A 46,012-nucleotide genomic window follows, 5' to 3' on the forward strand; every position below is an offset into this window, starting at 1 on the left:
GGCCCGGCGCTGGTGCGCCGAGCGCCCGGCCTGGTGCGCGCCCGCGCGCCCGCGGCGCCGGAGCACATCGGCGCTGAGCACGCGCTGAGCAGGCCCCCCGGCCGCCGCCCCGTGCTCGGCGATGCCGCGGGCCACGGCGTCGGCCAGCCGGGCGGCGACCAGGCGCCCCCGCAGACGGCGGCCCGCGCCGGAGGGGGCGGGGATGACGAGCAGCGGGGGCGCCGCAGCGGCCGAGCCCTGCTCGGCCGCCTCGTCGGCGGTGCCACCGCGCCCGGAAGCGGCCGCCGCGGTCCGCACGGCGCCGTCACCGGCCAGCGGCGCGGGCGGGGAGGCGGCGCTGCGGGCCCTGCGCTCGGCCTGATGGGAGGCCCAGGCCCGGCCGAGCCCGCGCCCGATCCCGGATATCGCCTCATCGAGATCCTCCCGGGCCCCGTTCTTCCACCCCAGCACCAGGTTGCGCACCGGGCCCGCGTAGGTGGCCGCCGCCAGGATCTCCAGGTCCCCGGCCGCCTCGGCGTGCTCGACCAGGAGGGCGCCGGCCTCCAGCAGGCCCCGGCACTGCGGGCACAGCGCGGTCTCCCAGCGCCCGCAGCCCGCGCAGGACGCCGGCAGCCCCAGGCCCAGCAGGCCTCGGGCCAGCCCCGCCCCCAGGCTGAGCATCCGGTGCGGGCCCGCCCGCGGTCCCGGGGCGCCGGCCCGCCGCTCATGCGCGGGAGCGCCATCCGCCGCACCATCCGTGTCCCCGTCCGGGCTCTCGTCCATGAGACCAGGGTGGGGCCCCGCCGCGGTGCCCGCACGGCCGGGGACGGGGCTGTCCACAGGCGCTCCGGTGCCGTTGCCCATCGGGCGCGATGTGGACCCGACCCGGCGCGCCGGTGCGGCCATCAGGCGGGGCGGGCGGGTTGCGAGTGGGTCTCGGCGGGGCGGCGCCGTCCACGGTGGGAGGAATCTCCTGGGGCCCACCGGCACGGTCCACTAGAGTATGGGGCGCCTGTGCTCGGTGTGAGCCGGGCCCACCATGACGGATGTCCCAAGGGAGTAAGCAGCGTGTCGATCGTCGACAGGATCCTTCGCATCGGCGAGGGGCGCACCCTCAAGAGGCTCGATGCCATCGCCACCCAGGTCGAGGGCCTGGCCGAGACCTACAAGGAGTTCAGCGATGAGGAGCTCCGGGAGATGACCGATGAGCTCAAGGAGCGCTACGAGGAGGGCGAGACCCTCGACCAGCTCCTCCCCGAGGCCTTCGCCACCGTCGTCGAGGCCGCCGACCGCGTGCTGGGCATGCGGCCCTACCACGTCCAGATCATGGGCGGGGCGGCGCTGCACCGGGGCAACATCGCCGAGATGCGCACCGGTGAGGGCAAGACCCTCGTGGCCACCATGCCCTCCTACCTGCGGGCGCTGACCGGCAAGGGCGTGCACGTCGTGACCGTCAACGACTACCTGGCCGAGTACCAGTCCGACCTCATGGGCCGCGTCCACCGCTTCCTGGGGCTGACCACCGGGTGCATCCTGGCCGGCCAGACCCCCGTCGAGCGCCGCAAGCAGTACGCGATGGACATCACCTACGGCACCAACAACGAGTTCGGCTTCGACTACCTGCGTGACAACATGGCCCAGCGCCCCGAGGACCTGGTCCAGCGCGGGCACGCCTTCGTCATCGTCGACGAGGTCGACTCCATCCTCATCGACGAGGCCCGCACCCCCCTCATCATCTCCGGCCCCGCCGGGGGGGACGTCAACAAGTGGTACAAGGAGTTCGCCTCCATCGCCGAGCGCCTGCGCGCGGGCCGGGACTACGAGGTCGACGAGAAGAAGCGCACCGTGGGCGTCCTGGCCCCCGGCATCGAGCGCGTCGAGGACTACCTGGGCATCGACAACCTGTATGAGTCGGAGAACACCCCGCTCATCGGCTTCCTCAACAACGCCATCAAGGCCAAGGAGCTCTTCCACCTGGACAAGGACTACATCGTGCGCGACGGCGAGGTCCTCATCGTCGATGAGCACACCGGCCGCGTGCTGCCCGGCAGGCGCTACAACGAGGGCATGCACCAGGCCATCGAGGCCAAGGAGCGCGTGGAGATCAAGGCCGAGAACCAGACCCTGGCCACCATCACCCTGCAGAACTACTTCCGCCTCTACCCCGAGGGCTCGCGCTCGGGCATGACCGGGACCGCCGAGACCGAGGCCGCCGAGTTCGCCGGCACCTACAAGATCGGCGTCGTGCCGATCCCCACCAACCGGCCCATGATCCGCGTGGACCAGCCCGACCTGGTCTACACCACGGTGGCCTCCAAGCTGGAGGCCGTCGTCGACGACATCGCCGAGCGCCACGAGGCCGGCCAGCCGGTCCTGGTGGGCACCACCAGCGTGGAGAAGTCCGAGGCCCTCTCGGGGCTGCTGCGCGAGCGCGGCATCCCCCACGAGGTCCTCAACGCCAAGCAGCACGCCCGCGAGGCCGCCGTCGTCGCCCTGGCCGGGCGCAAGGGCGCGGTGACCGTGGCCACGAACATGGCGGGCCGCGGCACCGACATCATGCTGGGCGGCAACGCCGAGCACATCGCGGTCACCGCCCTGAAGGAGGCGGGGCTGGACCCCGAGGAGGACGCCGAGGCCTATGAGAGGGCCTGGCCCCAGGCGCTGGCCGCCGCCAAGGAGTCCTGCCGCGCCGAGCACGATGAGGTCGTCGAGCTCGGCGGCCTGTACGTGCTGGGTACCGAGCGCCACGAGTCGCGCCGCATCGACAACCAGCTGCGCGGGCGCTCGGGGCGCCAGGGCGACCCGGGGGAGTCGCGCTTCTACCTGTCCATGGAGGACGACCTCATGCGCATGTTCGCCTCCGGGCTGGCCCAGCGCATCATGGCCTCGGGCGCCTACCCCGACGACGTCCCCCTGGAGTCCAAGATCGTCACCCGCGGCATCGCCAACGCCCAGCGCCAGGTTGAGTCGCGCAACTACGAGATCCGCAAGAACGTCCTGAAGTACGACGACGTCATGACCGAGCAGCGCGAGAAGGTCTACTCCGAGCGCCGCCGGGTGCTCGACGGGGAGGATCTGGAGCCGCAGGTCGAGGCCTTCCGCTCCCAGGCGGTGTCCTCCATCGTCTCGGCCCGCACCGCCGAGGGCCGCCCCGACCAGTGGGACCTGGAGGCCATGTGGGATGACCTGGGCCACCTCTACCCCGTGGGCCTGGAGCGCGAGGAGGTCATCGAGGCCCTGGGCGGGATCGACTCCCTGAGCGCGGGCGGCCTCACCGCGGAGCTGAGCGAGGACGTTGCCGTGGCCTATGAGGAGGCCGAGGCCCGCATGGAGTCCAACGCCCTGGCGCGCGCCCAGCTCGGCGAGGAGCCCATGCGCACCCTGGAGCGGCGCATCCTGCTGGCCGTGGTGGACAAGCGCTGGCGCGAGCACCTCTACGAGATGGACTACCTCAAGGAGGGCATCGGCCTGCGCGCCATGGCCCAGCGCGATCCGCTCGTGGAGTACGCCAATGAGGGCGCCCACATGTTCAAGGCGATGATGGAGGGCATCCGCGAGGAGACCATCGAGCAGATCTTCGCCAATGTCTCCCGCTTCGACGCCGCCGCCCAGCGCGCCGCCCAGGACGGCACCGAGGAGGCCGCCCGGGCCGTCAGCGGCCGGGCCAATGGCACCGCCGCGGCCGGCATCCGCGTGGGCGGGGGAGCCGGCGCCTCCGGCTCGGTGCTGGGCGACACCGGCCAGGCCTCCCTGAGCCGCAGCAGCGGGCAGATGCGCTACTCCGGGCCCGATGAGGACGGCCAGGCCTCCGTCTCCTCCGGCGGGGCGGGATCCGCCCCGGCTCCGGCCGTGGGCCGCCTGGGCGGCTCCAAGCTGGCCGAGGCCGCCGGGGGCAACCGGGCCGAGCGGCGCCGGGCCAAGAAGCGCAGGCGCTGAGACCGGCCAGGTGCTCTCTGCCGGGTCACTCGCATCCCGCCCGCTGACATGTCGTCATCTGGCCCAGCGGGATGCGGGTCGGGCCTTGGGGCCGCAAGGGTGCCGCTGATCACGTCCCGCCGGTCACCGGGTGCCGCCCTCAGGTCACCTGTGAGGCGTGTTGTGCCCGGTAGCGGCGTGTCCGGAAGGTGTTTCCCGGTCGACCAATGCGAACGCTTGAAGTTGATGATCCAGGGTCCAGATCCGAACATCCCTCAGGCCTGTGCGCATCTGGTACTGCTCCCGCTCCACCAGGATGCTCATATCCCCACCGCCCAGGGTTTGCTGGCATGCATGCTCCACCCACTGTTGCTGGGTTGCGGCGCCGTTGAGAAAAGAGGCGAGGAAGTCATGATCCCACTGGACCTCGTTGAGGCGCCAGGGAGCCTCCCCGTCAATGATCTTCTGCAGGACTCCCCGGAAGCGCTCCGCGGCCCGCCTGCGCTGCTGGCCGTCGTCGAGTTGGCAGATGTGATTGCCGGTCTCGATGACCGTGGTGATCGGGAGGAGGAAGATGTCCTTCTGGGCGGTTCTCGCACGGAGATCGGATAGTGCCTCATCGCGACTCGGATGGCCTGATTTCGACAGTCCGGGAATATCGAGGATGTGCACGAGGATGGATGTGTCTATGAACCAGACCGTCATCACTGGGCGCCGATCAGTGAGAGGAACTCCGAGTAGTCGGGGTCGGGCCCTGGGTGGGCCGCCTCCTCGAGGGCGCCGCTGGTGACCACCGCACCGAGTCTGCCCCCACTCATCGCCTGGGCGTAGCCAGGAAGATCGATAAGGCGGCTGACCTGGTCGTGGTGGCATACCAGGACGTCATGGAGCTGGTCCCCACTCAAGGCATCCAGCAGTGCTGGGGAGTGCGTGGTGATGAGGGCATTGACGTTGATCCTCTCGGTAGCCTCATTGATGAGGTGCAGGAGTCTGCCGGCCTGTGAGGGGTGCAGTCCGTTCTCGATCTCCTCGATCGCCAGCAGTACGCCCGCCGAGGGGGCGGTCACATCACTGGAGTAGGCTGGTGCGAGGGCGTCAAGATCGAGGTCGGATACTGGGCTTGACAGGGCGGTGGCGATCGCCAGGAATCGCAGGAGCCCATCGCTCATCGAGCGCGCGGTTGTCAGTGAGGCCTCCTGGCCCCGCCGCTCTCGAATGGCCAGCATGATCTCACCGGTATCGGTGGAGCTGAAATCCAGGGAGTCGATGTCGCAATCGGCGATCTGCTGTGCCAGCTGCTCCAGCCTTGAGAATGTGCCGGGCTCCTGGTCCTTCAGGTGCTTGAGGATGGGTGCGAGGTTCTCCCCGCTGCGCCGCAGTCGGGCGCCTCTGAGGGGGACCCAGTCCCGCATGAGGCCCGGGGCGGGATCGAAGTGGAAGCTCCTGCGCAATGATGCGGAGATGTCCCTCTGGGCATCGAGGATGTCGCGCTCCGCCCGATTGGAGCCGGGGATCACCGTCGGCAGCTGGCTGAGAACCGATCGGTCATCGCGGAGGTGGATGCGGCGGTTCGGCCCTCTTCGTCCACTTGAGACTGCCGCCTCCAGGCCCACTCCGCCGCTATCGGGCTGTGCATCGATAAGGACCTGCTGATTCCAGCGCCCACTCTTCGCTGCTCGCTGCGGTCCGCGAAGCGTCTCCTGGATGATATGAGGAAATGGGGAGGGGGCGACCTCCACATCGTAGTCGTAGGAGTACTTGCCGTGGGGGTGCGTGACGGTCACGGTGCACCCGAGGGCGAAGGAATCGCCCCCGTGCGGGACGCATCCAGAAGCACCCCCGCGGACGGGTCCGCCCTCGCGCCTGCGTCCATCAAGCGCATCGGAGAGGGGTTCGGCGTTCGTCAGTCGGTGTAGAACGTCGAGGGCGTCCAGGATATTGGATTTCCCGCTGGAGTTGCGTCCGGTGAGAATGGATGTCCTTCCCAGGGGGATGGTCGCATTCTCGAAGTTCTTGAACCTGGTGAGTCGAAGCTCCGAGATATGGGATGCCGCGTCGTCGTCGGGCCCGTGCTTTCTCATAAGCAGGAGTATGCCAGACAGGTGTCTGCTATTGGGTACTTCGAGGTGAGGCCCGGGGGAGGGGCTCGGCGTTCGTGAGTCGGTGTAGAACGTCGAGGGCGGTGCCGGAGGGTGCTGCACTGGTCTGATGCGGGGCATGGTGAGGGTGGGGCGGCTCAGGCGATCTCCAGGCCCGCCAGGATCCAGCGGCCGCGCTGGATGATGAGGCGCGCCGCCGCGGCGCGCACCCGGCCGCTGTCCTCCAGCAGGATCGTGGCCTCGCAGGCCCCCGAGACGGTCAGCTGGGTGTGCACCGAGCGCATCCGGGGCCGGTGCGAGCGCGGCCTGCTCCCCAGGACGCGGGTGGCCAGCCCGGCGCGCCGGGCGATCGCCTCGAACATGGCCGGCGTGGTCCAGCGCGCCAGGTGGTCCGCCGGGCGCTGGCCCGCCAGCACCTCCGCAGCGGCGACGACGATCACCGCGGCGCTGCGAGCGGGATGCGGCGGCCTGGATGGCTCCTCCCGGCCGGCCAGGCCCATCTGGGCGGCGCGCCCACGGCTTGGGGGCCTGCCGGGGGCGCCGGCTCCGGTGGTGGAGGGGGCGCGGCCGCCGGCGGGGCCCGGGCTCTGGGACAGGTCGATCTGGTCCCGCCCTCGCCGACCCGCGCCGGTGCCTGGGCCGAGGAGCAGCTCCGGCTCGACCGCCCTCCCGGCGCTGCCCGTGACCGCCTCCGAGGACTCCTCCACGGTCGGGGCGGTGGCGGGCGACGATCCCGGGTGCGAGGGCGCCGGGCTGCTGGGCCGCGGGTGGGCGCGGCGGGCGGGGTGCCCTCCCGCGGCCGCGGGCTGCCTGGCAGGGCTCGCGGATGCGGTGGCGCTGCAGCCGGTGCGCCGGCCGGCGGGTGCGGTCATCGTCGTCGTGGTCATGGCGGGCTCCTCAACGTCACTGGATGATGGCTGGAGGTTCAGTACGGCGGGAGGGAGGAGGGGATGCGGGCGCTCAGCCCGGTGCGCTCGTGGCCGGGGCGGCCCCCGGGAGATCTGTGGGGATGGTCAGGACGGTGCCGGGGGTGATGAGGGAGGGGTCGGGGCCGATGACCCGGGCATTGGCCCGGTACAGGGCGGGCCAGGCCCGGGCGATGGAGGCGTCGTCGGCGCCCCGGGGCAGGAGTGCGGCGGTGATCGACCACAGGGACTCCCCGCGGACCACGACATGCCTGCCCGCGGTGCTCCCCTCCGGGGCGCTACCCGCGACTGCGCCCGCTCCGGCCCCGCCGGGCTCCTGGTCCTGGGATGCGGGGGGCTGGGGGGATGAGGGCGAAGGCCCGGCCGGAGCCGACGGGGTGGGCGCGCCGGTGTCCTGCTGCGGGGCCGGGCTGGTGGCGCCGGGGCCGTCCGGGCCCGGCGCGGCCCCGGGATCCTGCGGTGCCGGGAGTGCGGGCGCCGGGGCCTGCGGCTGCGGGTCCGGGGGCTGCACGGGCGGTGGCCCTGGTGGGGCGGGCTGCGCTTCCCCGGCCCCGGCCTGCCCGGAGCCGCCCGGCCCGCCCTCGCCGGAGGGGTCCTGCGTGGCCGAGGACGTGGGCTGCCAGCCCAGGTCGTCGCCGGTGCCCGGGGCTGTTGCGGCCATGGCCGGGGAGGAGCTCAGGCCCACGATGAGGGCACCGGCGGCGATGCGGCGCACCATGGGGGCTCCCCACCGGTCCAGCAGTGCCAGGGCTGCCCCGCGGGCCGCCGGCCCACCGCCCGGGGCCTCCCGCTCATCGCGGAGGGCGACCAGGGCCAGCACGGCGGAGGCCGTGTGCCACAGGGCGCCCAGCGCCCCCGCGCCACTGGTCAGGCACAGCACCGCACTGCCCAGCTGGCTCATCCCCCACCAGGGCGCAGGGGTCTGCACCAGGCCAAGCGCCGCTCGCACCGAGGCCAGGCCCAGGACCGCGCCCAGCGCCCCGGCGGCCAGGGATACCGCGAGCAGCTGGAGCCGGGTCCCGGCAGCCCCGTCATGCCCTGGCCCCGCCTCTGCCGTGCCTTGATCGCCGAGCAGGATCATTCCCATCACCACTCTCATCGTCATTGATGATGTTTGATATTATTAGATGTACATCAGGAGGGTTTGTTTGTCAACCTCTTGAGGAGGCTGACCCTGGGGCTGCGGGGTTGGGCCCTCGGGCTGCGGATCCCCGTGATCCCCGCGGAGCCGTGCCGGAGCCGGTTTGGAGCGTCACGATGCCTGTGATGGGCTTGGGTGATGGACTGGGATGCGCTACTGGCCGATCTTGAGAGCCGCTTCGAGGCCGAGCGGCGGGCGGAGCTGGCGGCGCACAGCGCCGAGATGGCCGAGGCCGAGGCCGCCTCGGTCGGCCTCATCGACCGCCTCCGGGGCGCCACCGGCAGGCAGCTGCACCTGTGGACCCGCAGCGGCCTGGCCGTCCAGGGGGCCGTGACGCGGGTCGACCCCTCCTACCTCCTCATCGATGAGGGCTCCGGGATCCAGGCCATCGTGCCCGCCGCGGCCATCGCCACCCTCCTGCCCCTGCCCGGCCCCGTGCCCCCGGCCCCCGACCGCCCCCGCCCCGCCCTGGGCGCCGTGCTGCGGGAGATCGCGCGGCGCGGAGCCCGGGTGCGGCTGGTCCTGGCCTCGGGGGACGTCGTGGGAAGGATCGTGCGCGTGGGATCGGACCACCTGGATGTGGTGCTCGACGCCGCGGGCGGCCAGCGCGCGGCCCACGCGCCCCTGGGCGGCGCCGCTCGCCGCCCGTCAGGGGTGGTGACCACCGTCGTCCTCAGCGCCGTCGAGGTCCTGCGCAGCCGCTGAGCGGCGCCCTGGGGCCCCTGCCGGCAGGCGGGCCGGCTCCTGCCGGGTGACGCCGCGGCCCTGCCCTCAGCGCACGGGCCCCGCCGCAGCGGGTCGCGCTGCGTCATGCGCTGGTCGGCCTGCCGCCCGGGTCCGGCCGGGTGCCGGGGGCGTCAGTCCTCGTCGTCCAGGTGCCCCGCGGCCACCATGGCGCGGGTCGAGGCCAGTTGGCGCTGGATGTACTCCTCCAGGGCCTGGTCCTCGATCCGCCACAGCTTGCGGGCCCCCACCTGGATGGCGGGAAGGTCCCCGGAGCGGATGAGGGCGCGCACGGCCTGGGCTGAGAGCTGGAGCTGCTCGGAGACGTCGGCGATGGTGAGAAATCGTGGGGCCATAGCACGATGATCCCATCCCGGGGGCGGATGCGCCATCGCTAAAAGCATGTGTGGATAGCCTTGTTTCCTCAAGACGCATGGAGCATGATCTGTGGTGATCAAGGAGGATCCCCGTGACATCATCCCGCAGCGCCTCTCCCACGCGCACCGCACCCGCCCGCTGGCGCCGGCCCACCTGGAAGGACCCCCGCCTGGCCGGGGGCATCGCACTGGTGGGAGCCGCCGTCGCCCTGGGCTCCTGGGCCGTCGACGCCGCCGCCGACACCACCCAGGTCTACGTCCTGGCCCAGGACGTCGCCCCGGGGGCCGACCTGGCCGCTGAGGGGGTGCTCACCCTGGTCGACTCCCACCCGGGCACCGGGGCCTATGTGGAGGCCGGGGGCCTTCCCCAGGACGCCGTGGCCACCAGGTCCCTGTCCGCCGGGGAGCTGCTGCCCAGCGCGGCGGTCGGCAGCGCCCAGGACCTCACCTCGCGCACCGTGGTGCTGGAGGTCTCCTCCGGACTGCCCGCGGCCACCGTCCCGGGGGACTACGCGGATCTGTGGCTCCTGCCCGACCAGCAGGTGGCGGCCGCGGAGCAGCATGGCGCCGCCCTGGTGGCCCAGGGACTCGTCGTCGCCAGGATCGGGGAGACCGGGGCGGGCCTGCTGGGCGGCTCGGGCACCAGCGTGGAGGTGCGCGTGCCCGAGGGCGAGGTGGGCCCGGTGCTCAGCGCCGTCGCCCGGGACGGCTCCCTGGTGCTGGTGCCCACCGGCCAGGAGAAGCCCTGATGGCCGCCTCCGGCGTCGGGGTGCTGCTGGCTCTCAGCGGCGACGACGCCGAGATCCTGCGCTGCCTCAACCAGCCCGGCAGCGGGATGAGCGTGGTCAGGCGCTGCGCGGACCTGCCCGAGCTGCTCTCGGCCGGGCTCGCGGGCCTGGCCTCCATCGCGGTCCTGGACACCGGATTCGACGAGATCGACCGCACGGTCCTGGAGCGCCTCACCCGTGCGGGCCTCAGCGGCCTGCTGCTGGTGGAGGACGGGGCGCAGGAGCGGTGGCGCTCCTGCGGCTGGCCGGTTGAGAGCCGGCAGGTCGGGGCCGGACGCATCCGCCTCGCCCTGCAGGGGATCATCCGCCAGGCCCACCAGGAGCGGTCCGCCGCGCCCGGTGCGGGCGGCCCGGTTGGCGCGGGTGGCCCGGGAGGCGCGGGCGGGCATGGCGCTGTGGACGGGACGGGCGGCCCCGACCCGCAGCTCGCGGGGCATCCCCGACCCGGCGCGGATCCCGGGGCGGCCCTGGACCCCTGGCGGGACTCATCGCGGGCGGGCCCCGACGGGATGAGCGCCACTGACCGGGCCGCCCGGCCGGAGGAGATGTGGAGCCTCTCCGCCGGGGAGGGGCCCGGGGCTCTGGCGGGGCCCGGGGAGCGGGGGGCCGTGCCCGCACCGACCCACGACCCGGAGGGGCGGGAGGCCTCCGGGCGCGGGGCCGGCGCCGGGAGGGACGCGCGCCAGGGGCGCCTGGTCGCGGTGTGGGGCCCGCACGGCGCACCGGGCCGCTCCACCGTGGCCGCCTCCCTGGCCCACGCGCTGGGGCGGGCAGGCGGCGCGATCCTCGTTGATGCCGACGTCGAGGCACCCTGCCTGGTCCAGCTCCTGGGCCTGCCCGACGACTCCTCCGCCCTGGCGGGGGCCGCGCGCCTGGCCACGCACGGCAGGCTGGATGCCGAGGCCTTCAGCCGGTTCCTCACCCCCGTGTGCGAGGGGGTCCGCCTCCTGAGCGGGCTGGGCCGCTCGGGGCGGTGGCGCGAGCTGCCCCCGGCCTCGATGACGGAGGTGTGGCTGCAGTGCCGGGCCGCGGCGGCGTGGACAGTGGTGGATGTGGCCGGCGGGCCCATCGACGACGGGGTGGACGACTTCACGCTGGAGCCGGGGCGCGGCGCGGTGGCCTTCGATCTGGTCCGCCGTGCCGACGTGGTGGTCATCGTGGGCGCGGCCGATCCGGTGGGGGTGCGCCGCCTCCTCCAGCTCCTGGGGGATCTGGACGCCGAGGCCGCCCCGGCCGGGCGCGTCCAGGTGGTCGTCAACCGGGTGCGGGCCTCCGCCGCTGGCCCGGCTCCCCAGCAGGCCGTCCTGGAGGCCCTGGGCCGCTTCGGCGGACTGACCGATGTGGCCCTGCTGCCCGAGGACGGCGCCTGCGCCGACCGCTGCCTGCTCCAGGGCCGGAGCATCATCGATGGCGCTCCGGGCAGCGCCCTGGGCAAGGCCCTGGCAGGCCTGGCAGAGCGCATCGACCCGCGGGCCGCTGCTGCGGGCCCCCGGGGGTCGAGGAGGGGCCGGCGGGGGCGGGCGGCAGACGGATCGGGGCGCTTAGGCCCTGAGTCCTCCCCGAGGCGCAAGACGACGCGGACCAGGCCTCAGGGCTGGCTGCGAGGGCGCGGGCCCGGTCGAACAGCCGGCGGCGAGGGCCCGCGCCGATCGGGGCGTGAGCGGCCGGAGGGGCGCGCAGGACTACCTGATCCGCGGGACGGGCGGGCCCTGCCGCCCGAGCCGCACGGCACAGCGCCGACGGCGCAGGAACCCGGGCCGCTGGCGTTCCCCCACGCCTCCGACGCGGCCTCGGGCATGCCGGTGGGCGCGATACCCGGCCCGGCGCTGGAGGGGCCGGCATGCGATTGGCCGGGCGCGCCGGCGGGGGAGCCGGGTCGAGCCCCGTCCGATGGCGCTGGTGCCGGGGCTGCCCGGACGGGTGAGGGCGGCGCCCCGGGCGCTCCCGGGGCCGGCGGCGGTGGTGGCCTTCAGGCCCGAGGCGCCGCCGGCGTGGTCGTGCCCGGCGACGCGGCATCCAGCGAGTCAGCGCCCGAGTCGGTGCCCGGTTCAGGTCCCGAGTCAGTGCCCGGTTCAGCGCCCGGTGGTGGGGCTGCGGCGCCGGCGGGGAGGTCGGGCCGACGCCCTTCCCCGTGGCTGCGCCCTGCCCGGGGTGCGGGGCCCGATGCGTCGGATCCGGGTGCCGTGCCGGGCGCGAGTGGGCCCTAGGCGCCCTTCCCTGGGGGCGGGCGGGGTCCTGCACTCCCTCCGGCTGGGGGTGGTCCGGGGTGCCGGGCCATGCCTGATGGGCGAACAGAGGTCGGTGACTCTGATTCGGGGTGTGGGTCGGCGCCCTGCGCTGGACGTCGTTTCGCGCAAAGCACGTCACTTCGCGACTTGAGCGACATATCGCGACTTGGACGGTACTTGTGGGTGTCGTTCGTTTCGCGAAGTGACGCCTTTGTCGTGAAGTGACGTCCAATTGAACCTGCCCCACCGCCCCGGCACCAGTCCGGCGCTCCTGGCCCTCCCGAATCCTTGGGCGGTGGGCTCGGTGCGCGTGGGGGCGCCTGGGAGCGCCCCGCCATGGGCGCCCTGGCCCTCACCAGTGGGCTCGGCGCGCGTGGGGGGCGCCTGGTGCGGGCGGGATCGGGCAGACTGGCCCCATGCGCATCTACCTGCCTGCCACGGCCGCCGATCTGAGGGCCGATGTCATCTCCGCCAGGGCCGCTCATGCTGCGACCCCCGCTTTGGCGCAGGCGCTGCCGCAGGAGGATGAGGAGGGCCTGGAGGTCTCCGCCTCCCTGTGCGCCGCCGACGCCTCGGTGCTGCTGCTGGCCGAGCCCGGGGCCCGGGGCCTGCCGGACCGCCGGGTGGTCATCGCCGCGGATGTGGATCCCCAGGTGGTCCGAGAGCTGGCCGTCACCGAGGAGGTCCTGCCCGGCAGCGTCATGGTGGAGGCACCGGTGCCCTGGGAGGACGTGGCGGCGCTCCTGGTCGACGAGGCCGGGGCGCAGACCGATGTCGCGCTGGCCCGACGGGGTGATGAGGATGCCTTCGAGCGCACCGCCGAGGCCGATCTGCTGTGGTATGACGTGGTGGAGCGCGATTCGCTGGCCGATGAGCTCGGGGTCTGAGATCGATCAGGCCGGCCGGCCCTCACCGCGGCTCAGGTGCTCACCGCCAGGGTGGAGCCCCCGGCGGGGGAGCGCCGGATGCGGATCTGGTCGGGGATCTGGCTCTTGAGCTCCTCGACGTGCGAGACGATGCCGACGCTGCGGCCCCCGGCCCGCAGGCGCTCGATCTCAGCCATGACGACCTGGAGGGTCTCGGGGTCCAGGCTGCCGAAGCCCTCGTCGATGAACAGGGTGTCCAGGCTGACGCCCCCGGACTCGGCGGACACGACGTCGGCCAGGGCCAGGGCCAGTGACAGGGAGACGTAGAAGGTCTCCCCGCCCGAGAGGGTCTTCGGGTCGCGCCGGTGCTCGGCCCCCAGGTGGTCGATGACCGCCAGCCCCAGGCCCTTGCGGCGGGAGCGCGAACCGGCCTCCTCATCGGTGCGGATGAGCTCGTAGCGCCCGGAGGACATCTGGGCCAGGCGCTCATTGGCGAAGACGAGCACCTCCTCGAAGCGCTCCTGGAGCACCCAGGTGGCCAGGGTGGTGCCCGCAGGGTTGTCCCCGCGGGCCAGCGCGGCGACCCGCAGCAAGGCAGCGCTGGCTCCCACCGCCTCCTCGTGGGCCGAGGCGGCCTCCTCCACCCCGGTGCAGGCCCGCTCCAGGTGGGCGTGGGCCTCTGCGGCGCGCGCGTGCCGGGCGGCCGCGGCCTCATGCTCCGCCTCGGCTCCGGCCAGGGCCTCGTCGGCCTGCTCCAGGGCGTCCTCCTCCTGCCCGGTGAGGGCGGCGATCAGTGGGTCGGCCAGGGCGTGCCGGATCCTCTCGCGCGCGGAGCGCGCCTCCTGGACCCGCTGGGCCAGTGCCGCGCGCGCGGCGGCATCCACGGATGCGGAGCGTGCCTGCTCGGCGCTGGTGAAGCCCTCCTCCGCCAGGGTGCGGGCCAGGTCCTCCCGGGCCTCCTGGAGGGCATCGAGCGCGGTGGTGGCGGTGCTGATGGCCCGCGAGGCCTCCTCGGCCTGGCGGGCCTGGTCCAGCAGGTCGGCGGCCCTGGCGGCGACGGAGGGCCAGGGCCCGCGGGCCTGCTCGCAGCGCCGCTGGTCCTCGACCAGCCGGTCGCGCTCGGCCTCCAGGCGGCTGCGCGAGGCGGCCAGTGCGGAGGCGGCCTGCTCATGGGCGACGCGCAGGGCCTCGGTGGCGCTGTCGAAGTCCTCCAGGCGGTGGGCCAGGACCGGGATCTGCTCGGCCTCCTCCTGGGCGGTGCTCAGGGCGGTGGCCGCCTGCTGGAGGGAGAGGGCGCTGTGCTCGACGGCGAGGCCCTCACTGGCCCGCCGGGCCTCCTCGTATCTGCTGCGGCAGGAGTCGCGCTCCTGCCGGGCGGCGCTCAGCGCCTCATCGGCCTGGTGCTGCACCCGCTCGGCCGCCTCCACCTGCGCCCGGCTGGCCCCCTGGGTGGGCGGGGCCGCAGGCTCGGGGTGGTCGGTGGAGCCGCAGACGGGGCAGGGCTCGCCCTCCACGAGCTCCCCGGCCAGGGCCCCGGCCTGCGAGGAGATCCAGCGCATGCGGGTGCGCGCTACTGCCTCGGCCGCCCGGGTGGCGGCCTCAGCGGCCTCAGCGAGTGCCTCCTCACGCCCGGTGAGCTCAGCGGCGAGCCCCTGGGCGGTGGTGGCGGCCCGGTGCTGCTCGCCGGCCCGGCGGTGCTCGGCCTCCAGTCCGGGCAGGCGCTCCTGGGCGGCACGCGCGGCCTCCAGCTCCTGGGCCAGGGCGGTGCGCTGCTGGGGCCGCTCGGCCAGGTGGGCCGCCTGGCGCTCCTGGCCCTGAGCCCGAAGCTCCAGCTCCTCGCGGCGGGCGCTCAGCTCCTGGGCGCGCTCGCCCAGGTGGGATTCCAGGGCCAGGAGGCCTTCAAGCCCGCCGTGCTGCGCCCGCAGCCGGTGGGCGCGCTCATCGAGGTCCCGGGTGCTCACGGCCCGGCCCGGCGCGACGCCCGGCCCGGCAGCGGCCTGCGGAGGGGAGTCCTGCGCGGCGGCCGCCGTCACGGGGGCGGTCATCCCCTCCAGCCAGCGCCTGACCTCGCCGGCGGGCGGGGCGGCGAGTCGCAGGAGCTCCTCGTGCGCCTCCTGCTGCGCCTGCCACTGCGCCTCCAGCGATGCCTCCGGCCGGGCCTGGGAGCGGGCCGGCACCGGGGCCTGTGGGGCAGGGGCGCTCGCCGCGCCTGGAGCCCCGGAGGGTGGGGTGATGGCGGCCCGAGGGCTGCCCGGGCCGGCGGCGGTCAGGCCATCCAGGTCGCCGACGGCGTCCAGGGCCCGCTCCTGCGCGGCCTGGGCGCTGCGCAGGGAGGGGGCCAGGCGCGCGGCCCTCTCGGCGTCGTGCAGGCGCTCGGCCTCCCGGGCGTGCTCCTGAGCATGCTCCTCCAGGGCCCGCTGCTCGGCCAGGAGGCGGCGGCGCCGCTCCAGGCGCTCGTGCAGGCTGCGGGCCTCCTCCTGGGCCTGGCGCGCCTGTGCCGCACGCGCGGCGGCCCGTGAGGCGCGGTCCCGGGCCTGCTCGACCTGCCGGGTGGAGAGCTCGCGGGCCCGTCCCGTGATCGCCCGCAGGGCCCGGAGGTCGGGGACGGCGGTGGCGGTGGCCGCCTCCAGGCGCTCGCCCAGGCACTCCGATGGGCCCAGCACCGCCGGCGGATCCGGCTCGGGTGGCGGGTCCTGCATGGGCTGTGGGGCCAGGAGGGGCTCGCGGGCCAGGGATCGCGCCTGGGTGCTCAGGGTGCCGGCGGCCCGCTCCACTGCCGCCGATCCCGCCCGGGCCTCCCGGGCGAGCTGGTCCTGGATGGCGTCGTAGATGCCGGTGCCGAACACATCCTTGAGCAGGCCCTGGCGCTGGGTGGAGTCGGCGCGCAGGAAGCGGGCGAACTTGCCCTGGGGCAGGACCACGGTCTGGGTGAACTGCTCACGGCTGAGCCCGATGAGGCGCGCGATCTCGGCGTCGGCCTCACCCACCCGGATGACGGGCTCGCCCAGCGCCTCCCCGCCGACGGCGGACAGGCGCCAGAGCTTGACGCTGCCGGGCTCGATGGTGGTGCCCTGCCCGCGCCGCTTGGCCCGCTCATAGGCGGGGGTGCGCCGCACCCGGTGGATGCCCGCGGTGGTGGAGAAGACCAGCTCGACGCAGCTGCCCGCCTCGGGGCCCACCAGGGTCGAGCGCATCCGGTCCTTCGAGGAGTCCGAGGAGTCGGCGACGTCCCCGTAGAGGGCGAAGACGATGGCGTCGATGATGGTGGTCTTGCCCGAGCCGGTAGGGCCGGTCAGCAGGAAGCGCCCGCAGTCGCCGAAGGCATCGAAGTCGATGGTCTCGGTCCCCGCGTAGGGCCCGATGCCGCTCATGGTCAGGGAGTGGATCCTCACCGCCGGCTCCTTCCCGCCGCCAGGGCGGACTCGTAGGCCGAGCGCAGGACCTCCCGCTCGGCCGCGCTGGGGCTGCGCCGGCCGACGTCGTCCAGGAATCCGGCACTGATCTCCAGGGGGTCGGCGGCCGCTGTCACCGCCGCCCGCCGCCCCCGGGGCGGTTGGGGGGCCTCGTGATGGAAGGCCAGCAGGCCGGGGAAGTGCGCCTTGAGGGCAGCCAGGGCGCCGGGCGGGCGATCGCCGGTGAGGATGACGCGCACCCAGGAGCCGTCATCCCCGGTGGCCAGCAGCTGCTCCATGCCCCCCTCCAGGGTGCGCACCCGATGCCGCACGGGCACGGCGATGCGCTCCAGGCCGGTCACGCCCTCAGGCCCGATGTCCAGCAGCACGGAGGACTTCTCGGCATCGGCCTCGTCGAAGGAGAAGGCGATGGGGGAGCCGGAGTAGACCAGGCGCGGGGCCCGCCCGGAGGCGGCAGGAGCCGTCTGCCCGGTGGCCGCCCCCTGCTCGGCGCGGGGCGGGCGCAGCTCCTGGGGGCGGTGGAGGTGGCCCAGGGCGACATAGTCCAGGCCCCCGCTGGCCTGTGCCGCGGCGGAGCCGCCCATGGTGGTGAAGACCTGGGAGGGCACGGAGTCCACCCCGCCGACCCGGATGTCCCGCTCGGACTGGCTGGCGGCGCCCCCGACGACGAAGGCGTGGGCCATGAGCACGCTGGGCAGGCGCTCGCCGCGGCCGGCGCGCCGGCGCTCCAGATCCGCGGCCACCAGCCGCAGGGCGGCGGAGACCACCGCCTCATGGGAGCGGGCAAGGCGCTGCGGCCGGCAGGGGCCGGCATCGCCGTCGTCGGGATCCTGGCCGTCCTCGGGTGAGGGCGGGCCGCTGCGCTCCCCGAGGCGCTCGGCCAGCAGCGGGGGCAGGGCCTCACGGGCGGCGTCGGGGTCCAGGTAGGGCAGGGCGTGGACGATGACGGCCTCGTGGCCGGAGGCATCGGGCAGGACGATGCCGCGGTCCAGGCCGGTGGTGCGGGCGCGGATGATGAGGCGCTCGCGCATGAGGTCGGCGGCGAAGCCCAGGCGGTGGGCGGAGTCGTGATTGCCGGGGGTCATCACCACCCGGGTGCGCTCGGTCAGGCGCCGCAGGGTCTCATCGAGCAGGGTGACGCAGGCCGCCGGAGGCACGGCGCGGTCGTAGACATCCCCGCACACCACGACGGCGTCGACCGACTCGGCGGCGACCAGCTCGACGAGGTGGTCGGCGAAGGCGGCGTGGGCGTCGTCGAGCACCTGGCCGTGGAAGGCGCGCCCCAGGTGCCAGTCCGAGGTGTGGAGGATCCGCATGCCCGAACCCTCTCACAGGGCTGTGACACGAGTACCGGGCCGATCGGGCGCGGGGCGCGCTGCGGCCCCCGGCTCAGGGCCGCCCCCGCGCCTCAGGCGGTGATGGTGCCGCTGGCCACCAGGGCGATGATGACCAGTCCCAGGACCACGCGGTAGATGAGGAAGGAGGTGAACTTGTTGGAGGAGACGAACCTCAGCAGCCAGGCGATGGTCCCGTAGGCCACCAGGCCGGAGGTGATGGTGGCGATGATGGTGGCCGACCAGCCCACCGTCGCGCCGATCTCGTCGGCCGAGGTCACCGCCTGCATGAGGCCCGCCGCCACCAGGGCGGGGATGCCCATGAAGAAGGACAGCCGCGTGGCGGTGACCCGGTCGAAGCGCAGGAACAGGCCCGCCGAGATCGTCGCCCCGGAGCGGGAGATGCCGGGCAGGACGGGGGCCAGGGCCTGGAAGGCGCCGATGATGAGCGCGTCCTTGATGGTCACGTCCCGCATCCCCTTGGTCAGGCTCTGCTGGCGGTCGGCCAGCCACATGACCGCCGACCACACGATGAGCGCCCCGGCGATGATCCACAGGGACCGGGCCGTGACCTCGATGAACTCCTCCAGCGCCAGGCCCACCACGGCCACCGGGATCGATCCCAGGATCACCCCCCAGCCCAGGGTGTAGTCCGGGTCCTCGCGCGCCTCCTTGCTCACCAGGCCCTTGCACCAGGCGGTGACGATCCTGACGATGTCGGCCCAGAAGTACACCACTGCCGCCAGGATCGCCCCGATCTGGATGACCGCGGTGAAGGCGGTCATGCCGGCGTTGTCGATGTCGTGGCCCAGCAGCTTCTCAACGATGTTGAGGTGCCCGGTCGAGGAGATGGGCAGGAACTCGGTGATTCCCTCGACGATGCCGAGAATGACGGCGTGCAGCCAGTTCAATGGAACTCCCAGGTGGTTGGCGGGTAGGTCGGGCCGGCCCTGCTGGCCGCAGGCCCAGGCCGCAGGCTACCGGCCCGGCTCGGCCCGCCGCCTCCCGCAGCCGCACGAGCAGCTGTGGCACCGCCCTCAGGGCCATCGGCGGGGTGCGCCGTCCCGCGCGGCCCCCACTGGCAGCGGCCCGGGCCTTCAGTCGGTCTCGTCGCCCAGGTGCTCCATGGCGGCCCCGTGCAGCAGGGTGTTGGAGGCCACCGCGCTGCCGCCGAAGGGCCCGGGCTCCCAGGACAGCGAGGTGAAGGTGCCGCCCGCCTCGGTGACCACCGGCACCAGGGCGGCCATGTCGTAGAGCTCCAGCTCGGGCTCGGCCGCCAGGTCCACGGCACCCTCGGCCAGGAGCATGTAGGACCAGAAGTCCCCGTAGGCGCGGGTGCGCCAGCACGACTGCATGAGTCCCAGCATCCCGCGCAGGCGGCGCGCTGCGGCCCAGCCCGACAGGGAGGAGTAGGACAGGGAGGCGTCGGAGAGCTGGGCCACCTTGGACACCGACAGGCGCCGCGCCGAGCTCAGCGAGCGCCCGCTCCACGCCCCGCCGCCCTTGACCGCCCACCAGCGGCGCCCCAGCGCGGGCGCCGAGACCAGTCCGACGACGGCCTGGCCGTCCTCGACCAGGGCGATGAGGGTGGCCCACACCGGCACCCCCCGCACGAAGTTCTTCGTGCCGTCGATCGGGTCGATGACCCACTGGCGCGGGGAGTGCCCGGTGGTGGGCATCTCCTCGCCCAGCACCGAGTCGCGCACGCGCGCCCGGCCCAGGCGCTCGCGGATGGCCCGCTCGGCCTCCCGATCCGCCTCCGTGACGGGTGTGAGGTCCGGCTTGGTCTCCACGGTGAAGCTCCCGGCGTCGAAGCGCGCCTGGGTCAGGCGGTCCACCTGGTCGGCGATCGTGTGGGCCAGGTGCAGGTCGTCGCGCCACCGGCGCTCGGGGGAGGGGGGCTTGGGGCTCATGGCTCCACGGTAACGGTGCCGCCGCAATGCTGCGGGAGGGGCGCGGGCGGGGCGCCCGCAGTGCCCCGACGATGGCGGGGCGCCCGGCTCGACGGCGGCGTGCCGGTCCGGGCGGCTCCCTGCGCCCTCGCCGGGCCACCGGGATGCCGCTGCCGGTTGACGGCCATCGAATAGAGAACTATCGTCACGATTAACTAAGGTCCACCTCAAGCCAGGACGGCTCGCATGGCTGACTCCACCCCTCCCGCCCTGTCCCGCAGTGCCGATCCGGCGGCCACGACGGCCGCTGGGACGCCCACCGGCCAGGATGGCGGGGCCCCTCCCGAGGCCCGCGCCGGGCAGGCCGCCCTCAAGGACCTGCTGCGCCCGGTGCGCGGCTACCTCATGGTGGGCATGCTCCTGTCGGCCCTGTCAGCGGTCTGCGCCCTCGCCCCCTATGCGGGGCTCCTGCACCTGGGCCGGATCCTGCTCGACGCCCACGCCGCGGGGCAGGACCCGCATGCCGGCAGGGTGCAGGACGCCGTGGCCCTCATCCTGGGAGGCCTGGGAGCCAGGCTCGTCCTGTACTTCCTGGCCCTGAGCGTCACCCACGTGGGCGACATGAGGCTTGCGGCCCAGCTGCGCACCCGCATCGTGGAGGTCATGGCCCGCGCCCCGCTGTCCTGGTTCACCGAGTCCTCCTCCGGCCGGGTGCGCAAGGCCGTCCAGAACGACGCCCACGACCTGCACTACCTCGTGGCCCACCAGTACGTGGAGTACACCGCGGCCATCGTCATGCCGCTGGCCGCGCTCCTCTACGCCCTCGTCATCGACTGGCGCCTGGGCCTGCTGGCCGTGGCCACCCTGCCGGTCTACGCCGCCATCCAGGCCTGGTCGATGCGCGGCATGGGGGACCTGACCCGCAAGGTCGACGCGATGCTGGCCGATGTCTCGGCCCGCATCGTCGAGCTCGTCAGCGGCATCGCCGTGGTCAAGGCCTTCGGCCGCGCCGGACGCGCCCACCAGCGCTACACCCGGGCGGCGCAGGACATGGCCGAGTACTACCGCGCCTGGTGCGCCCCCATGCTGCGCTCCAACGCCCTGGCCACCTCCGTCATCGCCCCGGCGGTTATCCTCCTGGTCAACCTGTCCGGGGGCGCGGCCATGGTGCGCGCCGGGTGGGTCGACCCCCTCCAGGTGCTGGCCACCTGCCTCATCGCCCTGGTGCTGCCCAGCGCCATCGACACCCTGGGCTGGTCGTCCTGGAACAACCGGATCGCCGGGGCCGCGGCCCTGCGCATCATGGATGTCCTGAGCACCGAGCCCCTGCCCGAGCCGGCCCGGGCCCGCAGCCCCAGGGACGGCGAGATCCGCTTCGAGGACGTCTCCTTCGACTACGGCGCCACCCGCGCCCTGGACGGGGTGAGCCTGACCCTCAGGCCCGGCACGGTCACGGCCCTCGTGGGCGCCTCCGGGTCGGGCAAGTCCACCCTGGCCACCCTCCTGGCCCGATTCAACGATCCCGCTCAGGGGCGTGTGACCCTGGGCGGGGTCGACCTGCGCGACGTGCCCGCCCACGAGCTCTACCGGCATGTCGCCTTCGTCCTCCAGGACGCCCAGCTGCTGGCCCTCCCACTGGTGGACAACATCCGCCTGGCCCGGCCCGGGGCGAGCCTGGAGCAGGTCCGCGCCGCCGCCCGTGCCGCCCAGATCGACGAGGTCATCATGGCCCTGCCGCAGGGCTACGACACGGTCCTGGGCCGGGGCGCCGACCTGTCCGGCGGGCAGGCCCAGCGCGTGGCCATCGCCCGGGCCATCCTGGCCGACGCCCCCGTCCTCATCCTCGATGAGGCCACCGCCTTCGCCGACCCCGAGTCCGAGGCGGCCATCCAGGACGCCCTGAGCGAGCTGGTGCGCGGGCGCACCGTCCTGGTCATCGCCCACCGCCCGGCCGCACTGGTCAACGCCGACCAGGTGGCCCTGCTGGAGCGCGGGCGGCTGGTCGCCGTGGGCACCCACGACGAGCTCATGGCCGACCCCGCCTACGCCGCCCTGTGGCGGGCCGCGGCGCCGGACGCCCCGCCGGGCGCACCTCCCGGCCCCCCGCCGGACGCCGTCCGCCGCAGCGCCTCCGGCCCGGGATCCTCCCCGCAGGCCCGGCCCGCCGGCCCGAGCAGCACCCGGGAGGGCAGGCCATGATCCGCTCCATCGTCTCCCTCATGTCCGACGAGGGCCGCCGCCAGGTCACCATCATGGTGGTCCTCTCCGTGGTGGCGGGGCTGGCCCAGGGCGTGGCGGCCCTGCTGCTCCTGCCGATCGTCGACGCCATGGTCCTGGGCCGCTCGCCCTGGGGCTGGCTCGGCGCGCTGGCCGCTCTGGCGGCCCTGGCCTCCACCCTCCAGTACTTCCTGGCCCGGGCCAGCTACGAGGCCGCCTTCGACATCCTGCGCCGGCTCAACATCGCCCTGGGCGACAAGCTCACGCGCCTGCCACTGGGGTGGTTCGACACCCCGAGGCGGGGCGAGCTCTCCCAGCTGGCGGGCAAGGGCGTCATGGATCTGGGCGGCCTGCTGGCGCATATGCTCCCCATCCTCCTCGTGGCCGTCGGCCAGTGCGTGGCCATGGCGGTGGGCTCGTGGCTCATCGATTGGCGCCTGGGCGCGGCGCTGACCGCCTGCATCCCGCTGTTCACCCTGGCGGTCATCGGCGCGCGCCGCATGGGGGATGCCGCGGAGGCCCGCTCCCACGCCTCCCAGGTGGAGGTCAATGACCGGGTCATCGAGTTCGCCCGCGCCCAGGGCGCCCTGCGCTCATGCGGGCGCGCGGGCTCCTTCGAGCCCCTGGTCACCGCCCTGGAGTCCGAGCGCCGCACCGCCGTCTCCCAGTTCCTCGTCTCCGTCCTGGCCCTGGGCCTGGCGGGCCTGGCCGTCCAGGCGCTTCTCGCGGTCCTGGTGGTGCTGGTGGCCGCCCTGGTGGTGGGCGGCCAGGTCGGCGCCTACCAGGCCGTGGCGCTCATCGGCATCGGCCTGCGCTTCATCCAGCCCCTGGACCAGGTGGTCTCCATGTCCTTCGGGATCCGCCCGGCCCAGGCGCAGGACCTCCGCCTGCGCCGCGTCCTGCACGCCCCGGAGCTCGCCGAGCCCGAGGCCTCGGCGCCGGCCACCGCACCCGGCCAGGTGATCCTGGAGGACGTGCGGTTCTCCTACGGCGCCGAGCCGGTCCTGCAGGGGGTGAGCCTGCGGGCCGAGCCGGGCACCTTCACCGCCCTGGTCGGCCCCTCCGGTTCGGGCAAGACGACGGTGACCCGCCTCATCGCCCGCTTCTACGACGTCGATGCCGGCGTGGTGAGGGTCGACGGCGTCGACGTGCGCGAGCTGACCAGTGCCGACCTCATGGAGAGGCTGTCCATGGTCTTCCAGGACGTCTACCTCTTCGACGACACCCTGGAGGCGAATATCCGCGTGGGCCGTGTCGAGGCGAGCCGGGAGGAGGTGCGCCGGGCCGCCCGCGACGCCGGGGTCGAGGAGATCGTCGCCCGCCTGCCCGAGGGCTGGCGGACCCGGGTGGGGGAGGGCGGCAGCCGCCTGTCGGGCGGCGAGCGCCAGCGCGTGGCCATCGCCCGTGCCCTGCTCAAGCGCGCCCCCATCGTCCTGTTCGACGAGGCCACCTCCGCACTGGACCCCGCCAATGAGGCGCGGGTGGTGGGCGCCATGGAGTCCCTGGCCCGGCGCTCCACGGTCATCGCCATCGCCCACAAGCTCACCACCGTGCGCCGCGCCGACCAGATCGTCGCCCTGGGGGCGGACGGCCGTGTGGAGCAGGTCGGCACCCATGAGGAGCTCATGGCCGCGGGCGGGCGCTACGCCCGCTACTGGCAGGAGCGGGAGCGCGCCGCCGCCTGGCGCCTGTCCTCGGGCGCCTGAGGTGCGGCGACGGCTCTCCGCCCCGGGCCCGCCCCATCAGGGCGCGGTGATCCCCAGCAGCTCGCGCACGAAGCCGGAGGCCTGCTCGGCCGTCATCTCCTGGCCCAGGATGGTGGAGCGGTAGAGCAGGCCGCCGATGGCCGCATCGACCAGGACCTCCGGGTCGGCCCGCTCATCGACCAGGCCCTCGCGGGCCGCACGGCGCACCAGCGCCACCGCCCTGTGCCGCACCGGGTCGATGATGCGACGGCGGTAGGCCGCCTTCAGATCGGCATCGTCCTGGCGGTGGATGTCCAGGGTGATGGCCACGAGCCCGGAGCCGCCCCGGACCAGGGGGGTGAAGGCCGCGCCGATGAGCGCATCGAGATCGGTCAGGGCCTCGCCGCTGGGCTCGGGCAGGCGCCGATCGCCCAGCAGGTGCTCCACGGCCGCGACCGCCAGGTGGGTGCGGGAGGGCCAGCGGCGGTAGATCGTCGTCTTCGCCGTTCCGGCCCGCCGGGCCACCTCGTCGATGCGCAGGCCGGCGTAGCCGCCTTCGCCGAGCAGGCCGATCGTGGCCGCCAGGATCGCGGCGTCCGCCCCGGCGCGCCGAGGGCGACCGCGCCCGGTCCTGCGCCCGCCGGGCTGCTCGGGTCGTGAGGCGGGCGGGGGTGCTGGCGCGGGGGGCTGCGCCGACTTCTGGTGTGGCACCGCTGCAGTCTCCCATGCCCCCAGCCCGCCGAGCCCGGCATCCCCGCCGAGGCGGACGGCGCCGCCGCCGGTCCCGGTGGCGCCTCCGGGGTGGAGGGCCCCCAGTTTTTACGCTACTATAAGTAGCGTAAAGGTTTCTATCCTCGCTGGAGCCCCGATGGACGATCTCACCCGCGTCAGCCTCGGCCTGCTGGCCGCCTGGGCGGTGCATGACGCCGAGGAGCTGCTCACCATGTCCCCGGCCTCGGCAGTCGTGCTGCCGGAGCTGCCCCACTGGGTGCCCATCCCCGAGAGCATCCGCACCCGTGGCGTCTCCCAGGCCCACGTCAACCTCGCCATCGGGCTCATGGCCGTCCTGGTGGCGGCCTCCTCCCTGGAGGGCGCGCGCACCCGGGGGGCCTCGCCCCTGCTGCGCGGCGGAGTCCTGGCCTTCGGCCTGCACGGCCTGGGGCATGTGGCGGGCGCCCTGGCCCGGGGCGGCTACACCACGGGCGTCCTGACCTCCCCGACGCTCGTCATCCCCTACTGGCTGTGGGCGAGCAGGGTCCTCGCGCGCCACGGGCTGCCCCGGGCCGACCGCGGCGCCGTCCTGACGGCCCTGGGAGTCATCCCCCTGCTGCCGGTGCTGCACGGCACGGTCCTGGCCATCCTGGGCCGGCGCTCCACCCGAGCCCACCAGGGCCCGTGGCGCCGATGAGCGCCGGGGCGCCGAGGGCGGGAGAGCCCATGTGGGCGGTGGCCTTCCACCGCTATGGCGGGCCCGGCGTCCTGGGGATGACGGAGGCCCCCGTGCCGCGCCTGCGGCCCGGGGAGGTGCTCGTGCGCACAGCATCCTCGGGGCTCTCCGCCGTGGATCTGGATTATCGCAGCGGCGCGGTGCGCCCTCACGGCCTCGGCTTCCCCAAGCAGACCGGATTCGACGCCCTGGGCCAGGTCGTGGACTCGCGCTCAGCCCATGTCCCGGTCGGAGCCTGGGTGTGGTGCGTCCTCGGCCTGGAGCCGCTGAGGCGGCGCGGCACCGCCGTGGAGTACCTGGCCGTCGATGACACCCGGGTCGGCCTGTTCCCTCAGGGCTGGATCCCGCCCGAGCCGCTGGGATCCCTGCCGCTGGGGGCGCTGACCGCCCTGTGCGCCCTGCGCGATGCCGCCAGGGCTCAGCCCGGCCAGCGGATCCTTGTCGTGGGTGCGGGCGGGGCTGTGGGCACGGCGGCCCTCCAGCTGGCGCGCATGCGCGGCATCGAGGCCGATGCCGTCGCCGGGGCGTCGGGCCTGGAGGTGTGCGCGGAGCTCGGCGCGCAGGAGGTGGTGGACCACCATGACAGCCGGGGCATGGAGCGCCTCAGGCGCGGCCCCTATGATGCCGTGATCCTGGCCGCCGGGCGTGCCGAGGACTGGATCGAGGCCGTGCGACCGGCGGGTCGCATGGCCCTGACCCGGCCGGCTGCCGCCTGGCCCGGGCTGCGCTGCACCTCTCGGGTGCTGCGGCGGCGCCTGGTGCTGCGGCCCGTCCTCGCCGGTCATGAGGCGGATGATCTCACCCGGCTGGCCTCCCTGGCGGCTCGGGGCCGACTGCGCCCCGTGATCGGGCGCACCTACGGGATCGAGGATCTCGTCCGCGCCCACGCCGAGTACGGCCGGGGCGGCACCTCCGGCGCGCGGCTCATCCTCCACCGCAGGGGAGCCGGGCCGGCTCGCCGCCGTTGAGGAGCCGCACCCTCCTTCCTGGCGATGACAGCCCTGGCGCGTATCCTGCATCCATGGGGCGCCTGGGACGCAAGACGGGGCCTAAGCCGGGATTCACGAGGGCCGATGTCATCACCGCTGCCCTGGAGATCGGTGTCGACTCCTTCACCATGGCGCAGGTGGCGGCGCGCCTGGGGGTGCGCCCCTCGGCCCTCTACCGCACCGTCGCCTCGCGCGACGACGTCGTGGAGGCCTGCCTGGAGCGCATCAGCGCCGGCATCCGGCTGCCGCCCGCGGGCCGGCCATGGGAGGACTACCTGCGCGGTGTGGTGGAGGCCATGTGGGAGGCGCTGGAGGCCCACCCCGGACTGGACCGGACCCTGATGTCCATGCCGTGGACGAGCCTGCACCTGCTCGGGACCGCCCAGCGCGCCCACGGCGAGCTCGTCGCGGCGGGCATGGATCCCCGGGAGGCCTACTTCGCGCTCGACGTCGTCATCGACACCACCGTGGCCACCCACCAGGCCATCGCCGCCCTGCGCGCCCCGGCCCAGGGCCAGGCGGGCGCGGGCGGGGAGCAGGGGCCGCTGCGGGGATTCGATGTGCTGACCCGCCACTGGGAGCGGATGAGCGGCGCCCAGGACCCCGGCGGCGGGGAGGAGGTGCTTTTCGCCCCTGAGGAGTCCTGGCTGGAGCGCGGTTTCCTGGACCTCAAGATCGACCTGCTCATCGATGGCCTCAGGGCCCGCCAGGACCGCCGGGAGCCGTGAGGGGCGCCGTGGCGCCCGGGCCCCGCTCCGGCGGCCCTCCGGCAGCCCGGCCCTTCTCGCACCGGCGCGGATCCGCCCCCTGGGAGGTGCCGATCCGCGTGGGGGATGACGGCCTCACGGGTCCGCGGCCCACTCGTCGGCCGGCGGTGGGACCGGCGCCAACGCTCATGGTGAACGCCCGGCATTGCGGTGCTCATCGCCTGATAACGCCGCTGAGTGCCGTTACCGATTTGTCGCAGTTGTTATCGTCTCGTTATTGTGGTGCCTATGACACACCAGTCAGGGACCATGGAACCCGCCGCTGGCATCCCCCGGGATGAGGTCGCCGCAGCCCTGGAGATCGGCATCGATAGCTTCACGATGGGCAAGGTGGCCAGGCGGCTCGGCGTGGACCCCCGGGAGATGAGCCGAGCCGTGTCCTCGCGCGATGAGATCGTGGCGGCCTGCCTGGAGCGAGCCGCGGAGGATCTGCGGCTGCCGCGCGCCGGCCTGGACTGGCCCGACCACCTGCGCTGCCTCGCCGATTCGCTCTGGGCGCTGCTGGAGGCCCATCCGGGCCTCGACCACACGCTGATCGATGTGCCCTGGGCCTATGTTCCCTTCGTCCCCGCCGCCAAGCACTCCCTCACCGCCCTGGTCGAGGCGGGCCTGCGCCGCGAGGACGCCTATCTGGCGCTGAGCTACCTGGCGGACACCGTCCTGACCGCGCACCGCTCGGCCGCCGCGATGCGCTCCCCGGAGCCCACCGGTGAGCGCGGCATCGACGTGGCCACCAGGATGTGGGATGAGCGCTTCGGCCGGGGCGGTGCCTCCTCCGGCCCGGAGGGGGCGCCCTCCCACGGTCATCGCGATGAGACTGAGCCTGTACCCTTCAGGCCCGAGGAGTCCCGGGTGGATGCCGCCTCCCTGGGCTCCAAGATCGAGGTCCTCATCGCAGGGCTGCGGGCCCTGAGCGGCGTGGTCACGGCCGACACCTCGCAGGCCGCCATCGGATACGAGTCGGCCCCCTCCACGGATGCATCCATCGAAGAAACGGAGTCCCCCATGAAAACACTCGTGCTCGTCTTCCACCCGGACCTCGGCGCCTCCCGGATCAACAAGGCCCTGGCGGCTCGCGCGGAGGCCCTGGGCGGGGACATCACCGTGCGCTACATGTACGAGCTCTACCCGGACTTCAACATCGACGTTGCCGCGGAGCAGCAGGCCCTCCTGGAGGCCGACCGCATCGTGCTGCAATTCCCCCTGTACTGGCTCTCCAGCCCCCCGCTGCTGAAGAAGTGGGAGGACGACGTGTGGACCTACGGCTGGGCCTACGGCTCGGAGGGCACGGCCCTGCACGGCAAGGAGCTCCTCCTGGCCATCAGCGTCGGCGGCAATGCCAGCGCCTATGGGCGCGACGGCGTCCACGTCTACACCATCCACGAGTTCCTGCGCCCCTTCCAGGGCTCCTCGCGCGTCATCGGCACGAAGTTCATGGTCCCCTTCCTGTCCATGGGAGCCCTGGAGATCACCGATGAGGCCATCGCCCAGCGCGCCGAGGACTACGCGGCCGTGCTGTCCTCCGCCAAGCTCCCCGCCCTGGAGCTCTTCGGCTGACGCGCCCCGCCGTCCGGCGCATCCGCGAACCCCGGCCCACACCCGGCACCGGCGCGGGCTCACACCTCAGGAGTGTGAGCCCGCGCCGGTGCCTTGGGGGCCGCGAGCGGGCTGCTCAGTCGTGGGTGTGGTCCTCGCCCGGCTCGTGGCTGTGATCGTGGTCGTCGGAATGGTCGTCGGAGTGGTCGTGGGAGCCGCCATCGTGGTCGTGGGTGTGGTCCTCGCCCGGCTCATGGCTGTGATCGTGGTCATCGGCGTCGTCGTGGTCGTCGTGACCGTCATCGGTCATGGCGCCCGAGGGCTGGGCGCTCTGGTCGCTCATAGCGCCGCCAGTGGCCTGCTCGGTGGCCCTCTCGGTCTGCGGGGCCGGGGTGGTGGCCCCGTCCCCGGCCTGGGAGCCTCCACAGGCGGCCAGGGCGAGGGCTGCGGTCAGGGCGAGGGCGGAGCTGAGAGAAGGTCGGTGGGTCCGCATCGTCTTTCCTTCAGTGCGGGGGCGGTGGCCCCGGGCAGGAGCGCCCGGGGCTCCGCACTCTACGGGCCATGAGCCAGTGATCCAAGGGCGGCCACAGGCGGTATGCGGCCTCCGGGCCCCGGTGGGCACTGGTCGTGCCGGGCCTGCCCGCGCGCATCGGGTCGGGACGCCGAGGAGTGCCGCTGCGAAGGGGGCGCCGGGACCGTATCACTCCACCATGCGGGACCGCCGGGTCCGATACCCGATGCTCCTGGTGGCCTGGGGAGAGGATCGGGCCGGGGCGCGCCATGGGAATCGCATGGCGCACCCCGGCTCGGTCGACCGGTGAGGATCCCGGATCGGCGCAGGACCGGCGCTCGTGCGGCGCTGATCCGCTTCATCGGGCCCGGGCGGCGGGGTCAACCCGCCTCAGTCGGCACTAGCCGAGGCCGCCGCCGTTCTCGGGAGCCTGGCTGGCGCTGTCGCCGCCGACCCCGCCGTCCTGGCCCTGGCCGTCGGCACCGCCGCCCTGGCCGCCCTGGTCGCCGCCCAGGCCGCCGCTGTCACCACCGGGGGCCATGGTGGAGCCGCCGCCGACCCCGCCGTCCTGGCCCTGGCCGTCGGCGCCGCCGCCCTGGCCGTCCTGGCCGCCGCCCAGGCCGCCGCTGTCACCACCGGGGGCCATGGTGGAGTCGCCGCCCGTGCCGCCCGGCTCGTCGGTCATCGCGCCGCCCGCGCCACCGGAGGAGGGCTTGGCTGAGGCATCGTCCTTGACCGAGGTCTGGGCCGGTGCGGGCGTGGTGGCATTGTCAGTGGAGCTGTCGGAGCCGCTGCAGGCGGCCAGTCCGAGCGCCGCGACCGCGGCGAGGGCGGTTCCGATCAAAGTACGCTGGATACGCATGTCTCTCCTTCAGATGTGGGAACTGGTGGTCACTGCGTATATCGCGTTTTCACCGTACCGGACATCAAGGGGGGTGGAACCGACTTCGCCTAGAGCGTGCTCTTCATGTCGCCTTGAATGAAAGACACCCCAGATGGTTCTGATAAAGCTCTGGAAAAAGGTGTCCATTGCCTGATCGTTGCCGGGGTGATCGGTGTTGAGCGGCGGCGCCCGCCCGCACCGGGAGCGCGGGAGCATCGGCCCATCCGGGCCTGCGCCCCTGCGACGCCGCGTATGAGCATCCTTGCTTGGACTCATATGCGCGTGGATATTCGCCGGAATGCCGTTCCCGGGCTCAGGCCGGGGGTGAGAAGGGATGATCGGCGGGGTCGTAGTCCTGCTCGGGGAATCCCGGCCAGCCGATGCAGCGCCCGGTGTCCAGGGCCGCCAACTGCTCCAGCTCCGCGGCGCTGAGCCCGATATCCGCGGCCCCCAGGTTCTCCACCATGCGATCGCGGCTGACCGTCTTGGGGATGGTGATGACACCGGTGCGCACCTGGAAGGCCAGGGCCACCTGCGCGGGGGTGGCCCCATGGGCCCGGGCCACCCGGGCCAGGACCGGGTCGTCCAGCACGCCGCGGCGCCCCTGGCCCAGCGGCCCCCACGCCTCCAGGCGGATGCCGTGGCGCTCCAGGGCCGGCATGAGGCGGCGCTGCTGGTAGAGCACGCTGGACTCGACCTGGTTGACGGCGGGCATGATCCGCGCGCCCCGGATGATCTCCTCCAGGTCCTGGCCGTAGAAGTTGGACAGCCCGATGGCGCGCACCCGGCCCGCCTCGACCGCCTCCTCCAGGGCGCGCCACGTGCCCGGGCCGTCCTCCTGCGGCCAGTGGATGAGCATGAGGTCGATGGGCCCCAGGTCCAGGGCCGCCACGGACTCCGCGATGGCCCTGCGGCTCTCCTCGTGCCCGGAGGCCATGATCTTGGTGGTGAGGAACAGGTCCTCGCGCGCCATGCCCTGAGACAGGGCCTCCCTGACCGCCCGCCCCACCTGCGCCTCGTTGCGGTAGTACTGGGCGGTGTCGATGAGGCGGTAGCCCACCTCGATGGCCTCGCGCACCACGCGCTCGGTGATGCCCGGCGGGGTCTGGTAGACCCCGAGGCCCAGGACCGGGATGCGCGTTCCGCTGCTGAGGGTGATGCCATCCATGCCTGCTCTCCTCCTTGACCTCCTCCTTGAGCGCCTCTCGAGCGCCCCGGGATGGCCCGGGGGCTCCACGGCCGGGAGTGCCGCGCCCGACCCCGGGGCCGGGCGGCGCTCAGGGGCGCAGGAGCACCTTGATGGCGCGGCGCTCGTCCATGGCCCGGTAGCCCTCGGGCGCCTCCTCCAGGGGCAGGCGCTGGGTGAAGACCCTGCCGGGGTTGATGCGGCCCTCCAGGATGCGCTCGATGAGGTCGGGCAGGAAGCGGCGCACCGGTGCAGGGCCGCCCAGCATGGAGACCTCGGCGCGGAAGAGCACGTCGCCGGGCAGGGACACCCCATGGGCCACTCCCACATAGCCCACATGCCCGCCGGGGCGGCATGAGGCGATCGCCTGGAGCATCGACTCCTGGGTGCCCACGGCCTCCACCACGCCGTGCGCCCCGTAGCCGCCGGTCAGCTCCTTGATCCGCGCGGCGCCCTCCTCGCCGCGCTCGGCGACGATGGCATCCGCCCCGAACTCGCGTGCCAGGGCGGCGCGGTCCTCGTGACGCGAGAAGGCGATGACCCGCTCGGCGCCCAGCGCCTTGGCGGCCAGCACCGCGCAGAGCCCCACGGCGCCGTCGCCCACCACGGCGATGGTCCTGCCGGGCGAGGCGCCGGCGGCCACGGCCCCGAACCAGCCGGTGCCCAGGACGTCGGAGGCGGTCAGGAGCGAGGCGATGACGTCCTCATCCTCGGGCTTGCCCCCGGGCACCACCACGAGGGTGCCGTCGGCCAGCGGCACGCGCGTGTACTGGGCCTGGGTGTCACCGATGAAGCCGCCGTTGATGCAGCGGGACTGGAATCCGCTCCGGCAGATCTCGCAGGTGTTGTCGCTCAGGCAGAAGGAGCCGACGACGAAGTCGCCGGGCTCGACGCCGGTGACCTCGCCGCCGACCTCGACGACGGTGCCCACGTACTCGTGGCCCATCGCCCGGGGCGCGGCGAGCTCGTCCACGCCGCGGTAGGGCCACAGGTCCGAGCCGCAGATGCAGGCGGCCTCGACCTTGATGACCGCATCGGTGGGCTCGACGATGCGCGGGACCTCGCGGTCCTCGACGCGCACATCGCCGCGGCCGTGCATGACGACGCCGCGCATCGTGGTGGGCAGGGCGGAGGGGGCGGGTGCAGTGGCAGTCACGGAGAAATCCTCACATCAGTTCCGGTTGATATATGCCAGTGTAGGCCCGCGGTGCCGACCCGGCCCGGGAGGGCCCGGCATTGCGCTCCTAGCCGAGGCCGGATCGGTCCGGCGCGGCGGGCTCGAGAGCCGCCCACGCCCGCATCCCGCCGCGCAGGCTGAGCAGGGGCCCGCCGTGGCCCGCCTGCCGCAGGGCGCTGATGGCCCGCTGGGAGCGCATCCCGGAGGCGCACACGACGACGGTGCGCCGGAGCGGATCCAGCTCGCCTGCGCGCCGGGCCACCTCGCCCAGGGGGATATGGGCGGCACCGGGCATCGGCTCCAGGGCCACCTCGGCCTCCTCGCGCACATCCAGCAGCGCCGGGGGCTCCGGCCCGGCCAGGGCCGCCCGCAGCCCGGCGGCGCTGATCTCCTCCGGGGCGGCGCCCCGGCCCGCGGCCGGGCCCGGCGGTGAGCAGGGATCAGCCTCCGGGAGCAGCCGGTTGATCGTGGGCCGCGGGCCGCAGGAGGCGCAGTGGGGGTTCCTGGCCACCCGGATCTGCTGCACGTGGGAGCCCCAGGCATCGAGCAGCTGGAGGCGGCCGATGAGCGGTCGCGCGCCGCCCACGATGAGCTTGAGGGCCTCGGTGGCCTGCATCGTCCCGATGATGCCGGGCAGGACTCCCAGGACCCCGGCCTCGGCGCAGGAGGGGACCGAGCCGGCCGGTGGGGGAGCCGGGTGCAGGCAGCGGTAGCAGGGGCCGCGGCGCGCATCGAAGACCCCCACCTGGCCGTGCATGCCCAGAACCGCCCCGTGGACGAGGGGCAGTCCCAGCAGCACGGTGGCGTCGGACAGCAGGTAGCGGGTGGGGAAGTTATCGGTCCCGTCGATGACCAGGTCCCAGCCGCGCAGGATCTCGGCGGCATTGCCGGCGCTCAGCCGCAGCCGCTGGGGCAGGGCCTCGATATCCGGGTTGAGGGCGCGCACCGCCCGGGCCGCCGACTCCGCCTTGGGCCGCCCGAGCCCGGCAGTGGTGTGGATGATCTGGCGCTGCAGATTGGACAGGTCCACGGCGTCGTCGTCCACGATCCCCAGGCGCCCCACGCCCGCGGCCGCCAGGTAGAGGGCCGCCGGCGCCCCCAGGCCCCCGGCCCCGACGATGAGGACGCGCGAGGCGCGGATGCGCTGCTGGCCCACCAGGCCCACCTGGGGGACCAGGGCGTTGCGGTGGTAGCGGGCCAGCTCCGGGCGGGTGAGGGGGGCCAGGCGCTGGTCACTGATGATCGAGGGGATCGTGGGCCAGTCGTGGGGGCTCATGCGCGCTCCTCCTGCTCGTGCTCGGCTCGTGGCGCCCCTGGCGGCCGCGGGTCGGGGCGCAGCGGCAGGATGCGCACCTCCACGGCCTTGACCACCGCATGCAGGACCATCCCGGCCTCGATGTCCAGGGAGGCCACCGCCCCGGCCGTCACGGTCGCCCGCAGGGCATGGCCGGCTCCGATCCCGAGCTCGACCACCACCAGCGCCCCGGCGCGCTCCATGCCGATGACCCGGCCCTCCACGACATTGCGGGGGCTGCCCCGGGGCGCGTCGCGGTAGAGCGCCACCGCATCGGGAGGGATGAGCGCGGCCCCGGGCCGCCCGGGAGGGAGAGCGTCGCCGACCGGGACATCCTCCTGCCCGCAGGGCCCGCCCTCCTGCATGGGGCGCCCGTGGATGATCAGGCCGGCACCGACCTCCACCGCCGGGGCCTGCCGGGTGCCCCGGAGGGTCCCGGTCAGCACGGTGGTCCCCACCAGCCTCGCCATGAACTCCGAGCCCGGGTGGGACAGGAGCTCGGCGGCGGCGCCCCGCTCCACCACCCGCCCGCGCTCCAGGACCACGATGTCGTCGGCCAGGGCCGCCACGTCCAGGACATCATGGGTGACCAGGACGATGGTCAGGCCCTCCTCCTGGGCACGCCGGGCCACCAGGCGGCGCATCTCCTGGCGGGAGGGGGCATCCAGGGCCGCCAGCGGCTCATCGAGCACCAGGGCGCCGGGGCCGGTGGCCAGCGCACGGGCCAGCGCCACCCGCGCCGCCTGGCCCCCTGAGAGCTCATGGCCCCGGCGGTGCGCCAGGTGCTCCGCCCCCACGGCCGCCAGCTCCGCCAGGGCGCGACGGCGGGCCCGGGCCCGCGACAGGCCCTGGCAGCGCGGGCCGAAGGCCACATTGTCCAGCACCGACATATGGGTGAAGAGCCCCGGATCCTGGCTGAGCAGCGCCACATCGCGGCGCCCGGCCGCCACGAAGGCCCCGGGCCCGTCCAGGACCCTGGCCCCTAACCGCACCTCGCCCCCGCGGGCATCCAGCAGGCCCGCGGCCACCGCGCAGAGCGTGGACTTTCCCGAGCCATTGGGGCCAAGCAGGGCGGTGATCCGTCCCGGGCCCGCCACCACAGAGGCCGAGACCCCCCGCTCGGGCAGGGTGCAGGAGACCCGGAGCTCCTGGCCGCGCCGGGCGCCGGCCGCCTCACAGGCCCCGGGGGCCGGCGCTGCCGGCCCCGCTGCGCCCGCTGACCGCCCGGGGCCCCGCGGCCCGGCCCCCTGCTGGGGGCTCCCGGGGCGCTCCGCGGCGCCCTTCCTGACCGCGGCCCCGGCGCGGCGCAGCAGCCGGTCCCAGCGCAGGGCCGTGGCCCCCACGATGAGGAAGGACACGATGATGAGCACCACCGCCAGGGCCAGCGAGGTGGGGGCATCGCTCTCCCTCTCCAGGTAGATGGCCAGGGGCAGGGTGCGGGTCACCCCCTCCTTGGAGCCGGCGAAGGCGATGGTCGCCCCGAACTCGCCCAGGCTTCGCCCCAGGGCCAGGGCGGTGCCCCGCGCCAGGGCCGGGGCCACCAGGGGCAGGGTCACCCGGGCCAGCACCCGCCAGGGGCCCGCGCCCAGGGTGCGGGCGACGGCCTCGGCCCCGGTGTCCCGGCTGCGCAGCGCCGCCTCCAGCGTCACCACCAGGAAGGGCATGGAGACGAAGACCTGCGCCACCACGACGGCCGCGGTGGAGAAGGCGATGCCCACCCCCCAGGCCTCCAGCTGCCGGCCCAGCAGGCCCCGCCGCCCCAGAGTCGCCAGCAGCGCGATTCCCGCCACCACCGGTGGCATGGTCATGGGCAGCACCGCCAGGACGCGGCCCACCCGCACCCCCGGCCAGCGGCGCGCCAGCACCAGCGCCAGCGGCACGCCCAGCACCGCGCAGATCGCCGTGGATGCCAGGGTCGTGCGCAGGGAGAGCGACAGCGCCGCCTGCGCCGAGGGCGAGGACAGCAGCCCCGGCAGCTGGCTCCAGGAGACCCGTGAGCCCAGGCCCACCAGTGGCAGGACGACGGCGCAGGCGCCCAGTGCGGCCAGCGCCACCACTGCGGCGGGCAGGGGCTCACGCGCGGCCCGTCTCACTCAGCGGTCTCCTGCGGCCCGGGCTCGGGGGAGGCCCCCGAGGGCTCCGCGGTCGCCGCGGGCGATCCGGTGGACCGCGGCGATCCGGGGGCGGTGGGCGTGGCGCCCGCCGACCGGGGCGCGCCCTCGGGGGCGCCGAAGCCCGCGTCGGCCAGGATCGTCTGACCCGTGCGCCCCAGGACGGTGTCGATGAACAGCTGGGCGGCCTGCGGATTGGCGGGCTCGGCGGTGGCGGCGATGGGGTAGTGGTTGACCACGCCGCCGTCGGGGATGCTGATCTCCTCCACCCCGGTGGCCGCGGCGGCGTCGGTGGCGTAGACGATGCCCGCCTGGGCCTCGCCGGACTCGACCTTGCCCCGCACATCGGTGACCTTCTGCTCCTCCGAGACCGGGTCGAGGGTGATGCCCAGGGCCGTGGCGAGCCTGCCCGTGGCCTCCCCGCAGGGGACCTCGGGGGCGCAGACGACCAGGTCGGCCCCCGTCAGCGAGGAGTCCAGCCCGGTGACCCTGGCAGGGTTGCCCTGCGGGACGATGAGGGTGAGCGCATTGGTGGCGAACTCCTGGGGCTCGCCCACCAGGGACTGGGAGACCGCCTTGTCCATGGTGCTGGTGCTGGCGGTGGCCAGGACATCGGCACTGGCGCCGTCGGCCAGGGAGGCCACCAGGTCTTGGGAGCCCTGGAAGTCGAAGGTGATGGTCAGGCCCGGGTGCTCCTGCTCGATCCTCTTGCCGATCCGCTCGAAACCGGCCTGGAGGGAGGCGGCCGCCAGGACGGTCAGCTCCCCGGAGAGCTCCTGGGAGGAGCCCGCCGACGGCGTGGACGGCGTGGATGGCGAGGCGCTGGGGCCCGCGCCCGGCCCGGCCGAGCCGGAGCAGGCGGCCAGGCCGAGGGCGGCGAGCAGGCCGGTGGCCCCAAGGGCGGTGCGGCGGGTGAGGCTCATGGGCATATCCTCTGTGATTCAGGCGGCGGCGTCGACAGGATGGGGGCCATCGTCCTGAGGGCCCGTGGGACGGCCCGGATCGTTCCGGCCGCGGGACGTGCCCGGGTGGAGGGGCGCCGGGCCCCGCCCAGGGCTCAGGCCCCGTGGGAGGCGGCGACGTCGTCGGCCCCCTGATTGCCGGTGCCCTGAGTGTGCACCGGCTCCCAGCCGCGGGGCGTGGAGGAGGTGGAGATCGAGGCCTCGCGGGAGCGGTAGACCACGTAGGGGCGGGTCACGTAGCCCACGGGGGCCGAGACGGCGTGGACCAGGCGGGTGAAGGGCCAGATGGCCAGCAGCAGGAGGCCCGCGATGACGTGCAGCTTGAAGGACAGGGGCACCTCGGCCATGAGCCGGGGCTCGGGCTGGAGGGACAGCACCGAACGCAGCCAGGGGCTGATGGTCTCCCGGTAGTCGTAGCCGTGGGGGTCCATGAGCTGGTGGGAGATCGTGGCGAAGGTGCCCAGCAGCACCGGGATGATGAGGAAGCAGTACATGACGATGTCATTGCGGCTGGTGGCCAGGCGCACGGACTTCACCACCACCCTGCGGTAGATGAGCCCGGCCATCCCCGCGATCGTCATGAGCGCCGCCAGGGTCCCCAGGTAGGTGGCGCCCAGGTGGTACATGTGCTGGGTGACCCCTGCGGCCCGGGTCCAGGACTTGGGCACCATGAGGCCCACCAGGTGGCCCCCGGCCACCATGAGGAAGCCCAGGTGGAACATGGGCGAGGCCAGGCGCAGGATGCGGGACTCGTGCCACTGCGAGGAGCGCGAGGTCCACCCGAACTGGTCGGAGCGCCAGCGCCAGACCATGCCTGCGGCCAGCAGGAGCAGGCAGGCGTAGGGCAGGGCCACCCATAGGAGGTTCTGCTCGATCGGGCTCATGAGGGGACCTCCTGGGTCAGGGGCTGCTCCAGCGGGTGGATGACCGGGTGCCTGATGGGCGTGGTCGGGAAGGGAAGGGTGTCGGTGACCCCCACCGTCTCGGTGGGCGGGCCCGCGGCCACCAGGGCCCGGATGCGCTCAGCGGTGGCCGGGTCGATGGCCGGCAGGGTCATGGACACCGCCTCGATGAGCAGCCCGTAGGGCGATCCGATATCGCTCAGGGCGCTGCGCAGCACCTCGATCCCCTCGCGGTGGGAGGACAGCAGGGCCTGGGCGACCTCGTCATCACTGCGTGCCGAGAGCTCCAGGACCACCGGCAGGTAGTCGGGCAGCTCGTCGCGTGCCATCTCATAGCCCGCGGCGGACAGGGCCTGCTTGAAGGCCAGGATCGCCGCCCCGCGGTGGCGGGTATCGCCCACCGCGTAGTAGGTCAGGTAGAGGCAGCAGCGGCGGCGGCGGTCGAAGGTCTCCACGTAGTGCTCGGCCAGCGCCCGCTCGCCGCAGTGGTGGGCCCGGGCCACGAAGTCCTCCAGGGGCCCGGCCACCTGCGGGGGCAGGGTGGCCGCGGCGGCGGAGACGGCCTCCAGGAGGGGCGCCAGGCGCCCCTCCTGCGGGTAGTCCAGCAGCAGGGAGGCCGCCATGTGCACGGTGGCGCGCTGCTGGGGGCTCAGCTCCACCCGGGCCGGGGGCTCCAGGGCCCGGGGGGCGCGCACGAAGGAGGCCATCTCAGGGCTCCCTCACCGGGCGGGCCGTGCCCGCGGCGGCGCCCCCGCTCCGCAGCGGGATCCCCGAGGGCCGCGTGTCGTCGTCGCCGAGGGGCCGGGGCACCCCCACGACCGGCGCGCCCGGACCCGCAGCCGGCACCGGGTCGCGGCGCACCGTGGGCAGGGGCAGCGCCACCGTCGTCGGGCCGGCAGCGCCCGCCCCGTGGAAGGAGGCGGCATCGGAGTGGCAGCCGGCCGGCGCTCCCCGCCCCAGCAGGGAGCGCACCTCCTGCTCGGCGCCCACCAGGGACTCCATGCCCCGGGGCACCTCCGGCTTGGCGGTGGGGATGACGTAGCGGTCGTCGTACTTGGCGATGGCCAGCAGCCGGTACATCTCCTCCAGCCCCTGCCCGCTCAGCCCCACCGAGGCGGCGATGGCCGGGTCCGGCTCGCGGCCCAGGCGCACCTGGCGCATGTGGGAGCGCATGGCGGCCAGGCGCCGCAGCACCAGCTCGACGACGTCGGTGTCCCCCGCGGTCAGCAGGCCCGCCAGGTACTCCAGCGGGATGCGCATCTCGGACACCGCCGTCAGCAGCACCCGGTGGTCCTCCCCGTCCAGGCCGGTGGCCACGATCTCATCGACGATGGGCGACAGCGGGGGGATGTACCAGACCATCGGCATGGTCCGGTACTCGGGGTGAAGCGGCAGGGCCACCTCATAGGTGTCGATGAGCTCCCAGATAGGGGAGGCCTGGGCCGCCTCGATCCACGGCTGGGGGATGCCCTCGGCCCGGGCCGCGGCGACGACCCCGGGGTCGTGGGGGTTGAGCATGATCTCGCGCTGGGCCCGGTACAGGTCCCGGGGGTCCTTGACGGCGGCGGCCTGGGAGACCCGGTCGGCGTCGTAGAGGATGACCCCCAGGTAGCGCAGGCGCCCCACGCAGGTCTCCGAGCACACCGTGGGCTCGCCGATCTCCAGGCGCGGGTAGCACAGGGTGCACTTCTCGGCCTTGCCGGTGGCGTGGTTGAAGTAGACCTTCTTGTAGGGGCAGGCCGACACGCACATGCGCCAGCCGCGGCAGGCGTCCTGGTCCACCAGCACGATGCCGTCCTCGGTGCGCTTGTACATGGCTCCCGAGGGGCAGGCCGACACGCAGGTGGGGTTGAGGCAGTGCTCGCAGATGCGCGGCAGGTAGAACATGAAGGCCGACTCGATATCGGTGCGCACCTTGGCGCTCATCCCCGACAGGACCGGGTCCTCATCCAGGGTCTCCAGGGACCCGCCCAGGTCGTCGTCCCAGTTGGGGCCCCACGCGATGGTGGGCATGTACTCCCCGGTCAGCTGGGACCTGGCGCGGGCCACCGGGATCGTGGGGGAGTCCTTGGGCGCCGAGAGCAGGCGGTCGTACTCGTAGGTCCAGGGCTCGTAGTAGTCCTCGACCGTGGGCATCTCCGGGTTGGCGAAGATCGTGGCCAGGCGGCGCAGGCGCCCGCCGGAGCGGGGCCGCAGGCGCCCTCCCGCGGTGCGCTCCCAGCCGCCGCGCCACTTGCCCTGGTCCTCCCAGGAGCGCGGGTAGCCCACCCCCGGGCGGGTCTCCACATTGTTGAACCACATGTACTCCGTGCCCTCGCGGTTGGTCCACGCCTGCTTGCACGTCACCGAGCAGGTGTGGCACCCGATGCACTTGTCGAGGTTCATCACCATCGCGATCTGCGCCATGACCCTCATCAGAACGTCACCTCCTGGTTGCTGCGACGGCGGATGAGCGTGACCTCGTCGCGGTTGTTGCCGGTGGGGCCGATGTAGTTGAAGGCGTAGGCCAGCTGCCCGTAGCCCCCGGCGAAGTGGCTGGGCTTGAGCACGATGCGCGTCAGGGAGTTGTGGGTGCCCCCGCGCCTGCCGCTGCGCTCGGTCAGCGGGGTGTTCATCGTGCGCTCCTGGGCGTGGTGCATGAAGACCATGCCCTCGGGGATGCGGTGGGAGACGATGGCGCGGGCCGCCACGATGCCGTTGCGGTTGTAGGCCTCGACCCACTCGTTGTCCCGCACCCCGATCTTGTCGGCGTCGGCCGGGCTCATCCAGATCGTCTGGCCGCCGCGCCCCAGGGTGAGCATGTGGAGGTTGTCGAAGTACTGCGAGTGGATCGCCCACTTGTTGTGCGCGGTGATGTAGCGCACGGCGACCTCCGCCGTGCCCTCGCGGCTGGTGCCCACGGCCCCGGGCGGCGCCTCTCCGTAGAGGGCGTGGAAGTCCAGGGGCGGGCGGAAGACGGGCATGGACTCGCCCATGTCGCGCAGCCAGTCGTGGTCGAGGTAGTAGTGCATGCGCCCGGTCAGGGTGTGCCAGGGCTTGGCGTGCTCCACATTGACCACGAAGGCCGAGTAGCGCCTGCCCCCGTGCTCCGAGCCGGACCACTCCGGGGAGGTGATGACGCCCTGGGGCTTGACGCGGGTGTCCTCGAAGGTGATGCGCTTGCCGGCCTCCTGGGCGCTGAGCTCGATGAGCCCGGTGCCGGTGCGCTGGGACAGGTCCCCCCAGCCCTGGGTGGCGATGCGCCCATTGGTGGTGCCCGACAGGGTCATGATGGCGTCGGCCGCCCGGATGTCGGTGTCGATGAGGGGCCGGCCGGCGGCCCGGCCCTCCTGGGAGGCCCCGTGGTGGCGCCGGAGCAGGTCGACCTCGGGGCCGGGCTTGAGCATGATGCCCTTGCAGGGCAGGCCCAGCTTCTCGGCCAGTGGCCCCAGGGCGTCGAACTTGGCCCGGATCTGGGTGTAGTCGCGCTCAGTGGGCACCAGCTTGGGCATCGTCACGCCGGGGATCCACTCCTGGGGCATGCCCGCGACGCTTCCGTGGGCCATCGTCAGGGCATCGGGGGTGTCGTGGGCCAGGGGCGCGGCCACGACGTCGGTCTGGGTGCCCAGATAGCGCGGTGCCCACTGCGAGATCAGCCCGGCCAGGTCCTGGAAGATCTGGAAGTCCGTGCGGGCCTCCCAGGGCGGGTCGATGGCCGCGTTGAAGGAGTGCACGAAGGGGTGCATGTCCGTGGAGGAGATGTCGTGCTTCTCGTACCAGGTGGCCGCGGGCAGGACGACGTCGGAGTGCAGGGTCGAGGAGGTGTTGCGGAAGTCCGAGGTCCACAGCAGGTCGAGCTTGCCCACGGGGGCCTCCTCGCGCCAGGTCACCGAGACCGGGCGCTGGCCGGGCCCGGCCTCGGCGGCGTTGACATCGTTGTCGGTGCCCAGCATGTGGCGCATGAAGAACTCCGTGCCCTTGGCCGAGGAGCCCAGCAGGTTGGTGCGCCAGTTGCACACGATGCGCGGGAAGTTCTCGGGGGCGTCGGGGTCCTCGCAGGCGAAGCGCAGGGTGCCGGCCCGCAGCTCCTTGACCACGTAGTCCGCGGGCTCCATCCCCTCGGCCCTGGCCTGCTGGCCCAGGAGCAGGGGGGAGCGGTTGAAGGTCGGGTAGGAGGGGGTCCAGCCGCGCTTCATGGCCTCGACCATGGTGTCGGTGGTCGTGCGGCCCACCATGGATCCGGGGTCGACCGGGGAGGCCAGGCGCTCGGCCGGGGTGGTGTCGTAGCGCCACTGGCAGGTGGTGAGGTACCAGAAGCCGGTGGAGATCATCTGGCGGGCGGGGCGGTGCCAGTCCAGGGCGAAGGCGTACTGCTGGAAGCCGCAGATCGGGCGGACCTTCTCCTGGCCCACGTAGTGGGCCCAGCCCCCGCCGTTGACGCCCTGGGTGGCGCACATGGAGGTCAGCGCCAGGATGGTGCGGTAGATCTCATCGGCGTGGTAGTAGTGGTTGATGCCGGCGCCCATGAGGATCTGGGAGCGCCCACCGGACTCGATGGCGTTGACGGCGAAGTCCCGCGCCACCCGGATCATGGCCGGGCCGGGCACGCCGGTGATCTCACTGGCCCAGGCGGGGGTGGTCGGGTCGGTGGCGTCCTGGTAGCCCTCGGGCCACTGGCCGGGGAGGCCGGGGCGCTCCACCCCGTACTGGGCCAGGAGCAGGTCGTAGACGGTGGTCACCAGGCGGTCTCCCACCCGGGTCACCGGCACCCCCCGGCGCATGACCCCGCCGCCGATGCTGCCGGTGGCCGTGGTCGAGCCCGGCAGGTCGAAGCGGGGCAGGAGCACCTGGGCGGCCTGGACGCGGGGCCGGGCCGCCGCAGCGCCGGCAGCGCCGGGGTCGGCCCCGTCGTGGAGGTCCATGATGCTCATCACCGGGTCCACGCCCTCCATGAGCAGGTTCCAGCGGCCCTCGCCCTCGGGGGTGAAGCGGTCCGCCAGGGTGCCACCCGGGTCGGCGGGGCCGCGCCGGCGGTCCCACACCAGGGGCCGGAACTCGTTCTTGGGCGCCCCGGCGGCCACGCCCTCGACGTCGGAGGCGGTCACGAAGCGCCCGGGCACGAAGGCGCTGCCGTCGGGGGAGGGCTCCAGGCCGATGAGGAAGGGCGAGTCGGTGTGGCGGCGCATGTAGTCCAGGAAGAAGGGCTCGCGCCTGCCGACGTGGAACTCCTTGAGGATGACGTGCCCCATCGCCTGGGCCAGGGCGCCGTCGGTGCCGGGGGCCACGCGCAGCCACTGGTCGGCGAACTTGGTGTTGTCGGCGAAGTCGGGTGAGACCGACACCACCTTCTGCCCGTGGTAGCGGGCCTCGGTCATGAAGTGGGCGTCGGGGGTGCGCGTCAGGGGCACATTCGAGCCCCACATGATGAGGTACTGGGCGTTGTACCAGTCGCCGGCCTCGGGCACATCGGTCTGGTCGCCGAAGACCTGGGGCGAGGCCGGCGGCAGATCGGCGTACCAGTCGTAGAAGGAGAGCATGGTGGCGCCGATGAGCTCGTGGAGGCGGGCCCCGGCCCCGTAGGAGACCTGCGACATGGCGGGGATGACGGAGAACCCGGCGATGCGGTCGGGGCCCCAGGTGCGGATGGTGTGGACGTAGGCCGCGGCCACGATCTCCATGGCCTCCTCCCAGTCCACCCGCACCATGCCGCCCTTGCCGCGGGCCGACTTGTAGGCGCGGGCGGTGGCCGGGTCGCCGGTGACCCGGGCCCAGGCGGCCACGGCATCGCCGTCGTGGGCGGCCTTGGCGGCGCGGAAGGCGTCGAGCAGCGCCGAGCGCACGTAGGGGTAGCGGATGCGGGTGGGGGAGTAGGTGTACCAGGAGAAGGCGGCGCCGCGGGGGCAGCCGCGCGGCTCGTACTCGGGCATGTCCGGCCCGGTGGTGGGGTAGTCGGTCACCTGCTTCTCCCAGGTGATGACGCCGTCGGAGACGTAGACCTCCCAGGCGCACGAGCCGGTGCAGTTGACCCCGTGGGTGGAGTGGACCATCTTGTCGTGGCTCCAGCGGCGGCGGTAGAAGGCGTCGGCCTGGCGCCCGCCGGTGAGGAACAGGCGGCGGGCGTCGGCCGAGGCCTGGCCCCGTCGCAGGTAGGAGCCGAGCCCCAGCAGGGCCGGGGCGCTCTCGACCTTCGTGTCGGGTCCCGGGACGATCGGGTCTTCGGGGAGGGGGCCGGGGGTCGGGCTCATGGATGCTTCCTCCGAGGTTGTGGTCAGCGCTGCGAGTCGGCGGGTGCGGGGGCGGCGTCGGGCAGTGGCTCAGCCGGGCCGCGCGGCCCCGGGGCGGGCGTAGCGCACCCAGGTGATGACGGCGCAGATGAGGCAGAAGACCGAGCAGGCCCAGTAGAAGGCCGCGGCCGGCATGGCCGACAGCGCCACCCCCACCAGGAAGGGGCCCAGCGCGGCCACGGCGGCGGTGAAGCCGATGGCGCCCCCGGCCTGGCGCTTGGGCATGATCATGGGCATCTGCTTGAAGGTCGAGGCGTTGCCGACCCCCGCGAAGAAGAACATCGCCAGCATCCCCCACAGGAAGGGGGTGAAGTCCCCCGGCTCGTCGGGACCGGTGAGCTGGACGGCGCAGAAGGCGAAGGTCGTTGCCATCCCCAGGGCCGAGACCAGGGTCCACACCGCGCCTCCGAAGCGGTCGCACAGGGGGCCCCAGGCGAAGCGCAGGAAGGAGCCGATGAGTGTGCCCAGGAAGGCGTAGGCGGCGCCGTCGGGCAGCTCGGAGGCGGCGAAGGAGCCGGCCAGGGGCGAGGAGGCGCCGAAGCTGTTGTTGATGATGAGCGCGGTCTGGGCGGCGAAGCCCGAGAACAGGCCGAAGGTCATGATGTAGATGATGGTCATCAGCCAGGTGTCGAGGTTGCCGAAGATGTCCATCTGCTCCTTGATATTGGCCTTGATGGGCACGTCCTTGAGGTAGGCGTGGGCCAGCAGCGCCGCCAGCAGGGCCCAGGGCAGGAAGAAGACGGTGGCATTGACCACCCGGGGGGCGCCCGGTGCGTAGGGCTCGACCCAGGTCAGGCCGAGCAGGGCGGTGCTCATGAGGAAGGGGGCGACCAGCTGGATGACGCTCATCCCCATGTTGCCCAGGCCGCCCTGGAGGCCCAGGGCCGTCCCCACCAGGCGCTTGGGGAAGAAGAAGCCGGTGGAGGGCATGTAGCCCGAGAAGGTCGCGGCCCCGATGCCGCAGGTGAAGGCCAGGCCCAGCAGCACCCAGTAGGGGGTGCCCGGGTTCTGCACGGCGGTGAACCAGCCCAGCATGGGCAGGACGTAGAGCAGGGAGGAGGCCACGATCATCCTGCGCGTGCCGATGGTGGCCGGCAGCAGCATGTAGACCAGGCGCAGCAGCCCGCAGGACAGCCCGGGCATGGAGGTCAGCCAGTACAGCTGCCCCTTGGACAGCTCGAAGCCGATCTCGGCCAGGCGCGGGGCGATGGCGCTGGGCAGGAACCAGACGGTGAAGCCCAGCATGAGGGAGAAGGTGGTGATCGCCAGGGTGCGCCAGGCGATCGAGGCCGACCAGTGCTCGGGATCCTCGGGATCCCAGCCGGAGAGGGTCGTGCCGGTGGTGGTGAGGGGGGACATGGGACTCCTGCTGGTCGGGCGGGTCCGGCGCGCTGGCGGCAGTGCCGGCGGTGAGACGGTGCGCTGGTGGCTGGTGGGCGGGTCGGGGGTGCGGATACGAGTCGTGCTCTGCTCCAGATGGTGCCCGAGTGCTGTGGACTCCTCCTATAGCGGCGTTTCTTCCTTGGAACGACGGGAGAAATCGGGGCGCCTCGCCTGGCAGGGCCGTGCTTATAGGTGATGATGCCGTATTCTAATGGCCGGCCTGCGGTCGGCGCGGGCTCTTGGAGGGGGTCTTGCGGGGGTCTTGGCCCGCGGTGCGCGGTCCCACGGCTGGGATCGGGCGCTACTGTGGATCTCATGCCACATCCCCAGGACACCGCCAGTGACCCCGGCTCCTCCCGGGCCGGCTCGCCCCGGAGCGGCGCCGCGCACCAGGAGGCGCACGAGGGGCCCGTGCGCCAGAAGGGTCTGGTGCCCCTGGAGGAGCCGGTCCGCGGCGCGGTCATCACCGTCTCGGACCGCTGCGTCAGCGGCGAGCGCCAGGACCGCTCCGGGCCCCTGGCCGTGCGGCTCCTGGCGCAGCACAGGGTCATCGCCCCCGCGGCCCGGGTGGTGCCCGACGGCGTGGAGCCGGTGCGCCGGGCCATCGAGCAGGCCCTGGCCCAGGGCGCGCGGGTGGTGCTGACCACCGGTGGGACGGGGGTGACGCCGCGCGACCTGACCCCGGAGGCCACTATCGGGCTGCTGGAGGCGCGCCTGGAGGGCCTGGAGGCCCAGATCCGCGCCCATGGGCTGACCAAGACCCCCCTGGCAGGGCTCTCCCGCGGCCTGGTGGGCGTGACCTCCCGCGGGCCCGAGGGCGCCCTGGTGGTCAACGCCCCGGGATCGCGCGGCGGGGTCGAGGACACCATCGCCGTCATCGGCCCCCTCGTGCCGCATGTCCTGGAGCAGCTCGGCGGCGGCGACCACTAACCCGCCCGACTTTCGACAATTTGCATGAGATCGGCCTTTTCCAGCGCTGGAGAAGTACGATCTCATGCAAATTGTCGAAAGGAAGGGT

At 73.6% G+C, this 46,012-nt stretch carries 35 protein-coding genes and 1 pseudogene (1 of these 36 cut by a window edge); 12 read left to right on the forward strand and 24 right to left on the reverse strand.

The genetic code is table 11. The features are described from left to right. A protein-coding gene (locus tag J5X07_RS06035) for a ComF family protein (RefSeq protein WP_208479007.1) crosses the window boundary here: on the reverse strand, positions 1-762 show its 5' portion. It extends 204 nt beyond the left edge of the window; the window shows 762 of its 966 coding nt (coding positions 1-762); its start codon is at positions 760-762; its stop codon lies beyond the left edge, outside the window. Positions 763-1,047: 285 nt separating this feature from the next. Between J5X07_RS06035 and secA the strand changes: the two genes are divergently transcribed. Beyond that, entirely contained in the window at positions 1,048-3,915 is a 2,868-nt protein-coding gene (secA, locus tag J5X07_RS06040; RefSeq protein ID WP_208479008.1) for a preprotein translocase subunit SecA, read from the forward strand. A gap of 144 nt (positions 3,916-4,059) precedes the next feature. Here secA and J5X07_RS06045 read toward each other — a convergent pair whose 3' ends face one another. The 5 genes and pseudogenes from J5X07_RS06045 to J5X07_RS12940 form a co-directional block, all read right to left on the reverse strand. Next, positions 4,060-4,599: a hypothetical protein gene (locus tag J5X07_RS06045; RefSeq protein WP_208479009.1), complete on the reverse strand. Its 540-nt coding sequence runs from the start codon at positions 4,597-4,599 to the stop codon at positions 4,060-4,062. Continuing rightward, the gene (locus J5X07_RS13390) at positions 4,599-5,678 is read right to left on the reverse strand and encodes an AAA family ATPase (protein WP_341769421.1); all 1,080 of its coding nucleotides are present in this window, start codon (positions 5,676-5,678) and stop codon (positions 4,599-4,601) included. The genes J5X07_RS06045 and J5X07_RS13390 overlap by 1 nt, the downstream gene beginning before the upstream one ends. An 81-nt stretch (positions 5,679-5,759) precedes the next feature. Beyond that, positions 5,760-6,113: pseudogene (locus J5X07_RS13475) on the reverse strand (AAA family ATPase); the annotation flags it as partial. 17 nt (positions 6,114-6,130) lie between these two features. Beyond that, entirely contained in the window at positions 6,131-6,880 is a 750-nt protein-coding gene (locus J5X07_RS12935; protein ID WP_243896521.1) for an Rv3235 family protein, read from the reverse strand. A 73-nt stretch (positions 6,881-6,953) separates the two neighbouring features. After that, entirely contained in the window at positions 6,954-8,006 is a 1,053-nt protein-coding gene (locus tag J5X07_RS12940; RefSeq protein WP_243896522.1) for a LysM peptidoglycan-binding domain-containing protein, read from the reverse strand. 192 nt (positions 8,007-8,198) lie between these two features. Here J5X07_RS12940 and J5X07_RS06065 point away from each other — a divergent pair, with 192 nt between their 5' ends. Next, a complete protein-coding gene (locus J5X07_RS06065) occupies positions 8,199-8,765 on the forward strand; it encodes a Fis family transcriptional regulator (protein ID WP_208479011.1) in 567 nt (188 codons plus the stop codon). Positions 8,766-8,917: 152 nt separating this feature from the next. Here the strand turns inward: J5X07_RS06065 and J5X07_RS06070 are convergent, their stop codons facing one another. Next, positions 8,918-9,139, reverse strand: coding sequence for a helix-turn-helix domain-containing protein (locus J5X07_RS06070; protein WP_124934576.1), 222 nt, complete (start codon positions 9,137-9,139; stop codon positions 8,918-8,920). A gap of 113 nt (positions 9,140-9,252) precedes the next feature. Here J5X07_RS06070 and J5X07_RS06075 point away from each other — a divergent pair, with 113 nt between their 5' ends. From J5X07_RS06075 to J5X07_RS06085, 3 genes are all read left to right on the forward strand, one after another. Continuing rightward, positions 9,253-9,909 carry a hypothetical protein gene (locus tag J5X07_RS06075; protein ID WP_341769422.1) on the forward strand — a complete coding sequence of 219 codons (657 nt, stop codon included), beginning with the start codon at positions 9,253-9,255 and terminating at the stop codon, positions 9,907-9,909. Further along, positions 9,909-12,155 (forward strand): CpaE/TadZ family protein, encoded by a 2,247-nt coding sequence (locus J5X07_RS06080; protein WP_208479012.1) that lies wholly within the window; start codon positions 9,909-9,911, stop codon positions 12,153-12,155. The genes J5X07_RS06075 and J5X07_RS06080 overlap by 1 nt, the downstream gene beginning before the upstream one ends. A gap of 437 nt (positions 12,156-12,592) precedes the next feature. After that, positions 12,593-13,063, forward strand: a complete 471-nt coding sequence (locus J5X07_RS06085) for a DUF6912 family protein (protein ID WP_124932950.1) — start codon at positions 12,593-12,595, stop codon at positions 13,061-13,063. A 32-nt stretch (positions 13,064-13,095) separates the two neighbouring features. On the opposite strand, the gene J5X07_RS13250 is transcribed toward J5X07_RS06085, so the two are convergent. The 4 genes from J5X07_RS13250 to hisN form a co-directional block, all read right to left on the reverse strand. Continuing rightward, on the reverse strand, positions 13,096-16,434 hold the full coding sequence (locus J5X07_RS13250) for an AAA family ATPase (protein ID WP_208479013.1): 3,339 nt from the start codon (positions 16,432-16,434) through the stop codon (positions 13,096-13,098). After that, a complete protein-coding gene (locus J5X07_RS06095) occupies positions 16,431-17,771 on the reverse strand; it encodes a metallophosphoesterase family protein (protein WP_208479014.1) in 1,341 nt (446 codons plus the stop codon). The genes J5X07_RS13250 and J5X07_RS06095 overlap by 4 nt, the downstream gene beginning before the upstream one ends. A gap of 92 nt (positions 17,772-17,863) precedes the next feature. Further along, the gene (locus J5X07_RS06100; RefSeq protein WP_124932953.1) at positions 17,864-18,700 is read right to left on the reverse strand and encodes an undecaprenyl-diphosphate phosphatase; all 837 of its coding nucleotides are present in this window, start codon (positions 18,698-18,700) and stop codon (positions 17,864-17,866) included. A gap of 186 nt (positions 18,701-18,886) precedes the next feature. Beyond that, entirely contained in the window at positions 18,887-19,702 is an 816-nt protein-coding gene (hisN, locus tag J5X07_RS06105) for a histidinol-phosphatase (RefSeq protein ID WP_208479015.1), read from the reverse strand. Positions 19,703-19,927: 225 nt separating this feature from the next. On the opposite strand from hisN, the gene J5X07_RS06110 reads away from it, so the two are divergent. Then, entirely contained in the window at positions 19,928-21,880 is a 1,953-nt protein-coding gene (locus J5X07_RS06110; protein ID WP_208479016.1) for an ABC transporter ATP-binding protein, read from the forward strand. Then, on the forward strand, positions 21,877-23,604 hold the full coding sequence (locus tag J5X07_RS06115; RefSeq protein WP_208479017.1) for an ABC transporter ATP-binding protein: 1,728 nt from the start codon (positions 21,877-21,879) through the stop codon (positions 23,602-23,604). The genes J5X07_RS06110 and J5X07_RS06115 overlap by 4 nt, the downstream gene beginning before the upstream one ends. 36 nt (positions 23,605-23,640) lie before the next feature. On the opposite strand, the gene J5X07_RS06120 is transcribed toward J5X07_RS06115, so the two are convergent. Continuing rightward, a complete protein-coding gene (locus J5X07_RS06120) occupies positions 23,641-24,294 on the reverse strand; it encodes a TetR/AcrR family transcriptional regulator (RefSeq protein WP_124932957.1) in 654 nt (217 codons plus the stop codon). A gap of 157 nt (positions 24,295-24,451) precedes the next feature. Here J5X07_RS06120 and J5X07_RS06125 point away from each other — a divergent pair, with 157 nt between their 5' ends. From J5X07_RS06125 to J5X07_RS13395, 4 genes are all read left to right on the forward strand, one after another. Beyond that, positions 24,452-24,991: an HXXEE domain-containing protein gene (locus J5X07_RS06125; protein ID WP_124932958.1), complete on the forward strand. Its 540-nt coding sequence runs from the start codon at positions 24,452-24,454 to the stop codon at positions 24,989-24,991. Then, positions 24,988-25,998, forward strand: a complete 1,011-nt coding sequence (locus J5X07_RS06130; RefSeq protein ID WP_243896523.1) for a zinc-binding dehydrogenase — start codon at positions 24,988-24,990, stop codon at positions 25,996-25,998. The genes J5X07_RS06125 and J5X07_RS06130 overlap by 4 nt, the downstream gene beginning before the upstream one ends. A 53-nt stretch (positions 25,999-26,051) precedes the next feature. After that, positions 26,052-26,747 carry a TetR/AcrR family transcriptional regulator gene (locus J5X07_RS06135; RefSeq protein WP_124932959.1) on the forward strand — a complete coding sequence of 232 codons (696 nt, stop codon included), beginning with the start codon at positions 26,052-26,054 and terminating at the stop codon, positions 26,745-26,747. Positions 26,748-27,014: 267 nt separating this feature from the next. Then, a complete protein-coding gene (locus J5X07_RS13395) occupies positions 27,015-28,343 on the forward strand; it encodes an NAD(P)H-dependent oxidoreductase (RefSeq protein ID WP_341769423.1) in 1,329 nt (442 codons plus the stop codon). Between the two features lie 115 nt (positions 28,344-28,458). On the opposite strand, the gene J5X07_RS06145 is transcribed toward J5X07_RS13395, so the two are convergent. From J5X07_RS06145 to J5X07_RS06200, 12 genes are all read right to left on the reverse strand, one after another. Then, positions 28,459-28,815, reverse strand: a complete 357-nt coding sequence (locus J5X07_RS06145; RefSeq protein ID WP_185731970.1) for a hypothetical protein — start codon at positions 28,813-28,815, stop codon at positions 28,459-28,461. Positions 28,816-29,233: 418 nt separating this feature from the next. After that, the gene (locus tag J5X07_RS06150) at positions 29,234-29,695 is read right to left on the reverse strand and encodes a hypothetical protein (RefSeq protein WP_208479018.1); all 462 of its coding nucleotides are present in this window, start codon (positions 29,693-29,695) and stop codon (positions 29,234-29,236) included. Positions 29,696-30,029: 334 nt separating this feature from the next. Next, the gene (locus J5X07_RS06155) at positions 30,030-30,884 is read right to left on the reverse strand and encodes an aldo/keto reductase (RefSeq protein WP_124932961.1); all 855 of its coding nucleotides are present in this window, start codon (positions 30,882-30,884) and stop codon (positions 30,030-30,032) included. Positions 30,885-30,993: 109 nt separating this feature from the next. Further along, a complete protein-coding gene (locus J5X07_RS06160; protein WP_208479028.1) occupies positions 30,994-32,016 on the reverse strand; it encodes a zinc-dependent alcohol dehydrogenase family protein in 1,023 nt (340 codons plus the stop codon). A gap of 130 nt (positions 32,017-32,146) precedes the next feature. Beyond that, entirely contained in the window at positions 32,147-33,355 is a 1,209-nt protein-coding gene (moeB, locus tag J5X07_RS06165) for a molybdopterin-synthase adenylyltransferase MoeB (protein ID WP_124932962.1), read from the reverse strand. After that, entirely contained in the window at positions 33,352-35,466 is a 2,115-nt protein-coding gene (locus J5X07_RS06170; RefSeq protein WP_341769424.1) for an ABC transporter permease, read from the reverse strand. The genes moeB and J5X07_RS06170 overlap by 4 nt, the downstream gene beginning before the upstream one ends. Beyond that, on the reverse strand, positions 35,463-36,407 hold the full coding sequence (gene modA, locus J5X07_RS06175) for a molybdate ABC transporter substrate-binding protein (protein ID WP_208479019.1): 945 nt from the start codon (positions 36,405-36,407) through the stop codon (positions 35,463-35,465). The genes J5X07_RS06170 and modA overlap by 4 nt, the downstream gene beginning before the upstream one ends. Positions 36,408-36,541: 134 nt before the next feature. After that, positions 36,542-37,330, reverse strand: a complete 789-nt coding sequence (narI, locus tag J5X07_RS06180; RefSeq protein ID WP_124932964.1) for a respiratory nitrate reductase subunit gamma — start codon at positions 37,328-37,330, stop codon at positions 36,542-36,544. Next, on the reverse strand, positions 37,327-38,055 hold the full coding sequence (gene narJ, locus J5X07_RS06185) for a nitrate reductase molybdenum cofactor assembly chaperone (RefSeq protein WP_124932965.1): 729 nt from the start codon (positions 38,053-38,055) through the stop codon (positions 37,327-37,329). The genes narI and narJ overlap by 4 nt, the downstream gene beginning before the upstream one ends. A 1-nt stretch (position 38,056) precedes the next feature. Continuing rightward, on the reverse strand, positions 38,057-39,763 hold the full coding sequence (gene narH / locus J5X07_RS06190; RefSeq protein WP_208479020.1) for a nitrate reductase subunit beta: 1,707 nt from the start codon (positions 39,761-39,763) through the stop codon (positions 38,057-38,059). Further along, positions 39,763-43,572, reverse strand: coding sequence for a nitrate reductase subunit alpha (locus tag J5X07_RS06195; RefSeq protein ID WP_208479021.1), 3,810 nt, complete (start codon positions 43,570-43,572; stop codon positions 39,763-39,765). Before J5X07_RS06195 ends, narH begins: the two co-directional genes overlap by 1 nt. A gap of 69 nt (positions 43,573-43,641) precedes the next feature. Beyond that, the gene (locus tag J5X07_RS06200; RefSeq protein ID WP_208479022.1) at positions 43,642-44,970 is read right to left on the reverse strand and encodes an MFS transporter; all 1,329 of its coding nucleotides are present in this window, start codon (positions 44,968-44,970) and stop codon (positions 43,642-43,644) included. A gap of 339 nt (positions 44,971-45,309) precedes the next feature. Between J5X07_RS06200 and J5X07_RS06205 the strand changes: the two genes are divergently transcribed. After that, on the forward strand, positions 45,310-45,924 hold the full coding sequence (locus J5X07_RS06205) for a MogA/MoaB family molybdenum cofactor biosynthesis protein (protein ID WP_124932969.1): 615 nt from the start codon (positions 45,310-45,312) through the stop codon (positions 45,922-45,924). The last annotated feature ends 88 nt before the right edge of the window (positions 45,925-46,012 follow it).

The sequence above is a fragment of the Actinomyces bowdenii genome (assembly GCF_017592395.1).
Lineage (GTDB): Bacteria > Actinomycetota > Actinomycetes > Actinomycetales > Actinomycetaceae > Actinomyces > Actinomyces bowdenii.

Excerpts from the sequence above, each read along its gene's own strand:
- J5X07_RS06155 (WP_124932961.1), bottom strand. The coding sequence starts at position 30,884 with ATGGATGGCATCACCCTCAGCAGCGGAACGCGCATCCCGGTCCTGGGC.
- J5X07_RS06080 (WP_208479012.1), top strand. The coding sequence starts at position 9,909 with ATGGCCGCCTCCGGCGTCGGGGTGCTGCTGGCTCTCAGCGGCGACGAC.
- modA (WP_208479019.1), bottom strand. The coding sequence starts at position 36,407 with ATGAGCCTCACCCGCCGCACCGCCCTTGGGGCCACCGGCCTGCTCGCC.
- J5X07_RS06085 (WP_124932950.1), top strand. The coding sequence starts at position 12,593 with ATGCGCATCTACCTGCCTGCCACGGCCGCCGATCTGAGGGCCGATGTC.
- narJ (WP_124932965.1), bottom strand. The coding sequence starts at position 38,055 with ATGGCCTCCTTCGTGCGCGCCCCCCGGGCCCTGGAGCCCCCGGCCCGG.
- J5X07_RS06130 (WP_243896523.1), top strand. The coding sequence starts at position 24,988 with ATGAGCGCCGGGGCGCCGAGGGCGGGAGAGCCCATGTGGGCGGTGGCC.
- J5X07_RS12940 (WP_243896522.1), bottom strand. The coding sequence starts at position 8,006 with ATGGGAATGATCCTGCTCGGCGATCAAGGCACGGCAGAGGCGGGGCCA.
- narH (WP_208479020.1), bottom strand. The coding sequence starts at position 39,763 with ATGAGGGTCATGGCGCAGATCGCGATGGTGATGAACCTCGACAAGTGC.
- J5X07_RS06160 (WP_208479028.1), bottom strand. The coding sequence starts at position 32,016 with ATGCGCGGCGTCGTCATGCACGGCCGCGGCGATGTGCGCGTCGAGGAC.
- J5X07_RS06125 (WP_124932958.1), top strand. The coding sequence starts at position 24,452 with ATGGACGATCTCACCCGCGTCAGCCTCGGCCTGCTGGCCGCCTGGGCG.
- J5X07_RS12935 (WP_243896521.1), bottom strand. The coding sequence starts at position 6,880 with ATGACCACGACGACGATGACCGCACCCGCCGGCCGGCGCACCGGCTGC.
- J5X07_RS06145 (WP_185731970.1), bottom strand. The coding sequence starts at position 28,815 with ATGCGGACCCACCGACCTTCTCTCAGCTCCGCCCTCGCCCTGACCGCA.
- J5X07_RS06045 (WP_208479009.1), bottom strand. The coding sequence starts at position 4,599 with ATGACGGTCTGGTTCATAGACACATCCATCCTCGTGCACATCCTCGAT.
- narI (WP_124932964.1), bottom strand. The coding sequence starts at position 37,330 with ATGAGCCCGATCGAGCAGAACCTCCTATGGGTGGCCCTGCCCTACGCC.
- J5X07_RS06065 (WP_208479011.1), top strand. The coding sequence starts at position 8,199 with ATGGACTGGGATGCGCTACTGGCCGATCTTGAGAGCCGCTTCGAGGCC.
- J5X07_RS06070 (WP_124934576.1), bottom strand. The coding sequence starts at position 9,139 with ATGGCCCCACGATTTCTCACCATCGCCGACGTCTCCGAGCAGCTCCAG.
- J5X07_RS06110 (WP_208479016.1), top strand. The coding sequence starts at position 19,928 with ATGGCTGACTCCACCCCTCCCGCCCTGTCCCGCAGTGCCGATCCGGCG.
- hisN (WP_208479015.1), bottom strand. The coding sequence starts at position 19,702 with ATGAGCCCCAAGCCCCCCTCCCCCGAGCGCCGGTGGCGCGACGACCTG.
- J5X07_RS06200 (WP_208479022.1), bottom strand. The coding sequence starts at position 44,970 with ATGTCCCCCCTCACCACCACCGGCACGACCCTCTCCGGCTGGGATCCC.
- J5X07_RS06205 (WP_124932969.1), top strand. The coding sequence starts at position 45,310 with ATGCCACATCCCCAGGACACCGCCAGTGACCCCGGCTCCTCCCGGGCC.
- J5X07_RS06150 (WP_208479018.1), bottom strand. The coding sequence starts at position 29,695 with ATGCGTATCCAGCGTACTTTGATCGGAACCGCCCTCGCCGCGGTCGCG.
- J5X07_RS06135 (WP_124932959.1), top strand. The coding sequence starts at position 26,052 with ATGGGGCGCCTGGGACGCAAGACGGGGCCTAAGCCGGGATTCACGAGG.
- moeB (WP_124932962.1), bottom strand. The coding sequence starts at position 33,355 with ATGAGCCCCCACGACTGGCCCACGATCCCCTCGATCATCAGTGACCAG.
- J5X07_RS06095 (WP_208479014.1), bottom strand. The coding sequence starts at position 17,771 with ATGCGGATCCTCCACACCTCGGACTGGCACCTGGGGCGCGCCTTCCAC.
- J5X07_RS06115 (WP_208479017.1), top strand. The coding sequence starts at position 21,877 with ATGATCCGCTCCATCGTCTCCCTCATGTCCGACGAGGGCCGCCGCCAG.
- J5X07_RS06195 (WP_208479021.1), bottom strand. The coding sequence starts at position 43,572 with ATGAGCCCGACCCCCGGCCCCCTCCCCGAAGACCCGATCGTCCCGGGA.
- J5X07_RS13395 (WP_341769423.1), top strand. The coding sequence starts at position 27,015 with ATGACACACCAGTCAGGGACCATGGAACCCGCCGCTGGCATCCCCCGG.